Here is a 57,671-nt window from a genome sequence, read left to right on the forward strand (position 1 = left end):
CCCCGACAGCATTGATCCACAACCGAAACAGGCGGATAACTCGACAACCGAGCCGACCCCAACTTATCAAGAAGCGATTATTTACTACCTGCGTGATGACAATAATTATGACGGATGGGGACTACACCTTTGGAACAACGGTAGCTGTGATTCTGTTTCTGAATCTGCGCTTAATGGCGTGGATTGGGGAAATCCTTACTTAGCCTCAGAAATCGACCCGATTTATGGAGCGATATATCGCATTCCACTTAAAGCAGAACATGGCAACTGCATGAACTTTATTGTGCACAGTGGCAATGATAAAGCGCTGGGCGGCGATGATTTAGTGCTGGATTTTGTCAAAGGCAATACGCTTTATACGCGCCACGGTAGTGCGGTGTTGAACTATTCTCCGAATGAGCAAATTCAAGTTGCCATTGAGGGCGCAGCTGCACATTGGCTTGCGGTAAATCAACTGGCGTGGTTCGATCACAGCGAAGCGGCAAGCTATGAGCTTTGGAGCCGCGCACAAGGCAATGGTGATATCGCCCATCCTGAACAATTCATTCATTACCCATTAGCCTTGTCAGGCGTGACCAATAATGCGCATTTTCCACATTTAGCGGGTCGAACAGCCTTCACATTGGATGTGAGCAATGAACAAGCTAAAGCGCTGTTGAAAACTCAGCTACTCACAGTAGCGAGAGATGCTGAAGGCAAAGTACTGGTTGCAACAAAAGTACAGATCCCAGGAATAGTCGATAATCTTTACACGGCTGGCAGCGATGATGCCGATGAAGCGAAACTTGGCGCTTGGATAGAGGGTGATAGCGCGCATTTTGCGCTATGGGCTCCGACCGCGCAGCAAGTGGAGTTGTATCTGTATGATCAAGATAAAACCCTTCGCAGTACCTCCCCTCAGCCGATGGTTGAAGATCCAAACACCGGAGTTTGGCATTATCAAGGTGAGCGCTCGCTGAAAAACAGTTTCTATCGTTACCGCGTGCAGGCCTACCATCCTAAAACGGCGCAACTTGAATGGATGATGACGACCGACCCGTATTCGCAATCGCTCAGCACATCCAGCCTTTATTCTCAATTGGTGGACTTAACCGCAGCAGAGTCAAAACCGGACGATTGGGATACTCAAATTATTCCTGAACTGAGTCATCCTGAAGATAACATTCTTTATGAAGTACACATTCGTGACTTCAGCAACAGTGATAGCAAAGGAACAGCGGAATACAACGGTAAGTACCTTGCCTTCTTGGAAGAAGAACGTGACAGTGTTGCGCACCTGAAAAGTTTAAAACAAGCGGGTTTAACCACCATTCACTTACTGCCAAGCTATGATTTAGCGTCGATTCCGGAAGATGAGCAAAAGCGGGTCGATCTTAATGATACGGTCGCAAAACTGTGTGGTATTAACCCGCAAGCGTCGCTCTGTTCTGATGGCACGTCGATGAGCGCGACCATACTTTCTTTGTTGGAAAAAACCGACCCGAATACACCGCAAGCACAAGCATTACTTGCGGATGTGCGGCCGCTTGACAGCTTCAACTGGGGTTATGATCCATTCCATTACAGCGCGCCAGAGGGCAGTTATGCGGTGCAAAGTGATGGTGTGTCACGGGTGAAAGAGTACCGCCAGATGGTGCAAAAACTGCATCAGCTTGGTTTTCGAGTCGTGCAAGATGTGGTCTACAACCATACCTACTCGTCAGGTTTGTATGACAAATCAGTACTGGATAAAACCGTGCCCGGTTATTACCACCGCTTGAACCCCATCACAGGTGCGGTTGAAAATTCTAGCTGCTGTGACAATACCGCTTCAGAAAACCGTATGTTCGAGAAACTGGTGGCCGATAGCGTCACGATGTGGGCGCAAGATTACAAAATCGACGGTTTCCGCTTCGATCTGATGGGACACTTGATGAAATCAAGCATGCTCAAGATTTATGAGGCGGCGAAAACGGTTGATCCTGACACTTGGTTCTATGGTGAAGGCTGGAACTTTGGTGAAGTCGCCAACGGTGCCAGAGGCGAAAATGCTACGCAATGGCCAATGGCTGGAACGGGGATAGGGACTTATAACGACCGCTTACGTGACGGTGTGCGTGGCGGTGGTCCATTTGATAGCGGTGAGGCGTTATTAACCACTCCGGGTTTTGCTAATGCAGGTGATCGATTTAGTGATGAGCTGAAATCGAAAATGGACTTAATTCGCTATGGCATGGCTGGCAATTTACAAGCCTATCCATTGCAAACCGCCAGCGGCATGACAGTGCTTGGCCGTGATTTCCAATACGGTGGTCAAGGCGCGGCTTATACACTTGACCCACAAGAGTCGATTAACTACGTCTCTAAACACGACAATCAAACCCTGTGGGACTTCAACCAATATAAAGCAAAAGCAGAAACCAGCTCAGCGGATAGAGCGCGCATGCAGATCATTGGTCTTGCGCCAGTAATGCTTGGGCAAGGTGTTCCTTTCTTCCATATGGGGTCAGAACTACTTCGCTCAAAATCGATGGCGCGCGACAGTTACGACAGTGGTGATTGGTACAACCGTGTTGACTTTAGCAAGCAGACCAACAACTGGAATGTCGGCTTGCCAAGAGCAGATAAAGATCAGGCCAACTGGAGTGCGATTCAAAGTGTGATAGCCAACCCCAATACGGTGGCTTCCGCGCAAGATATCGCATGGACAGACAATGCCTTCAAAGCCTTGCTGGCGATTCGTGCGCAAACACCGTTGCTCAAGCTAATCTCTGAGCAAGAAGTGTTAAATCGTGTTCGTTTCCATAATACGGGGCCAAATGCGCAGCCTGGCATGATAGTGATGTCGGTGAATGATGGTATTTCAGCTGGTGCGGATCTCGACCCTAACGTTGAGGCCATTGTTGTCGCCATCAACGCCAATAGCGTTGAGCAAAGTGTGGTGATCCCGAATGCGCAGCGCTTTGAATTACATCCTGTTTTACGCACAGCACAAGATGTGCGCGTCAAAGAGAGCCAGTTTAACAATGGCCGCTTTACCGTTCCAGCCTTAACGGCGGCAGTGTTTGTGATGCCGCAGCAGGGCGAGCAGGGTGCTGGCTTAAGCATTGATGCGCCACCAATTGATGTTGCACCTTATGGTTCAACCACGGTGTACGTGCGTGGTTCGATGAACGGTTGGGGAGTTTCAAATCCATTATCCTATCAGCAAAATGGTCTCTACATGTTTGAAGGTTATCTGACTCCCGGAGTGTATGAATTCAAAATTGCTTCTGAAGATTGGAGCACACTAAACCTTGGTTTTGGTGGCTTTAGTATCGCTAGCGGTTCCGCGACATTGGAAAATGCAGGAAATGGCAATATCAAGCTTACCGTAAAAGAGCAAGGTGTTTGGAAGTTCACACTGGATGCATCCAACACATCGCAACTGGTGGTTGGCGTTGTGGATACGGGTGTTGACTACGCGTGTTATCAAGACAATAACCCCGCTTGTGATTTGCGAATTTATCAAGTGATGGTGGAATCCTTTGTTGATGGAGATTCAAACGCTGATTACGGCGTTGGTTACGGCAACTCGCACCACCGTGGTGATTTGCAAGGCATCATCAATAGCTTGGATTATATTGCTAGCTTGAACGTTAATACGTTGTGGTTAACGCCAGTATTTGATTCCTGTGCGGGTCAAAATGGTGATGATAAGCTTGACGCTACTGGCTATTTTGCGTGTGATTATTTCAACGTAGATCCTAACTTTGGCAGCAACGCTAAGCTAAAAGAGCTGATTGATCGTGCGCATGACAAAGGGCTGTACGTGTTATTGGATGGCGTATTTGGCCACACCAGCTCTGTTGGCGTGAAAGCGTCACCGAGCGGCAAGTTGCCTCAGCTTCATGACGGAGAAAGTGGTTATCCGGGCAAGTTGGTCACTTATCCTAGCCAAGCGAGTGAGGCATTTTTCACTGAAGTTGCCAGCTACTGGATCCGTGAGTTTGGCATTGATGGCTGGCGTTTAGACCAAGCGTATCAAGTCCCGCTTGAGAGTTGGCGTTCGATGCGCGCGGCGGTTGAACAAGCATCGCAAGATAACCTCAATGCAGGGAAATCATGGGGCACATTAGGCTATATGGTCGGTGAAGTATGGCAAGGGGCTGATGACATTACCCTAACTGCGTATGGCAGTGATGCAAACCCAGCGCTCTCCTCAGCCTTCAACTTTCCTTTACGCTATGGTGTAATGCAAGCACTAGCCGTGGAAGAATCTGGCGCAAGTGGTAGCGCTCTGAGTCTAGAAGCCAGTTGGAATAACCGAGCGAAATCGCCTTATCACGCCATGCCAAATCTAATGTTAGGTAATCATGATTTGGTTCGCTTTGGTGACCTGATCCAACGAGGTAATTTAGGCGATTATTATGTGCGACATCTTGCCGCGTTCAGTTTTCTTGCTGCTTATTCTGGGCCAATCACGCTTTACTATGGTGAAGAGATTGGGGATGAAGTCGAAAACTTTGCAGCGCAAGTGACACAAAATTGTGCCGCTGTTGGTTTGTGTGATGATCACGTTGCTCGTTCTAGTGGCAAAGTAGATGGTTCAAGCTTGTCACCACAACAGCAAGCGCTGAAAAACAGCGTCAGTCAACTAATGCTACTGCGCAGCCAATACCCGTCACTGGCTAAAGGGGAGCGGCGTAATGTGTGGATTGACGAGAGTTTGTACGCGGATCTTAAAGTGTACGGTGATGAGCAGATCCTCTATGTGCTTAACACCAGCACCGCGGAGCGGAGATTATCTCTTGATATGGGAAGCGTAAAAGCTGCGACTCAATTGAAGGATTTGATGACTGAAGAGACGATCGCCACGCAAATCGGTACAACGACAATCATCGTTCCGGCTTTAACTGGTCGCTTACTTCGACTGGATTAATCGTTAAAGCAATAAAAGCTCGCTACGGCGAGCTTTTTCCTTCTCTACTTTTTCCTACTAAGGCTCTCATTAATGAGCCTCTCGTTTGATCATTGTCCATTGACAGAAAACACAAGTTGCGACATTTCACTCATTGGCGTAGCTTATCAACCTGAATGACACTCTGGTACACATTCTAGATTCAGCTTACAAGAGAGCCTGCTGCCATGTGGATTAGGTCACCCTCTTCAACAAATCCATAGTAATAAACTGGCCTTTGGGCGGTACTTCGTTTATTAATTAGCGAGTTAGCTAATTACTTCAAAATGGTTTTTATCGTATGACCAACATTTTTATCATTGTTGCACTGCTGGTGCTGTTTTTTGTCTTTATCCAAAAGTACGTGATCAAACACGACGATACCAAAGATTACGCTTATAAGAAGAAAGGGGCGTTACTCAATATGTCGGAAGGCGCCTTTCATAACGCACTGAAATCTGCAGTAGGGGAACACGGTGTGGTGTTGGCTAAAGTTTCAATGGCCAACGTGGTTACCCCAGCGGCAAACTTGAATAAAAAGCAGTGGTTTATCGCCAATAACCGAATCGCCAAAAACTATTTTGATTTTGTGGTGTGTGATGCAAGAACCCTAGAGCCGCGAGTTATCATCGAGTTGGATAACGGAAAAGAACTGCATAAAGGCAAGGTAGAGCGTGAAAAATTGCTGATGCATGTGTGTAAGTCTGCCAATATTCCATTGATTGGTGCGAACATCAAACACAGCTATCAAGTGAGTAAACTAAGAAGGTTACTGGCCGCGCATATTGATTTGATCGAAACCGATAAAGAAGTGCGTTTTTGCAAAAAATGTGGCAGCCCAATGGTGATAAAAATTGCCAGCCAAGGCGAATTCAAAGGTCGACGATTCTTTACGTGTAGCCGTCAACCACAGTGTACCTATACTGAAAATTATAATGTGGTGTATGAAATAGGCGATGATCAAGAGCTCTGAGAAATCCAAAGTGTCGAATCATCCACTGTGTCATTGATTTGGCAAATACAAACTTGGTTACGTCCATTTTTCTTCGCTTTATAAAGCTCAACATCGGCTAATTTCAGTAGTACATCCAACTTGTCACCTTCACGGTATTCACAAATACCGACACTTAAGGTCAGTTGGATTCGCTTCGATCCATAAGCGTACAAATGTTGATTAATCGCCTCACGCAGTTTTTCTCCCACATGTTCGGCTTGCGCGATGCTGTTATTAAACAAAGTTACACAAAACTCCTCCCCGCCGATACGGTAGAGGTTATCGTCGCCCACAATTTGAGACATTACCTGCGTCGTATCGATCAGCACCTTGTCACCGGCATCATGCCCATGGGTGTCATTCACTTGCTTAAAATAATCAAGGTCAATCACTAAAAGGCACAACGTCGTATCCACCTTATTTTGCACGAAGTGAGCGAAGGCGTGAGTGAGTGCCAAACGATTGTGAGAGCCTGTCAACGCATCACGAGATGCGAGGTAGCGTAGCGAGTTTTCGGTTTTCTTACGGCTAGATTCAAAAAGATGAGCCACCGTCCAAATCCCGCAATAACAAAGAAGTAGGTTAATCATCAACGGGGTTGGGTCATAATCCACATTCCATGAGCCTTGAGAATGGATATTGAACAGTTGCGGAATGAGTGCGATGCCTGTAGCGAGACGGCCATGCTTAACCCCTAGCAATAGGTAAAAAAGTACTGGGAAAAACGTTGTCCATAAAAATAGGCCATTGCTTAAAGGCTGAATAAAAGTTCCTACACTGATGATAAAGATCAGAAAATAAACGTAGACACGAATGTGAGTGACTGAATGTGCTTGTTGTTTTGCAATCAAGTAAACGTAATAGGAGTAGCACATGAAGATAAATTCTAATGCTGCTAGCCCGTAGCTGTAAGTGTAAAAAACGTTAAATAGGACGAAGAAAAATGCAATAGCGGTTAGCAGTAAGCTTAACCCACAAAGTACAGAGGCTCTCAAATGATGAGAATGGTTGAATAATCGCGCATCCATGTTACGTCACCGTATTGCATATCGAAGATATTGATAAAGCTTATAGTACGAGATAATTGGTCCGAATCAATGGATAATCTCACATAACTTATACAATGAAATAAATTGGACAGCTTACACCTATTGTTGATCCGGTTATTGTGCTTAAACCCAGAGTTGTGAATAAAAAACAGACAAGCTGGTGATAGATAAGCCAACTGGCTCAAAAACAAAGAAAATAGACTTGCACACAGCAAAAACAGCCGTTAATATCCACTCCGTTCTGAAGATATGCGTCCGTAGCTCAGTTGGTTAGAGCACCACCTTGACATGGTGGGGGTCGGTGATTCGAGTTCACTCGGACGCACCATTTCAGTCGCATGTATCATGCTCAAGAACAAAAATTTGGGTCTTTAGCTCAGTTGGTTAGAGCGTCTGGTCGACATCCAGAAGGTCGTTGGTTCGAATCCAATAAGACCCACCAAATTCAAACAAAGCCCGCCACGTGCGGGCTTTGTTGTATCTATGACATACCAAATCAGTATTAGACGAAAAACCCACGCAACGTTATCGCGGAAAATTATTTAACAGCGAAGATGGATTTTATCCTCTAGGAAAAATAAACATTATTCCGAGCATGTTGTTCATTGATTATGTTCCGCAATCGCCCGATTGGATTTAAGTTTGGACTGTATGGCGGTTTTCATCACTGCCACACAGACAGCTTAATTAAATTATCCCAGATTAAGGTGAAATTTGGGTATAGTGTTTTATTTTTGATGATAGGTGGAAAATGAGCACACACACTGCCGCGCGTTTTTACATTGGTACTTATACGGATGCACCAAGCAATAGTAACGGCGTTGAGCTGATTGAGCTTAATACCATCACGGGTGAACTTAGTGTTTTGCAAGAAGTGATGGCGACGCGTAACCCTTCCTACCTTCTTGAAACCACCAAGGGCTTTTACACTTTTAACGAGGTAGAAGCGAGCGACAACCCACAATTGATACACATTAATAAGGGTTTGGTTTCTCAAGTGCCACTGTCGGGTAGCTATGCATGTCATCTTGCTATTGATGCCAAGCAGCGCTATTGCGCCGTGGCGCATTATGGGTCGGGTAATGTGAACATTGTTCGTTTGGACGATACTGGCAAACCTGAGTCATGCATCGCTGATCTATGGATTGATGGTCAGGGGCCAAATGCAGAGCGCCAAACCTCACCTCACGCTCATCAGGTGGTTTTCCTTAAACAGTCGTCGCAACTGGTTGTGGTCGATTTAGGGAGTGATGCAATTCATTTTTTCGCCATCAACAGTGATAATCAGGCATTTTCATTGGCGCAAACTGTAGAGATGCCTACGGGGAGTGGGCCGCGCCATGTGGTGTTTAATCACGCAGAAACCCGAGCTTTTGTGGTCTGTGAATTGTCGGAGACTTTGGTCACCTTAGTATTTTCCGGGACACAATGGCAAATAGAGGCTGAGTGCGATCTCTTGCCGAATGAGGCGAAAAGTGGAGCGGCTGCGGCGATTAAGTTGTCGCCCGATGAACGTTTTCTCTATGCTTCCTGCCGAGAGCAAAATAAAATCGTTCTTTTTGAACTATGCCAGCCACAACCGCAATGGATTGCCGCATTTGACGTCGGTGGCCAATTCCCGCGTGACTTCACTTTGTCTGCGGATGGAGATTGGTTGTTGGTTGCTAGCCAACATTCACACACAATCGCCAGTTATCGCCGAGATGAAACCACAGGCAGGTTGGTTGCCAGCGGCTTTAGCTGCAAAGTCGGCGCGCCAGTCTGTGTGATCGAACAGCACTGTTGCGAGTTATCTTTACCATAAAGAGAGAAATTAATGACTATTCATCGTATTAATCCAAGTAAACGTTGGTCTGACATTACCGTATTCAACGGCATTGCCCACTTTGTGGAAGTGGCTGATAGCGATACAAAAGCCGATATGAAAGGGCAGGTTGAGCAGATCTTAGCCCAAGCTGAGCAGCAGTTGACGGCGATCGACAGCGACAGACGTCGCGTGTTATCGGTGACGATTTATGTCACGGATTTTGCTCATTTCGCCGCTTTGAATGAAGTGTGGGATAGCTGGTTTCCAGAAGGATGCGCACCAAGCCGAGCCTGCGTTCAAGCGCAATTGGCAAGCCCTGACTATCTGGTTGAAATGGCTTTTGTTGCCGCGGCTGGCCCAAAATTTCAGTAAATACGTTTGACGATGTGAAAAAAATGACGCTAAAAATAGCGCCATTTTTTTATCTCAAAGCCCGATGTTCTTAAACTTTATTAACCGGTTATCTGCTTGCATATGAGTGAGTTACGATTCATCGAAATGCTCAGCTTGCTCAAGCCACAATCCATTGATTATACCAAATGCGCAGGCGAGTAATACGCCAAGAACCCAACAGAAATACCACATCAGTTATCTCCTTTAGTACAGCGATGTGCTGTGGTTGCGAATGTAATCATCACTCAATCGACCGAACATTTTGTAGTAACCCCAAGTCGTGTAACTGAGGATGACTGGCACCACTAAGATGGCGACAATCGTGATGATATTGAGTGTTTTCTGGCTGGATGTGGCATCCCAAATCGTCAAACTGTGTGATGGCATTAAGCTTGATGGCATGATCATCGGAAATAGCGCCACGCCTGCCGTAAAAATAATGCATGCAATAGCAAGGCTAGAGAATAAGAATGCCCCGCCAGATGCTCGTTTCAGGCTTGCCCATATGCACGCCAATAAGCTCGCGATGCCCACGCAAGGGATCAACCACAGCATGGCGTGTGCTTGATAGTTATGCAGTAAATGACGAGCGATGCTAACCACCTCTTTATGCAAGGGGTTTGAAGCGGCATCCGTGACAATTGGGCTCACGATAATATAACCCGCCATGTTGGCTGCAAAGAATCCGCCGATGAGAAATAAAGCCACCGCAATGCTGGCACTGACGACCGACGCGCTATGGGTTCGCTCGCATAACACATCACAAGTTTTGAGCTGTAAAAACGTTGCGCCTTGAGTGACGACGATGGCAAGGCTGAGCAGGCCACACAGTAGTGGAAATGGTGTGAATAGATCCCAAAAATGGCCTTGGTAATCGAGCATCAATAAGTTATTGAGCTGAAAAGGGACTCCTACCAATAAATTACCAAAACCAATGCCAAAGATGAGGGGCGGCACAACGCCACTGATGAACAGTGCGTTATCGCACGCCTTGCGCCATGAGGGGTTATCGATTTTTGAGCGATAATCCATACCAATTGGGCGCAGCCATAACGCAGCAAGTAGCAACATCATCGCTAAATAGAAACTAGAAAATGCGGTGGCGTAAACCAGTGGCCAGATAGCGAAAATCGCACCGCCAGCAGTAATCAACCACACTTGGTTGCCATCCCAATGAGGCGCGATACTGTTGATCATCACTCTTCGTTCAACATCACTGCGTCCCAAAATGGGCAGTAGCGCTGCAACGCCCATATCAAAGCCATCGGTGATGATAAAACCAATCAATAGCATACCGACAATCGCCCAAGTCAGCAGACGTAAGGTTTCGTAATCAAACATTGTGTTCTCCCTTAATGGTGTACGTGAGATAGAGATCCGTGCCCATCTTGCGTTTCAAAATGGTAACGTCCGGTATGTAGGGCACTTGGGCCGCGCCGAGCAAACTTCACCATCAGGTACATTTCCACCACCAAAAATGCGCTATAGAGTAAGTAAACTAGGCCCAGTGAAATCCATAAATCGCTGGGTGATAGGTTAGATACAGCCATATTAACCGGAAGTACTTCACCGATAGCCCAAGGTTGGCGGCCAAACTCAGCGACAAACCAACCCGCTTCGCTGGCAATCCAGGGAAGTGGAATAGCGAATAATGCCGCCTTAAGTAACCAAGGCTGAGTGCCGATTTTTCGCCGACAAATTTGGATGAAACAGAGCCCAATCACAGCGAACATCGCCATACCGCAGGCCACCATGATGCGGAAGCTCCAAAACAGAGGTGCAACTTGCGGAATGGTATCTTGCGCGGCTTGTTTGATTTGGCTTTCAGTCGCATCAGTTACTTTGTCGGTGTATTTTTTGAGTAATAAACCGTACCCCAAATCCTCTTTTAGCGTTTCAAATTGAGCGATGTTTTGCAGTGAATCGTCACCATTGCGTAAGGCTTCTAATAGCCCGTAAGCGAGCATGCCATTGCGAATGCGCTCTTCACTGCGCGCCATCAAATCTTTTAAGCCGATGACGGGCTCATCCAATGAACGCGTGGCGATAATACCCATCAAATAAGGGACTTTAATCGCCGCGTCTGTGTGCATGGTTTCTTGGTTAGGCAGCCCAAACAGAGTAAAAGAGGCCGGGGCTTGTTCGGTATCCCACTCGGCTTCAATGGCGGCCAGTTTCACCTGTTGCACTTCACCTAAGGTGTAACCTGACTCATCACCTAGCAATAAAGTGGCGGTAATGGATGCCATGCCAAAAGCGCAAGCCACAGCAAATGAGCGACGCGCAAAGGGAAGGTCGCGCTTTTTTAATAGGTAGTAAGCGCTGATACCCATGATAAACAGTGCGCCTGTGGTGTAACCCGCCGCAACGGTATGCACAAACTTCACTTGGGTTACTGGGTTAAAAATGACCTCAGCAAAGTTGATCATTTCCATACGCATGGTTTGATAGTTAAACTCCGCACCGACGGGGTTTTGCATCCAGCCGTTGGCCATCAAAATCCACAATCCAGAAAAGTTAGAGCCTAAAGCGGTTAACCAAGTCACGCTTAAATGCTGACGCTTAGAAAGGCGATCCCAGCCGAAGAAAAATAGCCCAACTAAGGTAGATTCAAGGAAAAAGGCAATCAAAGCTTCAATCGCCAGTGGGGCACCAAAAATGTCACCCACATAATGAGAGTAGTACGCCCAGTTGGTGCCAAATTGAAACTCCATAGTGAGGCCGGTGGCAACGCCAACGGCGAAGTTGATGCCAAACAGCTTGCCCCAAAAGCGAGTCATGTCTTTGTAGACGGTTTTTCCGGTCATCACATACAGCGATTCCATGATCGCCAGTAAAAACGATAAGCCAATGGTCAGCGGAACAAAAATAAAATGGTAAAGCGCCGTACTGGCGAACTGGAACCGTGACAGTTCCACCACATCTGTAAGCATAAAGTCTCCCTCCCGCCAGCAAAATGGCAGGTAAGATAGTCAGAGATGAATGTGTGATTGATAACGCCTGCCACTTGAAGCTGCGGGCGGCAACTTCAAGTTAGTAGGCATCATTAGGTGTTAAGCAGTTTGAGGCGTGCGAGTGAATGGTTTTTTTAGCCAGTAGTCGAGGCTGACGTAGCGGCCACCACCATAAATGAAAAGAACCATCAGCATCACAAAGTAAGTAGCCGCAAATTCCATCCCGTTATTGAGCATCACAGGGTCGCCAAGTTCTGTGATGTAGTTGTAGCGGCCCGGAAAATTGACCGCCAACCATTCAATAAAACCGTTTAAGCGCACCGTCGCTTCCATACTGCTGGTGGCAATCGCGTCCCAGCCATGTTTCCAGTGCACCATTGCGCTCGCCACACTCATCATGAGAATCATAGGGATAGCCATAATGCGAGTAAAAAGACCAAGTGCGATGCATATACAGCCGAGAACTTCTGTCGCGGCAGCTAAAAATGCCAGCAGTTCTGGAAAAGGTAGATTTAAACCACCATCGGCGGTTGAGGCGCCAAACCAAGCAACGGTTCCAGCGAAACCAACCACTTTGGAATGAGCACCGACAAAAATCACCGGCACGAGAAAAAGTCGAATCGCAAGTAGTACTATAAAATCGAATTTTTTAAATTTTTCGATCACGCCATCGTACCAATTGAGGGCTGAGTGAATCATAGAGTTTCTCCTAATAAATACAGGCTGATGAGTCCTTGTTGCTGAAACGTTTGAACCCACGCCAAAAAATGGAAGTTGGATAGGTGTTGAGCTATCTGTTGTTCTAGTTGCGTTAGTGACTGCGCTGGGGCGTTTTGAATCATCTGAATTAGGGCGATATCCACTTCTCTGAGTTTTTGTGATACCACCTGATGCGATGCATGACGAAATACCCCATAACAGACCGTTTTCTGTTCTTGAATCAAAAAAGTGACCGATTCTGGATGGACAAGAAAAGGCACTTCGACCAGTTTTAACGTTGGGTTAAGCTGTATGCAGAACGCCTCCGGTTGAGCTTCAACATCATCCCACCATACTTTGAGATTCGGCACATGAGCGCTATCCATTTCAGCGTTGAAAACGATCCATTCATATTCAAGCAGTGCGATTTGCTCAGCACTGAGGTTAACACTGGCGTTATGGTTATTTTGCTGTTGGATAAACTGAACAAATTCAGTCGCAATCTGATGGAACTCAGGCTCCATAGCGCCATGTATTACCAGCCATTCGTCCGTCAAAATGTAGAGTGTTTCCTCGTTAAGTTGAGCGTAAAACAGAGGAAAAGTGTGCTTAATGACAGAGTAGATATTCGCTCGAATGAACTCTCGATAACGGCAGGGCGGTTCGCCTTGCGCGACAGGAGAGCGGATCACACAGGTCAGTGCGTGCATTGACATACTCATGTTCATTGGTGGTTTAAGCATGGCTACGCTCCACATCGATAACTAATGATGGCGCTGGTTGCATAATATCGTGATGGATAGTGCGCAACTCTTCAGTCAAAACCACCAGAGGAGGCACATGATGATCACGTTCAAGCAGCAAAGGACGGCTACCTTGTTGAGCGTAAGCATAACGAGCCAAGTCAATCACCTCTTGTTGTACTGGTTTGCCATGGGTATCGAGCAAGAAATCTTCGCGCTCTTTTAAGTGACCTGCGATGTGGTAATAGCAGATCGCTTCGCTCGGTAAAGTGGCCAGCATGTCAAACGGGCAGTAATTGTGGTTACGGCTATTCACATACACATTATTGATATCAATCAGCAGCTGGCAGCCGCTGCGCTCAACTATCTCAGTAATAAATTCGCCTTCGGGGATCTCCTTGCCGTAACTGTGGTAGTAGGAGATGTTTTCCAGCACCAAAGGACGTTGCACAATATCTTGAACGCAGTGAATGCGATCGACCAAGTAAGCAATGCTCTCTTTATAGCGCGGGATAGGCAGCAGTTCATACAAGTACCCTTGGGCATCACGCGAAAAGCTCAAATGCTCACTGTAAATGTCGATGTTAAATTCATCTAAAAATGCCGCTACCTTTTTCACAAACGCTTTGTTCAGTGGCTGACAATCGCCAATCGACAAACTCAGCCCATGTGCAACCAGAGGATAGTGCTTTGCTATCTGCTGTAACTGCTCGCGTTTAAGTCCGCCCATGTTCATCCAGTTCTCCGGAGCAAGCTCAAGGAAATCGATGTCGGGATGGTCAGGCAACTGGCATAGCAAATCGATGTGTTCGCTACGCAAGCCGATGCCTTTTGAAGTGCGATCTATTGCCCGCATACACCACCAGTGATTTTGCTGTTGGTTAGAGTAATGGTTTCAGCGGAAGGTGCGATTCCCTCTGCGGTTAAGCCACATTTACCATCTCTGGCGCGTACTAAACGTCCTTGCGGATCGCTTTTTAGATCCTGTTTCTCAAAGCGTTTTTCAGTACCACATTTGCCAGCCGCGCATTTGCCACCATTTTGAGAGGTGGGTTGCGCACTCACTGGTGCTTCCGTTGACGTTTCTGCAACGCTCATTGCAGGATGAAGAGCAATGGCCGAAGTCATCGCAATAGACAAAACAATTTTACAATTCATGGGTTATCTCCTTCACGGAACTCATTGGGTAGCTTGAGAGATCACGGGCGGCAATAACTTCGCCGTGATAAAACTGTTTGATGATCTTGGTGGACTCTGATTTATGTTTAAGGCCGACTCCCATCCAGTGGTTGAGCACGAGCAGTTTAGGATTGATTTTGGCTGCAATTTCGCCAATCACTGAAGGTTTAGCGTGCATAAATGCGGAAACTTCATCGGCTGACTCATGAACAGCCATCGGCATGACTAAAATGTCAGCGCCTTGAGCAAAATCGAGAAATGCTGGGTTACTGCCGTTTTGATCGGCAGAAATGACAATAACGCCCTGATCACTTTCAATACGATAAGCCAAACATGGCACGTCCCCATGAGGAATACCGAGTGCGTAAATGGTTAAACCGTCTTGTTGATACACTTTAGTTGGTGTCGTGGTTTTGTAAGAAACATCAGTGATGGTGACTGGGAACAAACCATCGCTGCCATCATACAAACCGTTCAAATAAGCATAAGCGCCATCTTTGCTATTAAAGAGTGCGTCCATATAGCCTGATAGGCTAGGGAAGGCTGATCCCGCTTGCGGGCCTGCAATATCTAGTGGGTCTTCTCGCTTAAAGAAGTAGCCGCCTTTGAGCAGCGCGGGCAAGTCTGCAACGTGGTCGGTGTGAAAATGGGTAATGCCTAGAAAATCCAAATCTTCCAGTTTAGAGCCGGATTGGCCAAAGCGCAGATACGCACCGCCGCCAGCATCAATCATGATTTTAGATTTGCCTTTCCACCAAATCACTTCCGCTGAAGAAGAGCGCAGATCATCTGAAATTGGCCCTCCCGATCCTAAAACTTGTAAAGTGAATTCTTTGTCGAGCGGTTCTAACGAGTTTGCGTAAGCACCGATGGCACCGCACGACAAACTGATTGCGAGCACCAGCGCCTTGAGTGGTTGTTTCATGCTGACTACCTTTTGATTGTCTTTTTTATGATATGTGGATACCTAGGGCGAAAAGAGACTTGCGATAAAAGTGCAAGCTTTTTGATTCTCGTCAAGGTGTAGGTGAAAGATATGATTTACGAGGATGTTTGGTCAATCTTGATTTTCTTACCTATTGGTTAAGGTAAATTGAACAATGTGGTGTGATGCAATGATAAGCCTGTTAGATTCTAGGTTTGCACCGCATAGCCAGAACCAATTAATACACATAAAAAAATAACAAATGTTCTATTTAGAACGGCATCACTCCAGTGTTCAGTGATATTTAACCCACGTTTACTTTTAAGTGATGTTATTTTTGGGTGGTTTTGAATAGGGTAAAGCTATTGTTTTTTACAAATACTTATGATGTCAGTAATGTTTATGATGAAGATGAAGCCAAGCTATTACGTGATTCCTATGCTTATTGCATTTAATGTCCATGCGGCTGACAGTCAGTGTGATGTGATTTCCAGCCAGTTACACGATGTGAGCAATGGCTCTGAAGCGGTTGAACATTCTGGCGGGTACAGCGTTCGTGACAATCCGCCTATTCGCTGCGCCGAGGTCGTGTTTAAGACCAAACAGAGTTACGACAAAGTGGTTGCTTGGATGAATGATGATTTCACGGCGATTTATGTCGATGGTTCAGAAGCAACGTCCAATATGGTTCGATTTCGAGAGGATGATGTAAAAGCTGGCTACGTGAAAATGAAGGTAAATCAACCAATTACCGCTTATGTCTGTTTTGGTCAATCGAGCGTTCCGATCAGTCAAATAGAGTGCGATATAAAATAGATTGCTTAACAATGTCAAGTGCCATCTCCCTGAATGGGAGAGCAAATGATAGTCAGGCCTTATCCTGACAAAGCCATACATTTCGATACCCAATCCTTTTCTCATTCAACGTACAATCGCCGCACTTAATTATTGAAAAGGGTTGTTGTAACGATGTCAGCAAAATTTGTACTCTCACCCATTATGGGTTTGATGGTTTGTTTGGGTATGCATACACCAACAGTATTGGCTGAGTCAGTCGCTTGGGATCAAGCTGGTCAGCAATGGCAGACTCAACAATCGCAACATTTTATCGTGCACTTTCGCAGTGAATTGGCCCAGTACGCGGCGCGTTCGTTAGATATTGCCGAGAAAGTGCATCAAGATCTTGCCAGTCAATTCTCAAAGATGCCAGCTGAAAAAACGCACCTAACGCTGGTGGATGACTACGACTATTCCAACGGTTGGGCAACGCCGCTGCCTTATGCTCAAATTCGCTTGATCTTAAATCCTCCCAGCGATGTTAATGGATTGGAAGGCAATGATGAATGGTTGCACATGCTCATCCGCCATGAGTACACTCACATTGTTCATATGGAATTAAATGAGCGTGCGGTCACTGGAGCTCGACGTATTTTTGGCCGTCACACACTGCTTTTCCCGCATGCAATGACACCCTCGATGCTGTTAGAGGGGTTAGCGGTTTACATGGAAAGCCAAAATGAACAAGGTTATGGACGTTTGCACAATAGCCATTTTGCGATGCAAATGCGCATGGAAGTGGCGAGCGGGCAACTAGCTGATCTCAACCAAATCGTGGTAGCGAACAAACGTTTGCCGCTTGGCAGTAATTACCTCTACGGCGCGTATTTTATTGATTATTTAGCCAAAACGTATGGCGAAGACGCACTCCAACATTTTTTAAGCGATTACAGTGGCTACCTAATTCCGGGCGTTTTCTTAAACCGAAGCGCTCAACGTGCTTTTGGTAAAGACTTCTTTGCGCTTTGGCAAGAGTTTCGTGCCGATCTAATCACGCAGTTTTCAGATCAAATTGTGCAAAGTAAGGAACAGCCTTCGGAGGCTCAATCTCTCGATAGCCAGCCGTTTGAATATCTATTAGCCAATGGTGGATCAGAGCAATTACTGGCTTGGCGTCGTGATGGGGTTGATCGAGCAAATTTAGCGATGTGGGATAGTAAGCAAAATCAATGGCAGCGTTTATTGACTACAAAAAGCTTAACTAGCCTCGATGTTCATCCCCAGCAAGGTATCGTCGCGTCACAAGTGAATAGTTATCTTGATGGACGAGTGTTGAATGATCTTTATCGCTACGTTGATGGGCAGTGGCAGCGTTTAACCGAGCAACAGCGCTTTACCCAAGTACGTTGGAGCCGAGATGGGCAAAGTGTTTTCGCTACCCGTCATGAACAAGGGTTGCCTGAATTATGGCAGGTGACGCTGGATGGACAGCAAACTCGCTTATGGCAAGGCACATATGGTTGGGTCATTGGTGATATGGCGCTGTCTCCGACTGGCGACATTTATGCTTCCGTGAAGCAGCCGTCTAGCGCTTGGAATATCATGCGTTTTGTCGCCAAAGAGCAGCGCTGGTTGGCTGTCACTGAAACATCAGCAACCGAGCATCAATTGAGTTTTACCCAAGAGGGTGAGTTGCTGTTCAGCGCCGATTACACGGGGCGTTATCAGATCTACCGAATGGACTTGGCCAGTTTGCAGTTGGAGCAGTTAACCAATGAAATTGGAGGTGCTTTTTCTCCGCAATGGAATCAATCGCAAGGGCTTATCTACCAAGCTTATGAGCATGATGGTTACCATTTGCGCCACATTCCGACGGTGACGGCTTTCAATGAGGCTCCGCTGTCTTCCTTTGCCAAGGTGACGGCCGTTACTTCGACGCCGATATCTCAGGCCGAAAAAAGTGACACTACCGACTACTCACCGTTGTCGACCTTAACGCCACGTTATTGGGTTCCCGTTTGGCAAGGGGATGATAACCAATCGTTATTTGGTTTCTCGACCAGTGGTTCAGATGTGTTAGGGCGACATCAATATGAGATCCAAGCGGCTTGGGATACAAAAAATGCGTTGGCGACGTACCAATTGGGGTATCAATATGACAACCGTTGGCAAGCGACGCTCAGCCGAGAGCATGAGTTTAAGTTAAACCCATTGACCAATAAAGACGATCGCATTGTCCGTCAAGATGACTTAACGTTACAACGTAATTATTTATGGCATGGCCTCGATGATAACTTAATGTTTGGTATCGGAACTTATTGGCAGAAAGAGTCATTGATCAAAGCGCCTCAAGGTACGCGCTATACACAAGCCAGTGATGAGTGGCTAGCAGGGGCTGCGCTACAATGGGATAACCGTGAAGGCTTATTGAATGTTCCCGGTTACGCGTGGGGTCATTACGCTGATTTGGTATGGGAGTCCAATGTTGGCGGTGATTACTCTGGACAAAAATGGCAGGCGCAGTGGCAAGCACATTGGGACCTCCCGGGGAGCTTCAACCTTACCACTCATCTTGCGGCAGGTTATGCGGACTCAAAAGCCAAACGGTTTGAGCTGGGCAGTTACGAAGGTGACAGCGCGCAGCTCTATGGCCGCCAACAGATAGCGTTGCGTGGCTACAGCTCTGCGGCTCAAGTAGGGCAAGCTTACGCGACACAAAGTGTTGAACTAAGCCGCTTATTGTATCGCGCTGAACGAAACTGGAATTTGTGGCCAATTGGCTTGGGGGATATTTCAGGTTCTGTATTTGTCGACTCAGGATCAAGCTGGAACGATAACCAAAACTACCAAGCCCTGACGGGGATTGGTGCTGAAGTGCAGATCGATACCATCGTACTTTATGGCGGCACGTTACCAGTACGGATTGGTTACGCTCATGGATTAGACAGTAAATTAGGCAAAGATGAAGTGTATGTCAAGCTAACGGCTCAGTTTTAACCGTTTGTTAAGGAGGAAAGGGTCGCATCAAATGCGACCCTTTTTGCGTTGTAAGCTGAAGCAAGGCTTACTGACCACTCAAACATGAGAGCATGGTTATTTTTAACTAACAATGCGAGGGTTATACCTGAAAACGACTCACGGTATTTTGCAACATCGCCGCTAACTGGCTAAGTTCGACGCACGCTTGAGCGGCGCTGGAAGAACCTTGTGCAACTTGCTTGGCTGATTCACTAATGCGTTCGATATTGCGGCTGAGCTCTTCGCTAACCGAATCTTGCTCTCCGCACGCACTGGCGATTTGAATGGTCATATCAGCAATATGCGCGCTTTGATTACTAATGTGGTCAATCGCGATTTGAGTTTGGCCACTTTGCTCCACACATTGTCCCATAAGTACACTGCTTTGTGACGTCGCCTCACGAGCACGCAGTGCGCATGTTTGTAGGCTTTGGATAATATTGACGATGTCGCCCGTCGATTGCTGAGTTTTGCCAGCTAAAGCACGGACTTCATCAGCCACAACCGCAAAACCACGCCCTTGTTCACCAGCACGCGCCGCTTCAATTGCTGCGTTAAGTGCAAGCAAATTGGTTTGGTCGGCGATGTTGCTTATCACGTCAACGACAACGTTAATTTGCTGTGCTTGCTGCTCAAGTTCTAATACGCGTTGTTCTGCTTGATCAATTTCTTGAGTCACAAGAGAGATAGCATTAGCGACGGAATCCATCTGTTTTGATCCAAGGATGGATTGTTGGTTACTTTCACGAGCGGCGTCAGAAGCGACTTCTGTGCTTCGTGCCACTTCTGCAACCGTTGATTTCATTTGCGTCATGGCCGTAGCAATGTGCATGACCTCGACCTGTTGCTCTTGCATGCCCTGTGATGTCTGTTCAGAGACGGCGCTAACTTCATCGACAGCATGAGATAGTTGAGTCGCTCCGGCGATGATCTCTTCCACCATTGAGCGTAAATTCTCTTGCATACTTGAACACGCATCGGCCAATTCACCTAGCTCATCTTGCCCAATATGCTGACGTGCTAATCGATGGCTTAAATTACCTCCAGCAATGGCGTTCGCTTGCTGTACAACCAACTGTAGTGGCTGGCAGATTAAGCGAGAAAGTAATAGTGTAATGAACACCATAAACGCTATCAGCGCAACGATGCTGCCTGTGGAAAATGAGGTGATAGCTTGAATAAGCGTCATCAGTTCAGAGCGATTTTTGGCAACAAAGGTTTGGTTTAAATTGAGAAGATCGTCAATCGCACTCTCTAGGCGTTCAAATGTAACCAAAGAGGCTGAGATATCCCCTTGAGCTTTTACGATATTTTGATTGAGGATATCGTCATTAAAAGAGCCAAGCGCAGTCAAGTAGTCACGCCAGAGGTTTTTAACTGGCATAAAAATCGAACGCTCGTGATCGGTCCAAACCGCACGCTCATAGGTGGCTAGTGCACTATCAATTGCTTGATAGTGTTCCTGCATCCAACGAATATCCTCCGTAATTTCGGCTTGATCGGTTGCGGAAAGCAAACTGATTTGAGCACGTCGCACAGAAGCCATATTGTATTTGACGTTATTGACCATCATCATTGATGGGAGTGTGTCATCCGTTAGATTGAGTAGGTCATCTTGTATTTCGTTCAATGAACGATATAGGTAATAACCGAAGGCGATGTTGACTAACGCGATAATAGTAAAGGCAAGCGCAATTTTTTTGCGAATGGCTAAATCTTTTAAAAAAGACATGGTAATAAGTGACCTCGGAGTAAAACAACGGAGTTATACCTGTCCCACTTGCAGCATTGCTGTATTGATCACGTTCATTGACGCCAATTCCACCATTTTATTGATGTTTTTTCGGCCTCACTTACTGGTCATCGACAGCATCCTAAGTGGCTTGGGTATCGGGTCACGTCCATATGAAAATAGAGAGATATCCATAAAGTTGTGCATCGTATCACAATTGAAACTTGACTCCTATGGTGTTTTTGAGATTTTTGTGAGTGAGATATTGGGTGTGAAGAGCTTAGAATAACGCTCAAGACGGTTATTTTAAGCTCTGTTAAGGTCACAATTCTTTACATCTCAACCACCTAGTTTATAGTGATTTCCATTTTGAATTGGGTGCTAATTGGGTAACGAAAGGGATGGTTGTACTGTTCACTTGGTACTTTTGGCGTTAAGGTAAACGGAAAAAGGTATTTGAATCATGAAATTAAAAACACGTTTACAACTACTGTCTGCGATCGAACATAAAACTGAAATTCCGATGCTGCTATTATCGGTAGTGTATGTGATCGTCGCTTTACTACCAGATATTGCACCTTTACAACCCGAAGAGCTTGATTTTCTGGAGCATCTGCTTTGGATTATTTGGGCATTGTTTGCAACAGAATTACTTATTAAAGTGTTGCTGAGCCCCAATCCTATCCGTTATATGATTAAGAATTGGCCTGACGTGTTGATTGTGGCCATGCCATTCCTACGTCCGCTCCGTTTTTTACGCATTTTACTGATCTTGCCAAGAGCATGGCGTCAAACAAAGGCGGTACTGAGACAAAAAACGCTCAGCTTTATTGGGCTAACCAGCTTATCGACAGTGCTTCTTTCTGCGGCTTTTGTCTATTTGGTCGAAAAGGGCACGGATAGCCCAATCAATGATTTTTCTGATGCGATTTGGTGGGCAATGACCACGATTACTACTGTTGGTTACGGCGATATGTATCCAATCACTCCATTTGGGCGTGGTGTTGCCGTGTTTCTGATGTTGACGGGTATTACACTTTTCGGTTTATTGACCGCGAGTGTCGCCTCATTTTTCATTGAAGAAGATGGGCAATCAGCAGAGCATAATAGTGCACATCACACGAAACAGCTTAATAAAGTGTTAAAACAACTTTCTGTTCAACAACCTGTTCGCAAGCGTTTTCATTTAGCTCGCTACCGTGCTCAGTTGGCCTCTCGTCATAAGAAATAACCACTGAGGTTCTAGTTATCATCGTATTGGAATGCCAGAGATTGATCTAGGTGGTTTTAAGCAGAGTGATAAACTCACTGAGCGGCATAGGTTTATAAAAGAAATAGCCTTGTAAATAGTCAATTTCTCTTTCGTTCAAAAAATCAATTTGATCTTGGGTTTCCACACCTTCGGCGATGGTTTTTAACCCAAGTCGCTTAGCCAAATCGACTAAGTTTTCAACAATATGGCTAGAGATCGCATCACTACCGATCATGGTAATAAAGCTTCTGTCGATTTTTAAAATGTCAAATTTGAACTCTTGCAAATAGTTCAAACTAGAGTGACCTGTACCAAAATCATCAATTGCTAGCAACACACCTATTTTATCCAGTGATTGGAAGAGCTTTTTCGCTTCATCACTATCAGTAACCAGCTCTCTCTCAGTGAGCTCTAACGTTAAAATATGCTTACGATTGTCGAAGGTTTCAATAAAGTGTTTGCAATCATCAAACAAATTGGAAGCTACGCAGTGCTTGGCTGAAATATTAAATCCAATACTGAAATGCTCTGGAAATTGTGACTGATGTAATGAAAGTTCACGCTCTACTTGTGACATTAACTGAGTCGTAATAGGAATGATTAGCCCAGATTCCTCCGCTAAGGGAATAAAAAGATCGGGCCTCACTAATCCATGAACAGGATGTTGCCAGCGGGCAAGCACTTCGATATGGCAGAGCTGGCCACTACCATCAACGATCGGTTGTACATACGGAATGAACTCGTTGGATTGAATAGCGCGTTTTACTTCTCCTTGCATTGACGAAGCTTGGCCGAGTTTCCAATAAGCAAAGCCGCCTAAACCAATACTCATAAGAAGAACTAACATCGTGCTGGTTTGTTTGGTGTTTTTAAAATAAAGCCAATAGTCGTCCAATGTCAGCTTAGCTGAAAAGGTATAAGGGTATTGAGAGGATATGAGGCTCAGTGTTGTTTGAACCTGCTGATTCGATACCCTCCCTTCACTATTTAATTTATGTTCACCAACTCCAAAATAGAGAATTCCATAATCTTTTAACAGAGTAATAGTGTTGGTTAGATAGTAGCCATTGACCCCCGTTATTACCGAACCTTTGGGGTATTGCCGATGAAAAGTGAGCACGGGCATTAATGGGGTTAGCCGATTACCATCGGATAAATAGAGTTCATGTGCCGTATAATGCTGAGTGCGGTAAAAAGTTTCGCCGTGTAATGAATTACAATAAACGTTTGAATCTTTTGCCAAGTTTAATGTGCGTATATCGGGTGTGGTGGCAACAAGCTCTCGTAAATATGGAAATACCTCTTTGCATTCCATCTGTAGGTAATATGACGCACGTTCGTTAGCGACTTCAGCATTTCGAATGACCCGATTAAACTGAATTTCACCTACTTTGAGTTTATCTTTAATATAATTGTTCAAATCAGTTTGTGTTTGCCAAGCGATAATTGGACTAGCAATAATAATAGGCAGCAAGCAATATAAAAAGCTAACTACCCATCGTTTAGATCGTTGATGTTTTACTAATCTTTGCATTAAGTCTGGTGGTTGTTTGCGTGTTGATGCCATAAGTGTAGCAAATAGATTTAGAAAACCATTAGTTTATATTGATTTCCATCCCAAAATTGTATCTAGTTATTTTGTTTTTCTATCTATTGTGTCTTACGGCAGCATTATCATTTTAGCCAATCCATCGATCAAGCATGTGTTTATCTGGTAGCGCTGTCATTGCCCCTTTTTGGGTGGTGGCTAATGCTCCGCAGCCATTAGCCCATTGCACTGCGTTTATGATAGTACCCTTAGTAAACCACTCTTTATGTAATGACAACTGGCAAAGTAATCCACCGACAAAAGCATCTCCGGCACCTGTTGTATCGATAGGTTTTACGGCTTTTCCCGTAATCATTGTTTGCATCTCTGCTGTGATCACCAGCGCTCCTTTTGCACCTTGAGTAATGACAATCAGCGGAATGTTCAATTCTTTCACTGAGATTAATCCCTGCTCAAGGCTAGGGCGCTGCGTGAGCAAGAGCAGTTCGTCATCGGAAAACTTAACCACATCTGCCATTGCCACTACGCTCATCACCACTGGGATCATCTCTTCGGGGTTAGGCCAGACCTCTTCTCGTAGATTGGGATCAAAACTGACAAATCCCTCGTTGGCTTTGATGCGTTTAATCGCTTCAATGGTAGTGCTGCGACTCGGTTCATTGGCTAGTGCAATGGAGCAACAATGCAGCCATTCACCCGCTAAAAAGGTGGGAATGTCTGAACATTGGATGAATTGATCCGCGCTCGGTTTCACCATAAAGGTAAAACTGCGTTCGCCGTGCGAGTCTAAATCGACCACGACGGTTGATGTTCTTTGCTGTTCATCCAACTGCAAATATCGGGTGTCTACTTTCTCTTCGGTGAATGTGGATTGCATAAAGCGCCCCATAGGGTCATTACCCACACGGCCAAAAAAGGCGCTATTACCCCCCAATCTGGCGATGGCAACAGCCACATTCGCCGGAGCACCGCCCGGACATTTGAGATAGTGTGTTTCACCATCAGGAATTAAGTCGACGACCGCGTCGCCTGTCACCCAAACTCGATTCATTTTTTCTTCCAATATCCGTGTTATTCGCTGAAGAAATAAGCCCACTCACATCGAGCGGGCTTAGGAGCATAACAGCCTTGGGGGTTACGCTGTTGCTTGTTTATCAAGCTTTGCGCGCTCTTTGGCACCCAAAACAAGTGTTAAGGTAAAGGCAATGACAAAAGAAATAAGCATGCCAATGATGTAGTAGCTGATTTTCTCTGGGTTAATAGAAATCACTCCTGGAAGCCCAGCCGCGCCTAACGCTTGTGCTTTGACATTAAACAAGGTAATGAATGCACTGGCACAAGCTGAACCGATGATCGCAGCAATAAATGGGTAGCGAAGTTTCAGGTTTACACCGAACATAGCGGGTTCGGTAATGCCCAGAAGGGCGGTCACACCTGATGGAATCGCAATGCCTTTTAATTTGATATCTTTGGTGTTCATACCAACCGCTAAAGCTGCTGCACCTTGTGCGACGTTTGACATGGCCGCAATAGGAAAAATAAACGTACCGCCAGTAATGGCGATGTCAGCCAATAGTTGTGTTTCGATAGCAATAAAGCTGTGGTGCATGCCAGTAATCACAAACGGTGCGTAGATAAAGCCAAACAGTGCACCACCAATGAAGCCAGCAGAATCGTATAGCCAGTTCAGCCCATCACCCAATAGAAAGCCGATATCGCGAGTAATCGGACCTACCAGAGTGAAGGTTAAAAAGCCTGCAATGAAAATCGAGAGCATAGGCGTCAGTAAATTATCCAGTACAGAAGGGATAATTTTGCGCAGGCCATTTTCGATTTTTGCAAGAATAAAGGCGGAGACTAAAACGGGTAAGACAGAGCCCTGATAGCCGACTTTCTGGATCTCAAAGCCAAAAATATTCCAAGTAGGGATGGTGCCTGCGACAGACGCGCCGCCAAATCCCCAACCATTAAGCAGGTCTGGGTGAACCATCAACATACCTAATGCAGCGCCAAGAAATGGGTTGCCGCCGAATTTTTTTGAAGCAGAAAATGCCAACAAAACAGGAAGATAAACAAAAGGGGCGTTAGCGAAGGTGTTGATCATGCTGGCAAGATCAGCCAAGCCCGGGTTGGCATCAATCAATGACTGCCCTTCGATAAAAAGCCCTGTGGCTGTCAGTACATTGAACAACCCCATCAATAAACCGCCAGCAACGATGGCCGGGATAATAGGGACAAAAATGTCAGACAACCCTTTAACGGCGCGCTGCACTAGGTTCTGCTTTTGTGCACCCGCGCTTGCAACATCATTGGTTGACATTTCAGCAAGGCCGGTCAACTTGGCCATTTCCGCATAAACTTGGTTAACGATACCGGAGCCAAAAATAATTTGATATTGGCCAGCGACTTTGAATTGTCCTTTGACACCTTCAAGTGAATCAATGGCTTGTTCATCAACCAATGCGTCATCTTTTAGCGCTAATCTTAAACGTGTTGCACAGTGAGCAAGGGCTTGGATATTTTCTCTGCCACCTAATTGCTCTAATAATTGTTTTGCTATGACTGGATAGTTCATAACCCACCCCGGTTGTTGTTTGGTATCCAGATGACTTGATCTCTTTAAGATAAGCATGGTGGATAAAATTAAAATAAGTATTTTTGGGAACGTTTGCAGAATGGATTTTTGATGAATAATTCAAAGTAGTCAAAAGCCAACCATTGATTCTGTGAATTAGATCAGTAAAAGAGAGATCGATAATTCTACAAACAGCGTTAGAATCACACTATTCGAGCGTTTGCAGCGCTGAGTTTTGCAAACAATCCCAAAACAGAATGAGTAAGGTTATGTATGTCGAGTTTGCACGATGTCGCTAAGCTGGCCGGAGTTTCTAAATCGACGGTTTCACGCGTTGTAAATGATGAGTATGGTGTTAAAGAGTCTACAAAAATCAAAGTGTTAAAAGCTATTTCCGAATGCGGCTATATGGTCAACCAAGTCGCTAAAGATCTCAAATCACAAAAAACCAATTTAATTGGAGTCATCGTTCCGCGAGTCTCTTCGCATGCGACAGCACAAGGCGTTGATGGTTTAAGTGCCATATTTGAACAAGCGGGCAAACACGTGTTGCTTGCCAATACTCATCAAGATCACGCTAAAGAATTGGAATATATTCAAATATTTAATCAAAAGAGGGTCGAAGGCATTGTACTTTACGCCACACACCTTGATATGCCATTAGTGAAAGCAATCCAACAATCTAATGTCCCGGTGGTATTGGTTGGGCAAGATGGCTCACTGCACGATATCCCAAGTATTGTTCATGATGATCTTCGCGTTGGATTCGAAGCGGGTAAACGGTTGATAGCAAAAGGTTGTCAACACATTGGTTTTATTGGTGTTCAGAGCGATGACATAGCGGTGGATTGCTTGCGTTCTCAAGGGTTAGAGCAAGCACTGGGTATCAACAATTTAACCCTGTTGTTTCATGTGCGTGGTGATTTTTCGATTGAATCTGGTTACTTACAAGCTAAAACATTAATCACGCAATACCCACAATTAGATGGTCTTTTTTGCGCAACCGATAGAATTGCGGTTGGAGCGGTGAAAGCACTACAAGAGTCTGGAGTTCAGGTTGGATCGCAAATAAAAGTATTAGGAGTTGGCAATGATGAGCTCGCATTTGTCAGTAACCCAAGCTTATCAACATTCAACTATGCCTTTGATAAAGCAGGTGAAAATGCAGCCAAGATGTTGCTTGAACGTATTGCTGGTCGTGGGCAGGAGATGAGTAAAGTCGTGTTAACATTCCAAAATATCGAACGTGAAACCGGCTAAGTCTGAAGGTACTTGCTGAGGGGAAGCCCGCATAATTGAGGGCAATATTTCACCAATGCTTGCAAGCAGGCTTATTTTTTTATATTTTGCAATCGTTCCCAAAAATTGAGTGTAAGTCATGTCATTAGAAACAGTGCCAGTGGAAAAAATGTCATTTGAAGAGATGGTGAGATTAGTTGGCGGCCCGGCCAATATTCAGCGAGTACTCGCACCAAGAGGCGAAATCGTTATTGCGCTGCGAGATCCAGCTTTAGTCAATGTTTTGCCGAGCCATATGCGATTGCGAGAAGTGCTTGGTGAGTGGCAGCTTTCATTTTTGATTCAACAAGATAGCATCAATGAATATGCCGATGAACTGATCAACAGTTTAGGTCGAATGATTGACTCTCAGCTGCGGCTTAATGCGTACGCCTATTCCTCGCCAAACGATTGTCCCTTTCGTCCAACGTGGCATATTTCTCCGCCGCAAGGGCTGCTCAATGATCCAAACGGTTTCATTTATCACCAAGGAAAATATCATCTTTTTTATCAGTGGTATCCTTATGGGTGTGAGCACAAGGATAAATATTGGGTACAACTGACGAGTACTGATCTTATTCACTGGCAATGGCAAGGTATTGCACTGACTCCATCAGATTGGTATGACAGTCACGGAGTTTTTTCTGGTCATGCTTTAAGTCACAACGATGAGTTGATGCTTTTCTATACTGGCAATGTTCGGTTAGGTGAACAGCGATTGCGTCAAACAACGCAGTGTTTAGCCGTGTCGCAAGATGGTCTCCGTTTTGAAAAACGTGGCCCAGTGATCCGTAATTTGCCAACGGGTGTCACGGAACACATTCGCGACCCTAAAATAGTGCGCCACCGAGGCAAATGGCTCATGTTGCTTGGCGCGCAAACAACGCAGTTGCAAGGTCGGCTGGCGATTTACCATTCACATAATCTTAAAGAGTGGCATTTCGATGGTCTATTTGGTGAAGAAATCGCACCGCTCGGTTACATGTGGGAATGTCCCGATCTGTTTGAAATTGCGGGCCAAAGTTATTTTGTTTTTGGCCCTCAAGGGATTATTTCAGATAACGTGAACCACACAGTTGTCCATCAAAATCGTATTGCAAAAGTCTTATGGGATGAAAATGATCATCCTCACTTTTGTCATCTGCAACCACTGGATCACGGCTTTGATTTTTATGCCCCTCAAACAATGCAAACGGCAGACGGGCGGCGCATCTTGTGTGCATGGATGGGGCTGCCTGACGAAATTAATCATCCTAGTTGTGACAACGGCTGGCTGCATCAACTTACGGCACTGCGTGAGTTGAGTGTTGAGAATAGTCAACTTATTCAAAGGCCTATAAAGGAGCTAGAGCAGTTATGCAACCAGCCGGTAAGTTTGGAGTTAAGCGATAAATGCACCATTCTCAACACCAAAAGTTTTGAAATGTGTATCACTTTGCCGTGGGGGGCAAGCTTACGTTTGTTTGAAAAAGATGAGCAATACATTGAACTGAGTTTGGATGCCCAGCAAAAAGTATTACGCTTTGATCGTTCCCATACTTTGATACGCCAAGGTGATGTGATTCGTGAATTGGCCTTAGAATGTGAACAGGTTGAGCTGCAGATTCTCGCGGATAATTCTTCATTAGAAGTGTTCATCAACGGCGGAAAAGCAGTGATGAGTGCAAGAGTGTTTACCGAACAAGAGGCGACAGGAGTATCACTATTAAATGCGTTGACCACGGCCAAATACTCTTCTATCCAGCCCGTTAGTGCTTCTTCATTCGCTACTCAATTCTAAATTAAGCCGAAAGTAAACTTTCGGCTTAAAAAATAATAGCCTTTTTCTTTCTTGGTCTATCCTTAAGTAAAAGATAAGTGAGATCAACATGATCGGTATGAGTTCAGACAATAGCAGAGATGATATTGACCTCTCTTCTGGTCTGCATTGTCCTATTCATTAAACACAAGAGTCAGATGGTTATCATGCGGTGCGATGAAGCCAACGCACAGTGTTTAACTCATACCATTGATTAAGGCGAAATGAAGTATGTGGAAAAGTGTCAAAGTGATCTTTGTTACCCAAGTTGTTCTGGCAGTGTCCATTGTGTTGGGCATTTCTAGTTACATTGATTACCAGTCAAAGAAAGCGGAGCTACAGCATAGCCTAGATACATCAATCTTGAATGCAAAAGAGCGTTTGAGCTACAGCCTACCTAAAGCAATTTGGGATTTTGATTTACATGCCGCCAAACTCACTATTTCAGCAGAGTTAAATAACCCAGACATACAAGCGGTTAGAGTGAAAGATGCGGGTGGTACACCGCTTCTTTTCCTGAGTACATCACCCGACTCTCAAGATGTGAAAGAGATGGAACCCAATGAGGGGAAACAATACGAATCCATGCTCTCTTCGGTGCAAAAGCTCACCTTTGTTGAGTATGAAAAGGAAAATGAAGTTGGTCAGGTAGAGCTTTTCTATAACACAGATAGGCTAGAAAAAACCTTGTTACAAAGTCTGCAATATAGCCTGATTGAGTTGCTGATTTTAGATAGCGTAATGATTGTATTCCTAATTTTGGCGTTAACGAAAACCGTCCTTCGCCCGCTCAACGATTTGACAGAGCGAGTGGCCGACCTTGCAACCGGTGAAGGGGATTTAAGTCGCATCATTCCAGAACCCAAATATAGAGAGTTTTCGCAGATCATCCGCAGTATTAATCATTTTACGGAGTCGCTAAGGGAGATAGTTGTACAAGTAACGAATGCTTCTGTGCAGTTAAAAGATACCGCAGAGATGAGTGGTCAGGTTGCCATGAGAAATGCGCAGCAAATTGATCAACAAAAGCACAGTTTATCGACCGTCGCTGCCGCTTCCACACAGATGAGTCAGTCGGTGGCAACAGTGGCTGAAACCGCTAATGACGCCGCAAGGCAAGCAAGTGAGGCTTCTCAACTGGTCGATAATGTTTACCACTCAATAGAACGCTCTGCCGCCGAGATTGTAAACATGCGTTCCGAAATGGGTTCGGTAAACGCGGAAATGCATAAGCTGCTTGATGAAGGGCGAAAAATATCAACGGTAGTCGGGGTGATTAATGACATTTCCGAGCAAACCAACTTGCTGGCACTGAACGCTGCTATTGAAGCGGCACGCGCAGGTGAGCATGGTCGTGGTTTTGCAGTAGTGGCTGACGAAGTGCGCAACCTTTCGACCAAAACCAGCCAATCCACCGAACAGATCCAAACCAATATTCGCTCACTTAGCAGTGCAACAGAATCGGTTGAGCAAGAAATTATTCGCATCTCTAATTTGTTAGAAAGCACCGCTAAGCGAGTATCAGAGTCACAACATTCTGTGGAGCAGGTGAAAAATACTATCTCTGAAATTTCTGAAAGAAATGGCGAGATTTCGCATGCCACAGAAGAGCAGAAACAAGCCATTGATGAAGTCAGTCAGGCGATTGTTGAAGCATCAGAGGCCACTAATGAGCTGTCGAGTAGTGGTCAAGATAATGCTCAGAGAACGAAAGAAGTTCTTCAACTGAGCTCAAATATTAAAACTCATATGCGTAAGTTCAAAACATAAGTTCCACCTTCAAGGAGAAGAAAGTATGAAGCGTCTGTTGATCTTTATTTTCAGTATGATGATGGCCTTACCGAGTAGCTTTGCTGCTACTATTACGGCTGCGCAAGATCCATGGCCACCGTTTATTTCACCGGATAAAAGCATGCCGGGGCTATCGGTAGAAATCGCTGTTGCGGCTATGAAAACACAGGGCTATGACGTCAATTTTCAAATCATGCCTTGGTCACGAGCATTAGATGAGGTGAGTAAAGGCAGAATTGATCTGTTGCCTGCAACTTGGTATACGCAGGAGAGAACGGCTTATTTACTTTACAGTGATTCATATTTAGAGAATGAACTGAGCTTTATTAAAAGAGCAGGCGATGCTTTCGAATTTTCAGGTTTAAATAGTTTGAGTGGCAAACAAGTTGGCATCGTTAGGGGCTATGGTTATGGGGATGACTTTTTATCCGCCACTAATTTCAACAAACCAGACGCTAATGATCTCACGACTAACTTGAAGAAACTGCAAGCCAAACGAATTGATCTTACCCTTGAAGATAAGTTGGTTGCGTTATCGACCATGAAAGAGGCGGGCTTAAATAGCAGTGATTTTCAGTTTACCACGGCATCTTTGTCTAAAAATCCTTTACATGTTACCTCAGGCAAAGCGAACCCTAATGCGCAGAAATATATTGATGCGTATAACAAAGGGTTAGCTACGATTAAAGCTGACGGAACATTTGATGCCATTTTAGCGAAATACGGTATTCAGTGATTTTTTTTAAAAAAAGGCCGCAGTTTTAACGCTGCGGCCTTTTTCTATTCCAATAGGATTTGAATCCTTTGAAGTAAGCATTGGGGTAAATATTAGCGCTTTGAGCCGCGCTGCTCAGCTTTACGTGCTAATTTTTGCGCACGCTTTTGCTCGATCAGTGATGCGGTATCGCCGCCAATGTGTGCTTCGCCACGCTGTTTTGCGAGCTGAACTTGTTTTTCTCGCTCACGGAAACGGGCCAGTTGTTCCGCAGAGTGAGTACCGAAGCAGGATGGGCAACTGACGCCTTGCTCGTAGACTTCGCTCTGTTTGTCTTCATCGGTAATCGGCAAACGGCAAGCGTTACATACATCGTAGTGACTCTCTTTTAACGCGTGCCCTACAGCCACTCTGCCATCAAACACATAGCAGTTACCTTGCCATAAGCTCTCTTCTTGCGGCACTTCTTCTAAGTATTTCAAAATACCACCCTCGAGATGGTACACCTCATCGAACCCTTGCTCTTTTAAATAAGCCGTGGATTTTTCACAGCGAATCCCACCAGTACAAAACATCGCGACTTTTTTGTGTTTCTCTGGTGCGAGGTTCTTCTTCACATAATCAGGAAACTCACGAAAGGTTTCAGTGTGTGGGTTAAGCGCATTTTTGAAGGTGCCGATTTGGATTTCATAATCATTACGGGTATCGACAACCAGCACATCAGGGTCTGAAATTAGCGCATTCCAGTTTTCTGGTTTCACGTAAGTGCCCACAACGTGACGAGGGTCAATACCTTCAACGCCCATAGTGACAATCTCTTTTTTTAGCTTCACTTTGGTACGGTTAAATGGCTGCTCTGAGGCTTGTGATTCTTTGTAAACCGTGCCTTTCAAGTTCGGTTCAGCATCAAGCCAAGACAGTAGCACATCTATCCCTTTGCGTGTTGATGCCACAGTGCCGTTAATTCCTTCACTGGCTAATAATAGCGTGCCACGAATTTGGTTTTCCTCCATTAGTTCAAGAAGCGGTGCTTGCAGCTCTTGGTAGTGATTGAGTTCAACAAACTTATAGAGTGCACAGACGACGTACTGACTCATGGGGTACCTTTTAAAAAACGATATAAAGAATTGGGGCGCATTATAGCGAAGGGACGCGCCCACAAATACGGACAATTATTAAGGACAATATTAGATGGGGTAGACCATTGGGAAATCCATGGTTGGATGTGCGGCGACAAGCGACGAGTAGCCATACACCTGCTCAATTCTTTCTGCATTGAGCGCTTCCCAAGGTGGCGCATCACAAACCAGTTTGCCATTGTGCAGCATCACCATGCGATCTGCATATTGAGCCGCAAGGTTGAGATCGTGCAGCACGACTACAACAGCGCACTGCTCTTGGCGTGCTAATGAACGTGCAATGCGCAGTGTATTGTGCTGGTGAGCCAGATCTAACGCTGACGTTGGTTCATCCAGCATCAGGATTTTTTTGTCACCGGAGTGGTGAAGTTGAGTTAATACCCGCGCCAGATGTAAACGTTGTTTTTCACCACCCGATAAAGCCGGGTAGAGATTGTTCGCTCTATCGCTGATATCGGTTTGTTGCATGTAGTGTAGCGCCACTTCACTGACTTGTTGGTGGCTTAAATTTAATGGCAGTGCGCCTAATTCCACCACTTCTTGAGCGATAAAAGGAAAGCTCAACGTACTTTGCTGCGGAAGAATAGCCAAGTGCTTTGCTAACTCATTCGGTTGCCACAGTGCTTGCGGAACACCGAAGTAAGCCATTTTGCCTGTTGATGAGATTTCACCGCTGAGTATTTTCAGCAAGGTACTTTTTCCAGCACCATTGGGGCCAAGTAACGCTGTGACTTGACCTGAAAAAATCTCAATATCAATCTTATCCAAAATGGTTCGATGGCCAAATTTAACCGATATATTACTGGCTTGGATCGCTGCCGTTGTACTCAAAATACTTTGCCTTTTTGTTGAAACAGAAGATAAAGGAAGAAAGGTGCACCCACCAGCGCAGTCACAATCCCGACAGGCAGCTCCGCAGGTGCCACTGCTATACGGGCAAACATATCGGCGACAGTGAGTAAGAGTGCACCAAGTAAAGCCGAAATGGGGATCAAACTACGGTGATCGGGGCCAACCAGCATCCGGCCTAGATGAGGGATGACCAAACCGATAAAACCAATCATACCCACCGCGCTGACGGTCACTCCAACGCCGAGTGCGCTGAGTAAAATCATTGAACGTTTAAGCCGTTGCACAGAAATGCCTAGATGACGCGCTTCAGACTCGCCAAGTAATAATGCGTTGAGCGCCATCGCTTGACGAGAGAAACAGACGAGCAGCAGCAGTAAGGTCAGAGCGCACAAGAGAATATTTTGCCAGTTTGCACCCGCCAGTGATCCCATTGACCACAATGAGAGATCGCGCAGCATTTGATCGTCTGCAACATAATTCAAATAGCCAATACCCGCCCCCGATAGCGCGCTGATGGCGACGCCTGCGAGTAGCATGATGGTGACGGAAGTACCAAATTTACTGGTGCCTAATTGGTAAACCAACAAGGTAGTCAATGCACCGCCTAAAAAGGCAAAAATAGGTACCACCGCAGCGCTCATCCACGGGTTGGAAAACAGCGCTAAATTGGCGAATAGCACAATCGCAAGTGCGGCTCCGAGGGCTGAACCTGCCGAAACACCGATAATGCCAGGCTCAGCTAATGGATTACGAAACAAGCCTTGCATCACCGTTCCGCACAGTGCCAAAATTGCTCCAACCAACAAGCAGAGCAGGGTCCGCGGAAAGCGTATCTCGTGGATGACTAAATTGATGTGCGCGGCAATGTCATTGGAGTGCAGCACGAGACTTTTTATGCTGTCACTGAAGCTGATATTCATTGGACCAACGGTGACAGAATAAAGGCTCACTAAGATTACCAAAACTAACAGCGTTGCATTCACCACATTTTTTGAGAGATGACGTAACAAAATAAGTTCCTTAAGGATAGAGCAATGCGTTTAGACGTTGCGCTTCAGCCAAGCTTTTAAGGCCTAACCCACCGACGAGAGCGTGGCCATCGATGGTGATGATCTGCTTATTTATCCCAGCCGGAGTTGCTACTAACGTCGGTATGGATTGCAAAATGGCGTCTGCTCCTCCGAGTTTTTCATAACTGCGGCCACTGACTAAAATCACGTCCGGTTGCATCTCAATTATCGCTTCCATCGACAGTGGTTTATAAGACGTCACTTGTTCAGCGGCTGGATTAACCGCGCCAGCCAACTCAATAATGCTGTTTGGCGTGGTGTCACTGCCCGCTACGTTGGCTGCTCTTCCTTCGTGGATAAGAAGAAATAGCACTTTTTTCGGAGTCTTGTGGGTAGATTGATGGTGGGTTAACGCCGCTATTGTGCTTTGAACTTGCTGTTTGAGCGCTTTAGCTTGAGGCTTTGCATCAGCGAGCGTCGCGATTTGGTCAATGCGTGCCAACAACCCCTGTGGTGTGGATTCATCATTCACCACCTCGACGTTAACGCCAGCGCCTTTAAGCTGTTGCAATGTGCTTTCTGGCCCCATTTCACTAGAACCAATCAATTGTGTTGGTGCTAAGGCTAATAATCCTTCTGCGGATAATTGGCGATGATAACCGATTTTTGGGAGAGCAAGATCGTTTGGAATTTCACTGGTGACATCGACCGCAACAAGTTTATTTTGTGCGCCTAACGCAACGAGGATTTCGGTCACCGCGCTGCCCGCACTGATAATCCGTTCTTGCGCGCAGAGCCAAGGTGATAAGATGAAGAGCGTTATGGCAACAAGCCAATGAGAAAGAGATTTGTGTGTCATCGTGTTGTACTCATGAAAATCATACGGTTTTTAAAAGCGTGTATGAATAGGCTATTGGGGATGGTCGGTTAATAACTGAGTGGCAGCGATGCCATTGTCTTGCAAGAACGCCAGCAATTTAACCAACTGCTGCACTTCGGCGGTTTTGTCTGCGCCAATCACGATGGGGCGATCACTCGCTTTGCTTTGTTCTAACAACGCCAATGTGAAGTTATTCCAATCGATATACTGCTTGCCATCGATAGCCCAGTAAGGTTCGTGCGCCAGAAGATTCACTGTGATTGACTGCTTGTTCACTTCACTCACGGTGGGTGAGTCGGTTGTTGGCAGTGAAACGTCTAATGACTCAAATTTAACTGCGGCTGTAAGCAGTAAAAACACCATGACAATAAAAATGATATCCAACAATGGCGTTAAATCTGGCATTAATGAGGATGAGTGAGAGTGCGGTGTCTTAATCATGATGCATTAACCACATCATTGTCAGAGACGTCTTCATACTTAGCTACACGCTCTTGTTTGGTGGTGCAATCATGCTGTAAAGAAACACCTTCGAGCCATAAGTTGACATAATTTAGTGTGTGCTCAAGTTTTGCCATCACTCTGTCAGCCCATACGCCAAGCAGCTGAGCGCCGGTAATTGCGGGAAGTGCGATCAGCAAACCTGCAGCCGTGGTTCGCATCGCAATGCCTAGGCCATCCGCAAGGTCGTTTGGCGTAATATTGCCAGAAGAGAGCGCCACCCCTTTGAACATTTCAATCAAACCTAACACAGTGCCAAGTAAGCCTAGCAGCGGGCTGATCACACCAATCAAAGATAAAATACGCAGTCCAGAATGCAGTTGATGACGTTTTTCTTGCAACCAAATGCCCGCCGCATCTTCACGTAATCCTTTAGAGAAATCGTGATGAGCAAGTAGCATGGCAACCCCTTTATAAAGCAATGGGCGCTTGCTGGAAAATTCACTGGCTAACGCCTCAATTTGCGCTGTATTGGTCGGTGATATTTGGTTGAGCGCACTACCGATCGCACCTTTTCCAACACCAAGGCTAAGCAGTACTTGGAAAAGCCGTTCAGTAATGATCATGGTCGCAAGTGCTGAGCAGACAAAAAGAGGCCAGGCCATCAGGCCAAGTTGTTGTTCTAGTTGAGTAAGTAGTTCCATTATCCTTCCAATTTAAAACGTACTGGGATTTGCACTCGGTGGGCTATTTTTTCACCGTTCACCACTTGAGGAGAGAATTTCCATTGTTTGATGGCATTAAGAGCCGATTCATCTAGCAGCGCCGCGCCCGACGAAGAGAGTAGAACCTGTTTGATTTGGCGGCCGTTTTCGTCTAACCACACCTCATACATAGCGACCCCTTCAATTCCTCGTTTTTGTGCAAGCCTTGGATAAACAGGAGGGGCTGGGCGAGTAACAAAAGACGGCGCATCGACTAATTTCGGTTGATTAGTTGCGCCGCTGCTGCTTGGGGCGGCGGCGGTTTTCGGTGTCGATTCAGCGCTATTTTCATTCTCTACAGAGGATGTCACAGCTTCCTTTACAGGAGTTTGCACTTGTGCTGATTTTGTCGGTATTTTAGGAGCCGGTTTGTCTTTTACCGGTTTTGACAGGCTCTTTTTCTGCACCACTTTTTGCGGCTCTTTTTTTGCTGGTTTGGGCTTGTTGGCTCTCTTTTCTGGAGGTGGGGTTTTTGTTGCTCGCTCTTGTACTACCTGAGCTTGAGGTTGAGCCACAAAGTTAATCGACACTGAGATGGATTGATTTCCCGCAGGCATGGCAAACACTTTTGATTCGTCATCAACAAACAAAATCGCCGCGTGAATTGCGAGAGATAGGCTGCCAGCGACAAGATATCTAGTGAAATTCACGTTGTACTCCATATAAAAACAAAGCGTTCAGAGAGAGGATTATCACCCATCAATTAAATAAGATCAATTATCAATTGCATTATCATTTGCATCAAATTATGATTTTATGAATTTGAAAAGATTGGTTAGAAACGCCTTGTTAGCACAGGGTTTTCGATCAACCACAATTAATCATAAACAATCTGAATTAATTCACCTTTGCCATAACTTTACTTACTGGATCGGGTTTTTAGTGGCGATTAATGTGATGTACTGAGCCAGCGTAAGGCGATTTAAAGCGAAGAACGAACTGGAAATGAATATGGATTTACTTGAACAGAAAGTGGCCTCTTTATTAGAGCAACAACCGACCTTATTGCCGGCAGCGATGGCGCAAGAGTTGAATGTGACTGAATTTGAAGTGGTGCAGGCATTGCCTAAAGAGATGGTTGCGATTGTTGATGGAGCTCAAGCTCAATCGCTGTTGGAATCATTAGCGGATTGGGGAATGGTCACAACGATTGTCCACTCTTTTGGCTCTATATTTGAAGTGAAAGCGCCTTTTCCAAAAGGGAAGTTGGCTCGTGGCTATTATAACTTGATGGGTAAAGAGGGTGAGTTACACGGCCACTTAAAGTTGGAATCCATCCAACACGTTGCTTTAGTCAGCAAGCCTTTTATGGGACGTGAAAGTCATTACTTTGGTTTCTTTAGTGAGCAAGGCGATAACATTTTTAAAATTTATCTAGGCCGAGATGAAAAGCGCGAACTGATTGCAGAGCAAGTCGCACGTTTTAAAGCATTACAACAAGACGTTCATTCCAACCAATAATATTGATATAACGATAAGCCCTGAACGCAATGCGAAAGGGCCGAGGAGAAAGTCATGGATCAGCAGATCAAACAAGAGCGATTACAAGGACGATTGGAACCTGAAATCCAAGAGTTTCGTCAAGAACGTCGTACATTGCAATTGGCTACAGTGGACGCGGAAGGCCGTCCGAATGTGAGTTACGCGCCATTTGTACAAAACCAAGAAGGTTACTTTGTGCTGATTTCGCACATCGCTCGTCACGCGCGTAACTTGGAGGTGAACCCGCACGTCTCCTTGATGATGATTGCAGATGAAGGCTCATCAAAACAGATTTTTGCGCGTCAACGGCTGACGTTTGACGCCGTTGCGAGTGTCGTACCACGTGAAACGGCATTATGGCAGCAAGTCATTGGTCAAATGCAAGCTCGTTTTGGCGAGATCATTGACGGCTTAAGCCAGCTGCAAGACTTTGCTTTATTCCAATTGAAAGTAGAAAAAGGTCTTTATGTGAAAGGCTTTGGCCAGGCGTATCAAGTGTCTGGTGATGATATGGTTGATTTTGTGCACCTTGATGAAGGGCATAAGAAAATTTCCAACGCATAATCTTAATCGCTCAAGATACATTGGATATTGGAAGAAAAGGCTAGTTATCTAGCCTTTTTTGATCGTGATTTACCGTTGTTACGAGTTAATGATTTATCTGTGACTTCGTGGGATCGTTAATCGAGTATGAGAAATGTAGATAAAACAAAGCCAAGCGTAGAGCTTGGCTTTGTTGCTTGGATGAGAGAACGTTAGAATTGATAATCTACATTTAAACCCCAGTTACGCCCAGGCTGTGATTTGCTATCGATGTTAAAGGTTTCGCCAGTAGCATCTCGGCCCGTGAGATCGCTATACAGCCAATATTTTTTATCGAGTGCATTGAATAGACCAGCGCGGATGGTTAGGTCTTGCATTGGTTTATAGTAGGCCGTTAAATCGATAAGTGTATAACCAGCGGTATCTGCATTTGTATTTGATTGCCAGTCCGTCTTACTTGCAACCATCTTAACATTAAGCAGTGCTCCGTATTGGTCGCGATCCAGCCCTAAGCCTACATTACTGGTTAGAGGCGCGACTGAATCTAAAGCATCACCTGTTTTCTTATCTTCTCCCTCTGCATAAGCAATGGCTAGACGGGTGTAAGTCCCTTGTGGGGCATTAAACGCTTTATCTAAGTCAATTCGAGAGCTAAATTCCGCACCATAAATCGTGACTTCATCCAAGTTCTCTTTGGTAAAGATATCCTTGCCACCTTGTTTGCCTGTCTTTGACTGAGTAATAAAATCGGTGTACTCGTTATAGAAGGTGGTGATTTCAAAATTAGTTGAGTCATTTTGACCACGTAGCCCAAGTTCATAGGACAAACTTTTCTCTGCTTTAAGATCTGGGTTCGCATCAATGATTGCCCCCTGATTATAGAAGTAGTAAAGGTCGTAAACAGTTGGTGCCTTGAATCCTTGGCTAATTTGACCAAATACCGCTAGGTTAGGATTGACGTGGTAAACAGAACCCAATCGAGCAGTGAATGCGCTGTCTTTATTGGCTTCATAAGACTGAGTGTAGCCAGCATCAACGCTGGGTGTCGCTTCAAAAGAATCGTATCGAAGACCAGCGGTTAATATTAAACGGTCTTGGATGAAGTAGGCTTGGTCTTGTAGGAATAGCCCCCATTGCACGATAGTCGCATCAGGAATGCCAGAGCTACCCGGAGTCGATGTACCTGCATCTAATTTATAGTCAGTATTATCGAGGTCGAAGTCGTTGTTGATGTAGCTGGCACCATAGGTAAATTCATGAAGGTTGCCATTGAGATCTACGGCTTTGGAGAGCTGTCCATCAAATTGAATCGATTGATCTGATGATTCCCGTTCACGTAACCGGCGGCCATTAGATGGCGTTGTGTCGTAGTTCTTAGCGAGAGCGCTAGAATCTTGGAAATTCAATGACCAATCTAAAGAGTCAGCAAGCAGGGTATTCATCAACCATTGATGCTCTATACCGACACGAAGACGCTCATTGGTATCTTGGTTGTAGTTATCGGTATAGGTAAAGCCGGGCATAATGGAATAACCGTTATAGTTTAGCTCGTCTTCATCATACCGTTTGTTGTAATACTCGGCGGTTAGCCCAAGTCGATGGTTATCATTGGCTTGATAAAATGCTTTTGCCAACAGGTTGCCAAGTTTGGAGTCAGCCGGGTTTTGAGCGCCGCGATCAGGGCCTTCGATTTCTGAACCTGAGCCATGAGTTTGGGTCTCACTGCCATTGGCATAAGTTGCCATCAGTAAGGTTTCCAGTTTATCTTGACGCATTGCCCACGTTAATGTCGTTTTAAATTGCTCGTTAGCGGACGTATAACCAGACTTGATACCGAAGCGTTGCTCATTTCCTTCTGTGACGAGAACGTCTTCTGGATTTTTAGTGCGTAGCAATACCACACCACCTAAAGCGTCAGAGCCATACAGTGTAGATGACGCACCTTTGTTCACTTCAATAGCTTGTAGAGTGTCAATCTCTATTGCGTTTGGATATTTTCGTTGCTCAGTTGCGCCAGGGTTATAAGGTACAGGTTGCTGTACACCATCAACCATCATTTTTACACGGCTTCCATCCATGCCGCGAATATTAAATCCTGCTATTCCAAAGCGGCCATTACCTTCCGCTTCAACACCTGGGGTGGAATTTAGAGCTTGCTGAATATTATCAGCCATTACTTCTGCAATCTCAGAAGAGGAGATACTTTCAATGGATGACGATACATCTTTTTTACTCTGCTCGGTTCGCGTTGCCGAAACAACAACCTCATCGAATCGAGAAACTTCTTCTGCGAGAGCGGCAGGGGAAAGCGCTAGCAATATGGAGGCTGATAGTAGTGTTTTAGTGTACATCTGAGTTATTACCTTATTTATCAATAACAGATTCAAGCTGTGCGCAATGATATTGGATCTAAATGGTAATTACTATCATTTGTATTTGCGTGTTAATGTGAAATATAAACAGAATTAGGAGTGTATGTTTTAAATATCAGTCATTTAATATGTAAAACACTTGCTTTACTTAATTTTTCGATGACTAAAGTTGTGACTTTAATCACTTTCTGCTAGTTCAAACCTAGCCAAGCTGCACCACGGATGCCGCTGCTGTCACCATATTTCGCTTGGGTAAACACAATCTGTGCACTATCAGAAAAAACATAGTTCGCTGTTGCCCGAGGCAGATCAACATACAGCGATGCTACGTTTGATAATCCTCCACCAAGCACTATCACATCAGGATCCAACACATTGACGATGCAAGCAAAGCTGCGCGCCATTTGATCAATCAATTGTTGATAAAGCTTTGTTGCTTGTGGGTCTTGCTGCTGGTAGCGAGTGATAATTTCGGCTGCATTCCACTCTTGTTGACCAATCAACTGAGCACTCTTTGTTAAGCCAGAACCGGAGATAAAGAGTTCAATGCAGTTATCGCGTCCGCAATAACAGTGGCGATTAGGCCCATCACGTTCATTGGTAAAACTTGGCAGCGGATTGTGCCCCCACTCACCGCATACGGCGTTCGCACCGACCAATACCTGCTTGTTGATTACAATACCGCCGCCGCAACCTGTGCCCAAAATCGCGCCAAAGACTACGTTACCATCTTTGGCGGCACCATCGACCGCTTCAGACAGCGCAAAGCAATTGGCATCATTGGCAATAACAACATTGCGTTGCAGACGAGCGCACAGATCGGCTTTTAAATCTCGACCATTTAAAAAAGTGCAATTGGCATTTTTGATAAGCCCTGTCGCTGGGCTGATGGCTCCGGGAAGTCCAATCCCGATTTGGCAGTGAGTTTGAGTTTCGCTTTCGGCCATTGCAACCAGTTGGCATAAGGTACTTAGAAAAAGCTCGTACTCATGTGGGGTAGGGGTTCGGTGTTTAAAGAGGGTGTTTCCTGATTTATCCAGTACGCAAATTTCAATTTTGGTGCCACCAATGTCGAAACCTATCAGCATGATTTTTCCTTATTTTGGATGTTGAGTGTGAGTCCTGACTATGGAATATAGTCTAATAATCAACGTGTTTTGTCTTTGAACTGAACAAGATAACGTGAAGTGGTGAGATTTTTTCTTTTGATTGCTGAAAATTGTTATATTATAACATTTCTCAGCAAGTGATCTTTTTATTGAAAAGGGGAGTATCTATCCCCATAGTTAGGTCATCAATGGGTCAATTCGAATGCAAATCAATTCAGCATTGCAACAAGCAATTATTCAAGTGAGTGTAGATATGGCGGAAGTACGAGCCAGAGTGGATTTCAAAGTCGGTCTAAAAAGCAATATTGACGCCGAAATACTCTCTTTTAGAGGACTGAAAACAGACAAAGAACATGTTGCGGTCATTTTTAAATCCGCTGATGTTACTCAGGAAACTCCTTTAGTCCGTATGCATTCAGAGTGTTTAACGGGCGATGTTTTTCACTCATCACGCTGTGATTGTGGTGAACAATTAGAAGAAACCATTAATAAAATGGGCGAAGTTGGCGGCATTATCCTCTATTTGCGTCAAGAAGGTCGAGGCATTGGTCTGTACAACAAAATTGATGCCTATCGCTTACAAAGTGCGGGGATGAATACCTATGAAGCCAACAATCATCTTGGCTTTGGTGACGACCTGCGTGATTTCACTGAAGCGGCGCAGATGTTGAAAGCGTTAAATGTGACCAAGATTCGCTTAGTCACTAATAACCCTAAAAAAAGTCGTGAGCTGAAGGAGCATGGTATTGAAATTGTAGAGGTCGTGAATACCGCGGCACATATTAAGTCGGGTAATGAAAATTACCTCAAGGCCAAAGTTTCCCATGGCAAACACAACTTAAAACTATAATTCAGACTTATAGATGACAGCCAAAAACCTCATTTCGGTGAGGTTTTTGGCGTTTTTACCTTGCAAAAAAATGGATAATTTGTATTATCGGCGACTAAAAGTGCAAATGATAATAATTAGCACTACCATAAGATAACGCTCAAATCGCCTCAACAAGGATGCTCCCATGAAAGTTAACACGCTTCTTATTCAGTCAATTGCGGCCTCACTTGCCATCGCAAGTAGTGCGTCATTTGCGGCTACCGTCACTAAGGAGCAGGTGGTCGAACATTATGCCAATATTGCCCATGCCGTGTTTGCTGATTCGCTGACGACCGCTCAATCATTAGAAAAATCAATCGATCAGTTCTTGATGACTCCCTCGGCGGCTAAATTGGAAGAGGTGAAACAAGCGTGGTTAGCATCGCGAGTGCCTTACCAGCAGTCCGAAGTCTTCCGTTTTGGCAATGCCGTTGTTGACGATTGGGAAGGACAACTCAATGCTTGGCCTCTTGATGAAGGGCTGATTGACTACGTCGCTACCGATTACCAATATGAACTGGGCAATGAAGGCGCCAGCGCCAACATCATTGCCAACCAAACGTTGAAAATTGGTGCGACAACGATTGATGTCTCCACTATCACACCAGAGCTGATTGCCAGCTTAAACGAAATCGGTGGCTCTGAAGCTAACGTCGCTTCAGGTTATCATGCCATTGAGTTTCTACTGTGGGGCCAAGATTTAAATGGCACCAATGCGGGAGCCGGTGCTCGTGCTTACACGGATTTTGTCGTGGGTAGCGAATGCACCAATAACCATTGTGATCGCCGTGCTCAATACTTAAAAGCGGCAGCTCAGCTGCTCGTGCAAGATTTGGCATGGATGGAAAAACAGTGGTCTGCGGATGAAAAAGCCAATTACCGTCACGAATTACTTGCGGAATCAGCAGACAATGGTTTGCGTAAGATGCTATTTGGTATGGGGTCTTTATCACTGGGCGAATTAGCGGGCGAGCGTATGAAAGTGGCGCTAGAAGCAAACTCGACTGAAGATGAGCACGATTGTTTCTCGGATAATACTCATAACTCTCATTACTACAATGAACAAGGTATTTACAACCTTTATACGGGTTCTTACCAGCGTCAAGACGGAAAGGTACTAACAGGCCCAAGCCTGAATGATTTAGTGGCACAAAAGGATGCACAAGCAGCCAAAGAGATTCAAAAGCAGTTTGACAGTGCGCGCGCTGAAGTCGGCAAATTAGTCACGTCGGCTGAAAAAGATAATCAGCATTTCGATCAATTGATCGCGGCTAACAATCCTCAAGGCAACGCGATAGTCAATGGAGCCATTATGGCTTTAGTGGCTCAAACCGCTTCGATAGAACGTACCGCTTCAGTGATTGGAATTGATAACCTTAATCCAGATACTGCAGACCACGAATTCTAATAATAAGATGAAAAATCCAAGGGCTCAGATGAGCCCTTTTCCACGTTTACACTGAATAAAGATGTTGAGAAAAGCCCAATGAGATCGTTTTTTACCGCCGCGCTCCTAGCCTTGCTTGCCAACTCCGTTTATGCCGATGAGGTGAAATCGGGTGGCAAAACCAGTACAACCAAAGCTGGGCCGAATGCTTACTCGCTTCCAGCGGCCAATTTGCCCATGAGCAAACGGCTCGATTTTAGCGTGGGAAACAGTTTCTTTCGTAACCCTTGGGTGCCAGCGCCATCATCTACCGATGCAAGAGATGGTTTAGGGCCGCTTTTTAACACCAATGGTTGCCAAAATTGTCACATCAAAGATGGTCGCGGCCATCCGCCAGAAAAAAATGACACACATGCCGTTTCGATGTTGGTTCGCCTGAGTATTCCAGCGGTGACGGATGAACAAAAAGCGATCTACGCCAAAGAAGGGGGGATCCCCGAACCCGTCTATGGTGGACAGTTACAAGATTTCGCTTTGCCCGATCAAAAAGCAGAAGGACAAATCCACATCACTTATCAAGAGATTGCGGTTGCTTTTACGGATGGCCACCAAGTGATGTTACGTAAACCCAATTTAAAAATTGCTGAACTTGGTTATGGCGATATGCATCCTGATACCCAGTTTTCGGCGCGTGTCGCTCCGCCAATGATTGGCCTTGGCCTACTTGAAAGCATTGCTGATGCCAGCTTATTAGCAATGGCAGACCCTGAAGATAGTGATGGCGATGGTATCTCTGGCAAAGTGAACCGTGTTTGGGATGTAGAAAAAAAAGATTTTGCCATCGGGCGTTTTGGTTGGAAAGCCGGGCAGCCTAGTTTAATGCAACAGAATGCCGCGGCGTTTAACGGCGATTTAGGATTGACCAGCCGTTTATTCCCAAAAGAAAACTGCACCGAGAAGCAAACACTCTGTCAAACCTTACCTAACGGCGGCGACCCTGAGGTCAGTGACAACATTCTTGATTTTGTCGAATTCTATTCTCAGCATTTAGCCGTTCCAGTGCGTCGTAATGTCGACGATCCACAAGTGAAGCTGGGTCAATCATTGTTCAAACAAGTTGGCTGTGAGAGTTGCCACCGCACTGACCTTAAAACGGTAAAAAGAATGGATCGCCCAGCCTTGTCAGAGCAAGAAATCCATCCTTACAGTGATTTACTACTGCATGATATGGGCGAAGGGTTAGCCGATAATCGTCCTGAAGCCTTAGCTAATGGACAAGAGTGGCGTACCCCGCCTTTGTGGGGGATCGGCTATACGCAAGAGGTCAGCGGCCATACTTATTTTTTACATGATGGCCGAGCGCGTAATCTCATGGAAGCGGTACTTTGGCATGGTGGTGAGGCGCAAAGTGCCAAAGAGAAAGTACGTCAATTCAATGCCAGCGAACGCAACGCGTTGATCGCTTTTCTTAATTCTTTATAGGGTGCGAGCATGAAATTTCCTCTGTTATTTTCGATAGCGGTTACCAGCGTACTTTCGGCTTGCCAACCCACGCCGAAATCAGCGCTTGAGCCGCAAAAAAACAATCATGTTAGCCAAGGTGTTTATGAGGTTGAATTTGCTGCGGTGCAGCGTTTTGCTCAACAATCGCACCAGCTTGCTCAATTATTTGATCAGCAATGTCAGCTGGGCGATATCGCATTGCCCTTGCTGAAAGAACAGTGGCAGCAAACTATTGGGGCGTGGATGTTTTTACAAGGGCAAGAGAGAGGGCCAGCTAAAGCACTCGAGCAAAGTTGGAACGTACAATTTTGGCCAGATAAAAAAGACACTACCGGGCGAAAAATGAGCCTGTTAACGAGCAGTGGCAAGCACTGGAGTGAGGAGCAGATTGCAAACCAGAGTGTCACAGTGCAGGGGATTGGCGCATTGGAATGGTTACTCTATGACCCTCAATCGCCGCTTATGAAAAACCAGCAATTAGAAACTGGCTGTATGATTGGACAAGCGATCAGCGCGAATTTGGCGACGAAATCTCATTTGATTGCTGAGCAATGGCAACAGAATCCATGGTTGATGCTGGATCTGAGCGCTTGGCAAGCCGAATACATTGCGTTGCTCTCCAATCAGCTTGATTACAGCATGAAAAAACTGAGTCGCCCCTTAGCCAATATCGGCCAGCCACGCCCTTATTTTTCAGAATCGTGGCGCGCCAAAGTCTCTTTGAATAACCTGCAAAAGAATGTTCAAGCGATGCAAGCACTCTATTTAGCAAAAGACGGTTTAGATCAGATGTTGCGGGAAAGAGATCAAGTCGTCATGGCCGAACGCGTAAAAGCACATTTATCCTTGATGTTGGAAACGTGGCCGCAAACGGCCAGCTTATTTGATTTATTGCAAACGAAAACAGGCTACCGTGAGGTGCTTGCGCTCTATAACAAGTTCGAGCAACTTAATTATTTACTGCATGATGAAGTCGCGGTAGAGCTAGGTGTAGTGATAGGATTTAATGCAACCGATGGTGACTGATCTAACAAGGCGTACGCTACTGAAAGCGGCGTTATTGAGCGCATCAGCGCCCCTGCTGCCACTGGGGTGTGCCACTACGCGCCGTGGCCCACAACCCGCTTTGATTGGTTGCGCTATTCATAAAGGCTCGCAGTTTCGCGCCGTTGTAGCCGACGCCCAAGGCCAAGCGATTAACCAATTACCTTTGCCTGCAAGGGGACACGGTGTTGCTATCCATCCTACCTTGACGCATGCAGTCGCTTTTGCCCGTCGTCCCGGCGAGTTTTTGATGGTGTTTAACTATCAAAATGGAGAACTCATCAAATTGCAACTGGCGCAACCCACGCGACATTTTTATGGGCACGGCGTTTACTCAAATGATGGTGCGTGGCTTTATGCAACCGAAGGCGAGAAAGCGACAAGTCGCGGCATTATTGGTGTGTATGATGTGCAGCACAGTTACCAAAAAGTGGCTGAGTTCAGTGGTTTTGGTATTGGCCCTCACGAAGTCATTGTGATGCCAGATGGCCGACTCGCGATTGGGGTGGGTGGGGTGCATACCTTCGGCCGAGAGCCACTCAACGTAGAGAGCATGATGCCGAGCTTGATCTACCTTTCTCATCAAGGAGAAGTTCTTGAGCAACGGATATTGAACGACCACCATTTGAGCATCCGCCATCTTGCTCATGATGGTGCAGATACTGTGCTGTGCGGCCAACAATACCGAGGTCAGCCGGAAGAGTATCCACCTTTGGTAGCGCTACATCACCAAGGTGGCGAACTCATTCCGCTCTTGGCAGAGCCTGAACAATGGGCAAGATTCAACCATTACATTGCCAGTATTGCGGCGACCGACCAATGGATTTTAGCGACTTCTCCACGAGGTAACTGTTACGGTATTTGGTCAAAAGAGACACTGCAACTGGTTGAGTTGGCCTCTTTGCCGGATGCTTCTGGCGTGGTAGTGCAAGATCAGCAGTTCCAAGTCAGTTCAGGAGCTGGCTTGGTCGTTAATTCACCCTATCCTCAACCTGAAATACGCACGCGTAGTAATGTCCAATGGGACAATCACTGGTCTGCCATTGATTACTCTCGCCAAAAAAGCTGAGTAAGCGAACTAAATTTGTTTAATGATAATTCTCATTGCATGAGAGTTTATGAATATATTGTTGATATCGACAACAACGTTTAGCAGATAGCCGTTTCTTTTGCCATACTGAAACGTGAATCAGCGTTGTTGGATAGATCGGAATGAGTAAAAGCATCCTATTTGCTTTATTATTGATTTTTAGTAGCTTTTCTCTTTACTCTGCCGAGAAGGTACAGCCTTTTGCTGTCTCGCAAGAGAATGCCTCGTTGCAATCTTTTATCCAATATCCGCATTTAGTCGAACGAATTTACCAAGAGAATGAGAATCGGCGCATTTGGCAAGATGAGCAGATTGTTCGTCAATTTGAACATCAATTGGAAGTGATTCGCCGAGCGGGGTTTAGCCCTTTATTTTCACGCCAGTTAGCGCAAATGAAAGCATACCGGAATCAGCAAGCGTTCACCGAATACGATCTGCTGGCGACCGATACTTTACTTTTGTATTTGAGTTATGCCGAGCAAGCTCCCAAAGTCGGTATGGCTTGGTTCTTTGAACGTAAGCTCAACTCTGCCATTGCTCCACCAAGCCAAGAAGCCTTGTTCGCCCTTCATGTTGCGGTGGAAGTTAACAGTATCGGAGATCTGCTCAATGGTTATGCGCCGAGCAACGCGGCTTATGATCAACTGCTACACGCCTATGATTTTCTGCTCAGTACTGAAAATGCAGCGCTCTCGTTGTACAGCCAAAAAGGGTTAAAAAAACCTGGCGATAAGCTCTCACAACGTAGTGTGCTTATTGCCCGCTTATCATTAGTTAATATCGATGTTAGCACAGTGCGTGACGACGTAACTTGGTATGACAACAGCTTGGTCAAACCTGTGAAAGAGTTTCAAGCGATGCACGGTTTAAAAGCTGATGGCATGATTGGCCCCGAGACCTTAAAGTGGTTAAATTTGTCTTTGCAGGCACGCCTGTCTATGTTGGCATTAAATGCAGAGCGAACTCGTTTGTGGCCAGAATCAAAAGAGACACAGATCGTAGTCAACGTTCCCAGTTTTGATATGCGCTACTGGTATTTAGGTAAAGAAGTCTTTCAGTCTAAAGTGGTGGTGGGCCGAGTTTCACGCAAAACGCCACTCATGAGCACCAAATTAGATTCTTTGATCCTAAACCCGACGTGGAATGTGCCACACAAAATCATGGTTGAAGATATTCTGCCGATGGTAAAAAAAGATCAAAACTATTTGCGTCAACACAATATTGATATTGTTTCGAGCTGGCGTTCGAATGATCAAATTGACCCAAGCAACATCAACTGGTCTGCGGTGAATCCGGCCTCTTTTCCCTACCGAATGCGTCAGCAAGCCGGGCAAGATAATGCATTAGGTCTGTATAAATTTAATACGCCCAATCGCAGAGCGATTTACCTACATGATACGCCGAGTAAATACCTATTCAATAATACGTCGCGAGCCTTTAGTTCGGGTTGCATTCGAGTACAAAATGCCGATAAGTTTGCTTCGATGATATTAGAAACCCAAGGTATTAATGGTGATAAATTAACGGGTAAAGAAGGGCCAGCGAATGGCACGATCCCATTAAAGCAGCGCATCCCCGTACACATCATCTATCAAACCGTTTGGTATGAAGGTGGGGAACTGCACTACCGAGATGATATCTATCGTTATGATGCATTCAGTACCAGTAATGGGTGAATGGATACTGCTAAAACAGTGGTCACCTAAGTAAGCAGGGATGCGTCTCTCAATTTACCAAAAAATGACTTAATAAAGATCTCTTTTATGTTCAAAGAGTAACGATGCTGTAGCTCTCTCTTGAGCATTTCGAGCACAATTTATGCATTTGATCTTCACAATGGAGTCCGGTAGTGTCCGGGCTTGTTGAAAATAAATTCAGTTGTGAAGGTATCCAACCTTGTTAGTTTCTCGTCGTCATTTTATAAAATTGGCTGGTAGTGGTGTAGTTGTAGCGGCGTGTGCCCCCCAAATAGTATTGGCATCGTACCCTGAAACCTCTCGCATACTCGCGATGAATAATTTACATACCGGTGAAACACTTGAAACCTGTTATTTCAACGGTGTTCGCTATGTTCGATCTGAGCTTGATCGGCTCAACCATATTTGCCGTGATTTCCGCCGCAACGAAGTCCATCCAATGGACAAAAATCTATTTGACCAAATATCGAAAATTCAATCTCTACTTGGCACTCAAGCGGAAGTACAAATCATCTCTGGTTATCGATCTCCTGCCACCAATGAAAGGTTGCGCACTCACTCCTCTGGGGTTGCTAAGAAAAGTTTCCATATGCTAGGCCAAGCAATTGATTTTCGGTTAGATGGTATTCAGTTGAGTCAAGTACGCGAAGCGGCGATCGAATTGGGCGCTGGCGGTGTTGGTTATTATCCTAGCAGTGATTTTGTGCACATTGATACTGGGCCTATACGTCATTGGTCATAAGGCTGTTCGTGACTTGTCAAATGAAAGTGTCAATGTCATAGTTCGGCCAACTGCGAATTCGAACAAGGTTTTAGTATGTCGTTAAAGTATCAAGTGGTGCCCGTCACTTCCTTCTCTCAAAACTGCTCTATCGTTTGGTGTGATGACACCATGGAAGGGATCGTGGTTGACCCTGGCGGTGATGTGAAACAGCTCGTGATGTTGATCAATGAACTCGGGGTAAAAGTGGTCAGTTTGGTTCTTACTCATGGTCATTTAGATCATGTCGGTGGAACCGAACCGCTGGCGCAGCAGTTGGGCGGCGTCGATATTATTGGACCACATAAAGCGGACAACTTCTGGCTACAAGGCCTCGAAGGTCAAAGCAAAATGTTTGGTTTTCCACTGACGGAAGCCTTTGAACCTACCCAATGGCTTAATGACGGTGATGAAGTGAAGTTTGGCCTTCAAACTCTACAAGTATTGCACACGCCCGGCCACACGCCCGGTCACGTGGTGCTGTTTAGCCAGCAAGCGAAATTGGCGTTTGTTGGTGATGTATTGTTTAACGGTAGTATCGGCCGTACGGATTTCCCGCAAGGTGATTTCAATACCCTGATTCACTCGATCAAAACTAAGCTATGGCCACTTGGCAACGATGTGACGTTTGTGCCCGGCCATGGTCCGCAATCGACTTTTGGCCGTGAACGTGCCAATAACCCTTATGTCGCAGATGAAATGCCCCTGTATTGATCTTGATTAGGCTCAGAGTGTTCCTTCTGCGCCCATTAAACCATGTCTTAGTCTGGTTCGGCCGCCGCGAGGTAGCGCCGAATCAGCCCCACAAACGCCTCGGCGTCACGATCCAGATCGTGCGCTGAGATAAAAATATCATAATCAAAAAATTGCCGTTGATAGCGCATCCGATTGGCTAACATTGCCATAAGACCATGATAGTAATTACCGTTTGGCGCAGTGTAAGGTGCGTTGTCGAGTACCAAGTCTTCAAATTGAGTCTCTTTGCGCTGTTGTTTTGCTCCTAAGTAGAGCAGCGCGCGCTGGCTGAGCAAGATCTCACTAGCGATTCTAGGACACACACTCTCAAGGTAAAGTGAATAATCCTTCAGTTTGATCCCAATCCAAGGCAAAGGTTGGTGCCAACCATGATATTCATAACTGCATACCCCAATGCGGCTAATATTGTTCCATTTTACGACCCAACCTCCTTTAAAGAGATGCTGCTGAAAATGGGTAGCGGTTAGGGTGTAGCTAACTTTTCCTTTCAAAATCAAAAAATAGAAGGTGATTAGAGTCACTGCCAGTGCACTTACTAACAGCAGCGCATGAATAATGTTGGATGAGAATATGACAATGCAAATTGAAGCGATGATACAAGTCGTATTTATCCATTTCACCATAGGTGATTGCAAAGAAAAGCGCGTATTAGACAAATGTTGGGTGTGCATAAAACAGTGAAACTCCTTCGAGCTACAGCATCGTTGTTGGCTGTTGCGACCTGTATAAATTGTAGTCAGTTACCGCATCAAAATGCGTTTTTGCCCCTCAATCTGTGCTATGCCCTACAAATCGAGGACGATTTTTGATATAAAACGCGCTTCAAATTTTCACCACTGCTTGAAACGCAGTGAAATGGAGAAATATTCGATGAGACTTGCTCATAAGCGTAAGGTGCAGGCAAAATTGCAAAAGCGTATTAAAGCGACTGTTGCAAACTTGATCGCCTCTCAATCAGCAAAGCCTGTAACAGCGCAATCGACCGTAGCAAAAACCGCTGCAACAAAAGTAGTTGTGGAGAAAGCTGCGGCGAACTCTAAAAAAGTGGATGTTGCGTTAACGCCAAAACAGCAACAGGTTTTAGATATCGTCGCTAACCACGCAGAAGGTATGAATCCTAAATCGATCGGCTTAAGTGCTGGTCAAGAAGATGCGAAAGCTGCCGCTTGGGCCACTGGCGCACTCAAGAAACTAGTAGAAGAAAATCTGGTAGTGAAAGAGCAGTTAGCAGGCAACAAAGTTATCTATAAAGCCATTTAATCTGCTGTTCGTTGTGAATGAATTAGCCTCGGTAGCCCCGAGGCTTTTTTACGATCAAATTTTAAAATGCAATCAAAGCTACTCTTCTTTGGTAATAGAGCCAATTTCGAGCATCGGTGCGACATCGATGTTTTCGGCATTCATCATAGAAGATAAACGTTGTACTGATGAGAGCAACAAGCTTTGCTCCCACTCTTGAAGCTGCCTAAATTGTTCGACAAAGCTTTCTTGCAATGGTTGCGGTGCCTTTTCTAGCAGCTTCTTACCTTCGTCCGTTAAATGGGCGTGCACTTTTCGTTTATCGGTATTGCTGCGAATTCGCTGTACGTATCCGTTGCGCTCTAATCTATCCAAAATGGTGGTGGCAGTGGCCTGGCTCATGTTCGTATGATCCGACAATGTGCGGATAGTCACCTCACCAAGGGTTTGAATTGAACGCATTAAAATAAGCTGGGGACCAGTAAGTCCAGCATCTCTATTCAGTTTTTTAGAGTGCAGATCAATTGCGCGAATAATTTGTCGAATTGAGATCAAAACTTCTTCATGTTTTTCCAAACTCATTGTCCCAAAAAGAAAGTTATTAATAAGCGGGGACCATAGCGCAGTTCTTTTCACTTGAAAAGTAGCATTCGACCTCTTTTGTTTTGGTCTAAGATGATGAGTGTATAAGTTGAGATGTAAAATGATTAGTGCTCGAATGTTTTTGTTTTCGATTTTTACCCTAAATTGGTTTAAGTTTAACCATTAAGCCTTGTTTTTTGCCTTATATGGCATTTTATGTTGCTTTTTAGTGGATTTTTTCTGTGATTTTGGTAGGGTATTCAGCATATTGAAAAAATAAATTGCTATGAGTACGAAGTTATTTTTGGTTTTTGTCTTAAAATTGTTTCGTTCTCATGGTTATTAATCTCAACTGAAAAATCATGTCTAGATTTCTAGAGAGGTAAAATGACAAAAGGTATTGATAAGTACAGTATCGACAGTACTGACTACACCGTCGGGCAAGATAACGTGCAAAAGTGGGGGTTTGATGTTCATAACCCAGTGTTTGGCTTTAGCGCCGGATTTATTGCGCTATTTTTAGTCGCCGCTTTAGTCGTTGATCCTGAGGTTGCGAAGAGCGTGCTTGATGGCGTTAAATGGAAAATTATTGGCACTTTTGACTGGCTGTTTATTTGGTCGGGTAATCTTTTTGTGCTGTTTTGCTTAGGCTTGATTGTTTCTCCCTTTGGTAAAATACGTTTAGGTGGCCAAGAGGCGACAGCAGACTACTCTTTTATTTCTTGGCTCTCTATGCTGTTTGCCGCAGGGATGGGTATTGGTCTCATGTTCTGGAGTGTCGCTGAACCTGTGGCGTATTTTACTGGTTGGTATGAGACACCCTTAGGTGTTGCAGCTAACACACCCGAAGCGGCTAAACTAGCATTAGGTGCAACCATGTACCATTGGGGTCTACACCCTTGGGCCATTTACGGTGTGGTAGCGCTTTCCCTGGCGTTCTTTACTTACAACAAAGGGCTTCCGCTTTCTATTCGCTCTATTTTTTACCCGTTGCTTGGCGATCGTGCTTGGGGCTGGGCAGGGCATATCATTGATATTCTGGCTGTATTAGCAACATTATTTGGCTTAGCAACGTCATTAGGGCTGGGTGCGCAACAAGCGGCTAGTGGTATCCATCATGTGTTTGGCATTGATGCCGGAATGGGCTTACAAATTGTCGTGATTACCGTCGTTACTTTATTAGCGGTGGTCTCCGTGGTGCGTGGTATTGATGGTGGTGTCAAAGTCATCAGTAACATCAATATGATCGTTGCGTTCTTGCTGCTGATTTTGGTTGCACTGATTGGCTATACCGTAACCTTTTCATCCATTCCAACCACATTAATGGCGTATATTGAAAATATCATCCCACTCAGTAACCCGCACGGTCGAACTGATGAGGCTTGGTTCCAAGGTTGGACAGTGTTCTATTGGGCTTGGTGGATTTCATGGTCACCATTTGTTGGAATGTTCATTGCGCGAGTATCAAAAGGCCGTACTATCCGCGAGTTCCTCACCGCCGTATTATTAGTACCTACTGCTGTTACCTTGATTTGGATGTCTGTATTTGGTGGTTTGGCGATTGATCAAGTCATCAACAATGTTGGCCAATTAGGCGCGAATGGTTTGACCGAAGTGCCACTGGCGATGTTCCAAATGTTTGATGCGCTGCCTTATGGCACCTTACTTTCAGTGATTGCGGTTGTGTTAGTGTTGGTATTTTTTATTACCTCATCAGATTCAGGGTCACTGGTTATTGATAGTATTACTGCTGGAGGCAAAGTGGATGCCCCTGTCCTACAGCGTATTTTCTGGGCGTTGATGGAAGGCGCTATCGCCGTAGCCTTGTTATGGATTGGTGGCACCAATGCTATTGAAGCGTTGCAGGCTGCGGCAATATCAACGGCGCTGCCATTTACCATCGTCTTACTATTGATGTGTGTGAGCCTACTGTTAGGTATGCGAACCGAATTATCTAAGCACTAATTCAGATATACCCAGGCTGCTTTAAGTGGGAAGGGTATGGACGTTCAATCATCAAGGCGACTTTTAGTCGCCTTTTTGCTGTTTTTTTGACAGTCGTCATGACAACATTAATTAATAACTTTAGTAAAAGCAAAAGGTTATATTGTGTCAAAAATAGATACATAATTAGTGCAACTTATGCGAAATCTGGTTAATATTCGCCACCTTTTCCGCTTCATACATTTTGTAACCCAATGAAATTGACCCTAAAGCAAAAGCTAATCGGTGCCAGTCTTTCTGCCGTCGTCGTTATGGCGAGCGCGTTGACTTGGCTAGCCGCTGATCAACTCTTTGAACAAACTCGAAATGGCGTATATTCGCGGGCAGAAAGCTTGTCAGCTGCCGCTGCGAAAGGCATTTCGGACTGGATTGTGGTCCGTAAAGAGATCTCAACCGCTTTTAATGACTACACCGCTCAAGATGATGTCGTCCCTTTCTTACAGCAAGCTCGCAAAGCGGGTGGCTTTGATGATATTTTCTTTGGTACACCGCAAGGTGAGATGTATCGTTCACACCCTGAGCGTAACCGTGCTGACTATGATCCTCGCCAACGCCCTTGGTATAAAGATGCCGTTTCAGCGAATAAACAAATTATCACCACCGCTTATAAAGACGCGATCACCAATGCACTGTTGGTGACAATTGCAGAGCCTGTGCGTCGCAATGGGCAATTTGTCGGCGTCGTTGGTGCCGATGTGTTAATCGATCAGCTCATCCAAGATGTCATCAGTTTAGATGCGGGCAAAAACGCCTACGCGATGTTAATTGATGCGCAAGATGGAACCTTTTTAGCGCATCCAGATAAAAATTTCTTATTAAAACCAGTGTCGTCATTGTCGAAGACGTTGACGATGAACATGATAGAGCAAGCAGTGGCTTCAGGTACCGTTGAAGACGCGTCATTACAAGGTGTTGATAAGCTATTTTACTTCGCCAAAGTGCCGCAAACCGATTGGATTTTCGCTATCCAAATGGATCGTGCAACGGAAGAAGCAGCGCATACATCTTTGCTTACCGGCCTGATTGTGACTGCGCTTGTGATTACTATTGCTGTGATTGTAATCGTCTCTTGGTTAGTGAGCTTTTTGTTTAGAGATCTTAGCCGAGTATCCAAAGCATTAGAGGAAATTGCTTCCGGAGACGGTGATTTAACTCAACGTCTTGAACCAAGAAGTGATGATGAAGTTGGGCAATTAGCACAAAACTTCAATATCTTTGTCGGTAACATGCACACTATGGTTTCTAAACTCAGCTTTGTTTCTGCTGCGTTGTCTGAACAGTCAAAACAGACGGCCGCTCAAGCCAAAGAGCGTAGTGCGCGTATCCGTTTACAACAAGATGAAATTAATATGGTGGCTACGGCCATCAATGAAATGGCCGCAGCTACACAAGAGATTGCCGGTAACGCAGATCATACCGCTCAAAACTCTGGTGAGGCGGTAACGGCTTGCGTACATGGCTCGAATCAAGTTTCACAAACACAAGGTTCGATTCAAAATCTGGCTCAAGAAGTTCAAGTGGCCACTGATGTTATCCTTGAGCTGGAAGCACACGGTAAACACATCAATACGATTCTGGCGACTATTCAAAACATAGCAGAGCAAACTAACCTGCTAGCATTGAATGCGGCGATTGAAGCGGCACGTGCTGGTGAGCAAGGTCGTGGCTTTGCGGTGGTTGCCGATGAAGTTCGTGTGCTTAGTCAACGTACACATGCTTCGACAAAAGAAATTCAGCAGATGATCGAAACGTTGCAATCAACGACGGGTAAAGCGGTTGGCATTATGGGTGATAGCCGTATGCTTGCTGGAACCAGCGTAGATGATGCGAACGCCGCTGCAGCAAGTTTGATGCAAATTCATAATTCAGTTGAGCGCATCAGTGACATGGCGACGCAAATTGCCTCGGCCGCTGAAGAGCAAGCTTCTGTGACGTCGGAAATTACTCGCAACACGGAAGGGATCCGCGATGTGTCTAACGATCTTGCACAAGAAGCGCAT

At 45.3% G+C, this 57,671-nt stretch carries 48 protein-coding genes and 2 tRNA genes (2 of these 50 only partly in view); 26 read left to right on the top strand and 24 right to left on the bottom strand.

Annotation, left to right across the window (positions count from 1 at the left end; all coding sequences use genetic code 11):
* Together pulA and DD616_RS10745 are read left to right on the top strand one after the other, a co-directional pair.
* Positions 1-4,900, top strand: the 3' portion of a protein-coding gene (pulA, locus tag DD616_RS10740) for a pullulanase-type alpha-1,6-glucosidase (protein WP_208872274.1). 1,142 nt of this gene lie to the left of the window's left edge; the window shows 4,900 of its 6,042 coding nt (coding positions 1,143-6,042); its start codon lies off the left edge, out of view; the stop codon is at positions 4,898-4,900.
* Positions 4,901-5,219: 319 nt separating this feature from the next.
* Positions 5,220-5,891, top strand: a complete 672-nt coding sequence (locus DD616_RS10745) for a DUF2726 domain-containing protein (protein WP_094123525.1) — start codon at positions 5,220-5,222, stop codon at positions 5,889-5,891.
* On the opposite strand, the gene DD616_RS10750 is transcribed toward DD616_RS10745, so the two are convergent.
* Positions 5,879-6,940 carry a GGDEF domain-containing protein gene (locus DD616_RS10750; protein ID WP_017048647.1) on the bottom strand — a complete coding sequence of 354 codons (1,062 nt, stop codon included), beginning with the start codon at positions 6,938-6,940 and terminating at the stop codon, positions 5,879-5,881. The two genes, DD616_RS10745 and DD616_RS10750, sit on opposite strands and share 13 nt — an antisense overlap.
* Before the next feature lie 272 nt (positions 6,941-7,212).
* Here DD616_RS10750 and DD616_RS10755 point away from each other — a divergent pair.
* The 4 genes from DD616_RS10755 (at position 7,213) to DD616_RS10770 (ending at position 9,140) form a co-directional block, all read left to right on the top strand.
* Positions 7,213-7,289 (top strand) — tRNA-Val (locus DD616_RS10755).
* Between the two features lie 37 nt (positions 7,290-7,326).
* A tRNA-Val gene (locus DD616_RS10760) sits at positions 7,327-7,403 on the top strand.
* A 309-nt stretch (positions 7,404-7,712) separates the two neighbouring features.
* On the top strand, positions 7,713-8,765 hold the full coding sequence (locus tag DD616_RS10765) for a lactonase family protein (protein ID WP_208872275.1): 1,053 nt from the start codon (positions 7,713-7,715) through the stop codon (positions 8,763-8,765).
* 12 nt (positions 8,766-8,777) lie between these two features.
* Positions 8,778-9,140, top strand: a complete 363-nt coding sequence (locus tag DD616_RS10770) for a RidA family protein (RefSeq protein WP_208872276.1) — start codon at positions 8,778-8,780, stop codon at positions 9,138-9,140.
* Between the two features lie 111 nt (positions 9,141-9,251).
* On the opposite strand, the gene cydX is transcribed toward DD616_RS10770, so the two are convergent.
* The 8 genes from cydX to DD616_RS10810 form a co-directional block, all read right to left on the bottom strand.
* On the bottom strand, positions 9,252-9,353 hold the full coding sequence (gene cydX / locus DD616_RS10775) for a cytochrome bd-I oxidase subunit CydX (RefSeq protein ID WP_013856710.1): 102 nt from the start codon (positions 9,351-9,353) through the stop codon (positions 9,252-9,254).
* A 12-nt stretch (positions 9,354-9,365) separates the two neighbouring features.
* Positions 9,366-10,502 (bottom strand): cytochrome d ubiquinol oxidase subunit II, encoded by a 1,137-nt coding sequence (gene cydB, locus DD616_RS10780; protein ID WP_208872277.1) that lies wholly within the window; start codon positions 10,500-10,502, stop codon positions 9,366-9,368.
* A gap of 11 nt (positions 10,503-10,513) precedes the next feature.
* Positions 10,514-12,094, bottom strand: coding sequence for a cytochrome ubiquinol oxidase subunit I (locus DD616_RS10785; RefSeq protein ID WP_208872278.1), 1,581 nt, complete (start codon positions 12,092-12,094; stop codon positions 10,514-10,516).
* A gap of 120 nt (positions 12,095-12,214) precedes the next feature.
* On the bottom strand, positions 12,215-12,814 hold the full coding sequence (locus tag DD616_RS10790) for an HvfX family Cu-binding RiPP maturation protein (RefSeq protein WP_017044810.1): 600 nt from the start codon (positions 12,812-12,814) through the stop codon (positions 12,215-12,217).
* Positions 12,811-13,557 (bottom strand): HvfC family peptide modification chaperone, encoded by a 747-nt coding sequence (locus DD616_RS10795; protein ID WP_013856714.1) that lies wholly within the window; start codon positions 13,555-13,557, stop codon positions 12,811-12,813. The genes DD616_RS10790 and DD616_RS10795 overlap by 4 nt, the downstream gene beginning before the upstream one ends.
* The gene (locus tag DD616_RS10800) at positions 13,550-14,413 is read right to left on the bottom strand and encodes an MbnB/TglH/ChrH family RiPP precursor modification enzyme (protein WP_208872279.1); all 864 of its coding nucleotides are present in this window, start codon (positions 14,411-14,413) and stop codon (positions 13,550-13,552) included. Before DD616_RS10800 ends, DD616_RS10795 begins: the two co-directional genes overlap by 8 nt.
* Entirely contained in the window at positions 14,401-14,715 is a 315-nt protein-coding gene (locus tag DD616_RS10805) for a hypothetical protein (RefSeq protein WP_013856716.1), read from the bottom strand. Before DD616_RS10805 ends, DD616_RS10800 begins: the two co-directional genes overlap by 13 nt.
* The gene (locus DD616_RS10810; RefSeq protein ID WP_094147388.1) at positions 14,705-15,661 is read right to left on the bottom strand and encodes an MBL fold metallo-hydrolase; all 957 of its coding nucleotides are present in this window, start codon (positions 15,659-15,661) and stop codon (positions 14,705-14,707) included. The genes DD616_RS10805 and DD616_RS10810 overlap by 11 nt, the downstream gene beginning before the upstream one ends.
* Positions 15,662-16,057: 396 nt before the next feature.
* Here DD616_RS10810 and DD616_RS10815 point away from each other — a divergent pair, with 396 nt between their 5' ends.
* Both DD616_RS10815 and DD616_RS10820 read left to right on the top strand, forming a co-directional pair.
* Positions 16,058-16,477, top strand: a complete 420-nt coding sequence (locus DD616_RS10815; RefSeq protein WP_017048641.1) for a hypothetical protein — start codon at positions 16,058-16,060, stop codon at positions 16,475-16,477.
* Positions 16,478-16,630: 153 nt separating this feature from the next.
* Positions 16,631-19,435 carry a TolB gene (locus DD616_RS10820; protein WP_208872280.1) on the top strand — a complete coding sequence of 935 codons (2,805 nt, stop codon included), beginning with the start codon at positions 16,631-16,633 and terminating at the stop codon, positions 19,433-19,435.
* A 121-nt stretch (positions 19,436-19,556) separates the two neighbouring features.
* On the opposite strand, the gene DD616_RS10825 is transcribed toward DD616_RS10820, so the two are convergent.
* Complete coding sequence (locus DD616_RS10825; protein ID WP_013856720.1) at positions 19,557-21,188, bottom strand: methyl-accepting chemotaxis protein; 1,632 nt, start codon at positions 21,186-21,188, stop codon at positions 19,557-19,559.
* Between the two features lie 463 nt (positions 21,189-21,651).
* Between DD616_RS10825 and DD616_RS10830 the strand changes: the two genes are divergently transcribed.
* Positions 21,652-22,419, top strand: a complete 768-nt coding sequence (locus DD616_RS10830; RefSeq protein WP_013856721.1) for a potassium channel family protein — start codon at positions 21,652-21,654, stop codon at positions 22,417-22,419.
* A 46-nt stretch (positions 22,420-22,465) separates the two neighbouring features.
* On the opposite strand, the gene DD616_RS10835 is transcribed toward DD616_RS10830, so the two are convergent.
* The 3 genes from DD616_RS10835 to DD616_RS10845 all read right to left on the bottom strand — a co-directional run bounded on the left by DD616_RS10835 (position 22,466) and on the right by DD616_RS10845 (position 26,564).
* Entirely contained in the window at positions 22,466-23,860 is a 1,395-nt protein-coding gene (locus DD616_RS10835) for an EAL domain-containing protein (protein WP_231140420.1), read from the bottom strand.
* Positions 23,861-24,119: 259 nt separating this feature from the next.
* Positions 24,120-25,040, bottom strand: a complete 921-nt coding sequence (gene cscK / locus DD616_RS10840; protein ID WP_208872282.1) for a fructokinase — start codon at positions 25,038-25,040, stop codon at positions 24,120-24,122.
* A gap of 84 nt (positions 25,041-25,124) precedes the next feature.
* The gene (locus DD616_RS10845; protein WP_094164526.1) at positions 25,125-26,564 is read right to left on the bottom strand and encodes a sucrose-specific PTS transporter subunit IIBC; all 1,440 of its coding nucleotides are present in this window, start codon (positions 26,562-26,564) and stop codon (positions 25,125-25,127) included.
* Between the two features lie 273 nt (positions 26,565-26,837).
* On the opposite strand from DD616_RS10845, the gene DD616_RS10850 reads away from it, so the two are divergent.
* The 4 genes from DD616_RS10850 (at position 26,838) to DD616_RS10865 (ending at position 32,167) form a co-directional block, all read left to right on the top strand.
* Complete coding sequence (locus tag DD616_RS10850; RefSeq protein ID WP_208872283.1) at positions 26,838-27,824, top strand: LacI family DNA-binding transcriptional regulator; 987 nt, start codon at positions 26,838-26,840, stop codon at positions 27,822-27,824.
* A 118-nt stretch (positions 27,825-27,942) separates the two neighbouring features.
* Positions 27,943-29,622, top strand: a complete 1,680-nt coding sequence (locus tag DD616_RS10855; protein ID WP_208872284.1) for a glycoside hydrolase family 32 protein — start codon at positions 27,943-27,945, stop codon at positions 29,620-29,622.
* 249 nt (positions 29,623-29,871) lie between these two features.
* A complete protein-coding gene (locus DD616_RS10860) occupies positions 29,872-31,410 on the top strand; it encodes a methyl-accepting chemotaxis protein (RefSeq protein WP_013856727.1) in 1,539 nt (512 codons plus the stop codon).
* Between the two features lie 25 nt (positions 31,411-31,435).
* The gene (locus DD616_RS10865; protein WP_013856728.1) at positions 31,436-32,167 is read left to right on the top strand and encodes a transporter substrate-binding domain-containing protein; all 732 of its coding nucleotides are present in this window, start codon (positions 31,436-31,438) and stop codon (positions 32,165-32,167) included.
* A 92-nt stretch (positions 32,168-32,259) separates the two neighbouring features.
* Here the strand turns inward: DD616_RS10865 and trhO are convergent, their stop codons facing one another.
* The 7 genes from trhO to DD616_RS10900 form a co-directional block, all read right to left on the bottom strand.
* On the bottom strand, positions 32,260-33,243 hold the full coding sequence (gene trhO, locus DD616_RS10870) for an oxygen-dependent tRNA uridine(34) hydroxylase TrhO (RefSeq protein ID WP_208872285.1): 984 nt from the start codon (positions 33,241-33,243) through the stop codon (positions 32,260-32,262).
* A gap of 90 nt (positions 33,244-33,333) precedes the next feature.
* Positions 33,334-34,116 (bottom strand): heme ABC transporter ATP-binding protein, encoded by a 783-nt coding sequence (locus DD616_RS10875; RefSeq protein ID WP_010319753.1) that lies wholly within the window; start codon positions 34,114-34,116, stop codon positions 33,334-33,336.
* Positions 34,113-35,147, bottom strand: a complete 1,035-nt coding sequence (locus tag DD616_RS10880; RefSeq protein WP_094127090.1) for a FecCD family ABC transporter permease — start codon at positions 35,145-35,147, stop codon at positions 34,113-34,115. Before DD616_RS10880 ends, DD616_RS10875 begins: the two co-directional genes overlap by 4 nt.
* A gap of 10 nt (positions 35,148-35,157) precedes the next feature.
* Positions 35,158-36,006, bottom strand: coding sequence for a heme/hemin ABC transporter substrate-binding protein (locus tag DD616_RS10885; RefSeq protein WP_019280954.1), 849 nt, complete (start codon positions 36,004-36,006; stop codon positions 35,158-35,160).
* Between the two features lie 51 nt (positions 36,007-36,057).
* Complete coding sequence (locus tag DD616_RS10890; protein WP_094164117.1) at positions 36,058-36,468, bottom strand: ExbD/TolR family protein; 411 nt, start codon at positions 36,466-36,468, stop codon at positions 36,058-36,060.
* Positions 36,465-37,172, bottom strand: coding sequence for a MotA/TolQ/ExbB proton channel family protein (locus DD616_RS10895; RefSeq protein ID WP_013856734.1), 708 nt, complete (start codon positions 37,170-37,172; stop codon positions 36,465-36,467). The genes DD616_RS10890 and DD616_RS10895 overlap by 4 nt, the downstream gene beginning before the upstream one ends.
* The gene (locus tag DD616_RS10900) at positions 37,172-37,882 is read right to left on the bottom strand and encodes an energy transducer TonB (protein ID WP_172859008.1); all 711 of its coding nucleotides are present in this window, start codon (positions 37,880-37,882) and stop codon (positions 37,172-37,174) included. The genes DD616_RS10895 and DD616_RS10900 overlap by 1 nt, the downstream gene beginning before the upstream one ends.
* Before the next feature lie 301 nt (positions 37,883-38,183).
* Between DD616_RS10900 and hutX the strand changes: the two genes are divergently transcribed.
* Together hutX and hutZ are read left to right on the top strand one after the other, a co-directional pair.
* Positions 38,184-38,693 carry a heme utilization cystosolic carrier protein HutX gene (hutX, locus tag DD616_RS10905; RefSeq protein ID WP_088732522.1) on the top strand — a complete coding sequence of 170 codons (510 nt, stop codon included), beginning with the start codon at positions 38,184-38,186 and terminating at the stop codon, positions 38,691-38,693.
* A 54-nt stretch (positions 38,694-38,747) separates the two neighbouring features.
* Positions 38,748-39,278 (top strand): heme utilization protein HutZ, encoded by a 531-nt coding sequence (gene hutZ / locus DD616_RS10910; RefSeq protein ID WP_017044790.1) that lies wholly within the window; start codon positions 38,748-38,750, stop codon positions 39,276-39,278.
* Positions 39,279-39,469: 191 nt separating this feature from the next.
* Here hutZ and DD616_RS10915 read toward each other — a convergent pair whose 3' ends face one another.
* Positions 39,470-41,608: a TonB-dependent hemoglobin/transferrin/lactoferrin family receptor gene (locus DD616_RS10915; protein ID WP_115339841.1), complete on the bottom strand. Its 2,139-nt coding sequence runs from the start codon at positions 41,606-41,608 to the stop codon at positions 39,470-39,472.
* A gap of 212 nt (positions 41,609-41,820) precedes the next feature.
* Positions 41,821-42,717 (bottom strand): ROK family protein, encoded by an 897-nt coding sequence (locus tag DD616_RS10920; RefSeq protein WP_017050566.1) that lies wholly within the window; start codon positions 42,715-42,717, stop codon positions 41,821-41,823.
* A 223-nt stretch (positions 42,718-42,940) separates the two neighbouring features.
* Here DD616_RS10920 and DD616_RS10925 point away from each other — a divergent pair, with 223 nt between their 5' ends.
* The 8 genes from DD616_RS10925 to DD616_RS10960 all read left to right on the top strand — a co-directional run bounded on the left by DD616_RS10925 (position 42,941) and on the right by DD616_RS10960 (position 51,804).
* Positions 42,941-43,588: a GTP cyclohydrolase II gene (locus DD616_RS10925; RefSeq protein ID WP_013856740.1), complete on the top strand. Its 648-nt coding sequence runs from the start codon at positions 42,941-42,943 to the stop codon at positions 43,586-43,588.
* Between the two features lie 166 nt (positions 43,589-43,754).
* A complete protein-coding gene (locus tag DD616_RS10930) occupies positions 43,755-45,017 on the top strand; it encodes an imelysin family protein (RefSeq protein WP_047691824.1) in 1,263 nt (420 codons plus the stop codon).
* 78 nt (positions 45,018-45,095) lie between these two features.
* A complete protein-coding gene (locus tag DD616_RS10935; protein WP_208872286.1) occupies positions 45,096-46,478 on the top strand; it encodes a di-heme oxidoreductase family protein in 1,383 nt (460 codons plus the stop codon).
* A 9-nt stretch (positions 46,479-46,487) separates the two neighbouring features.
* The gene (locus DD616_RS10940) at positions 46,488-47,525 is read left to right on the top strand and encodes an imelysin family protein (protein ID WP_096036432.1); all 1,038 of its coding nucleotides are present in this window, start codon (positions 46,488-46,490) and stop codon (positions 47,523-47,525) included.
* Complete coding sequence (locus tag DD616_RS10945) at positions 47,515-48,612, top strand: DUF1513 domain-containing protein (RefSeq protein WP_208872287.1); 1,098 nt, start codon at positions 47,515-47,517, stop codon at positions 48,610-48,612. Before DD616_RS10940 ends, DD616_RS10945 begins: the two co-directional genes overlap by 11 nt.
* 143 nt (positions 48,613-48,755) lie before the next feature.
* Positions 48,756-50,309, top strand: a complete 1,554-nt coding sequence (locus DD616_RS10950) for a L,D-transpeptidase family protein (RefSeq protein ID WP_208872288.1) — start codon at positions 48,756-48,758, stop codon at positions 50,307-50,309.
* A gap of 220 nt (positions 50,310-50,529) precedes the next feature.
* Positions 50,530-51,072 carry a peptidoglycan L,D-endopeptidase MepK gene (gene mepK / locus DD616_RS10955; protein WP_208872289.1) on the top strand — a complete coding sequence of 181 codons (543 nt, stop codon included), beginning with the start codon at positions 50,530-50,532 and terminating at the stop codon, positions 51,070-51,072.
* A gap of 75 nt (positions 51,073-51,147) precedes the next feature.
* A complete protein-coding gene (locus DD616_RS10960; RefSeq protein ID WP_013856747.1) occupies positions 51,148-51,804 on the top strand; it encodes an MBL fold metallo-hydrolase in 657 nt (218 codons plus the stop codon).
* A 47-nt stretch (positions 51,805-51,851) separates the two neighbouring features.
* Here DD616_RS10960 and DD616_RS10965 read toward each other — a convergent pair whose 3' ends face one another.
* The gene (locus DD616_RS10965) at positions 51,852-52,517 is read right to left on the bottom strand and encodes a DUF2982 domain-containing protein (RefSeq protein ID WP_208872290.1); all 666 of its coding nucleotides are present in this window, start codon (positions 52,515-52,517) and stop codon (positions 51,852-51,854) included.
* Positions 52,518-52,716: 199 nt separating this feature from the next.
* Here DD616_RS10965 and DD616_RS10970 point away from each other — a divergent pair, with 199 nt between their 5' ends.
* Positions 52,717-53,106: a hypothetical protein gene (locus tag DD616_RS10970; protein ID WP_026027541.1), complete on the top strand. Its 390-nt coding sequence runs from the start codon at positions 52,717-52,719 to the stop codon at positions 53,104-53,106.
* A 78-nt stretch (positions 53,107-53,184) separates the two neighbouring features.
* Here the strand turns inward: DD616_RS10970 and DD616_RS10975 are convergent, their stop codons facing one another.
* Positions 53,185-53,661 carry a MarR family winged helix-turn-helix transcriptional regulator gene (locus DD616_RS10975; protein ID WP_010320725.1) on the bottom strand — a complete coding sequence of 159 codons (477 nt, stop codon included), beginning with the start codon at positions 53,659-53,661 and terminating at the stop codon, positions 53,185-53,187.
* Between the two features lie 393 nt (positions 53,662-54,054).
* Here DD616_RS10975 and DD616_RS10980 point away from each other — a divergent pair, with 393 nt between their 5' ends.
* Complete coding sequence (locus tag DD616_RS10980; protein ID WP_013856751.1) at positions 54,055-55,632, top strand: BCCT family transporter; 1,578 nt, start codon at positions 54,055-54,057, stop codon at positions 55,630-55,632.
* A 233-nt stretch (positions 55,633-55,865) separates the two neighbouring features.
* Positions 55,866-57,671: the 5' portion of a methyl-accepting chemotaxis protein gene (locus DD616_RS10985; RefSeq protein WP_208872291.1), read on the top strand. The gene runs 78 nt beyond the window's last position; only the first 1,806 of its 1,884 coding nucleotides appear in the window; the start codon lies at positions 55,866-55,868; its stop codon lies off the right edge, out of view.

This window comes from Vibrio anguillarum (assembly GCF_003390515.1).
In the GTDB taxonomy this organism is placed as follows: Bacteria; Pseudomonadota; Gammaproteobacteria; order Enterobacterales; family Vibrionaceae; genus Vibrio; species Vibrio anguillarum.

Excerpts from the sequence above, each read along its gene's own strand:
- DD616_RS10745 (WP_094123525.1), top strand. The coding sequence starts at position 5,220 with ATGACCAACATTTTTATCATTGTTGCACTGCTGGTGCTGTTTTTTGTC.
- DD616_RS10750 (WP_017048647.1), bottom strand. The coding sequence starts at position 6,940 with ATGGATGCGCGATTATTCAACCATTCTCATCATTTGAGAGCCTCTGTA.
- DD616_RS10765 (WP_208872275.1), top strand. The coding sequence starts at position 7,713 with ATGAGCACACACACTGCCGCGCGTTTTTACATTGGTACTTATACGGAT.
- DD616_RS10770 (WP_208872276.1), top strand. The coding sequence starts at position 8,778 with ATGACTATTCATCGTATTAATCCAAGTAAACGTTGGTCTGACATTACC.
- cydX (WP_013856710.1), bottom strand. The coding sequence starts at position 9,353 with ATGTGGTATTTCTGTTGGGTTCTTGGCGTATTACTCGCCTGCGCATTT.
- cydB (WP_208872277.1), bottom strand. The coding sequence starts at position 10,502 with ATGTTTGATTACGAAACCTTACGTCTGCTGACTTGGGCGATTGTCGGT.
- DD616_RS10785 (WP_208872278.1), bottom strand. The coding sequence starts at position 12,094 with ATGCTTACAGATGTGGTGGAACTGTCACGGTTCCAGTTCGCCAGTACG.
- DD616_RS10790 (WP_017044810.1), bottom strand. The coding sequence starts at position 12,814 with ATGATTCACTCAGCCCTCAATTGGTACGATGGCGTGATCGAAAAATTT.
- DD616_RS10795 (WP_013856714.1), bottom strand. The coding sequence starts at position 13,557 with ATGCTTAAACCACCAATGAACATGAGTATGTCAATGCACGCACTGACC.
- DD616_RS10800 (WP_208872279.1), bottom strand. The coding sequence starts at position 14,413 with ATGCGGGCAATAGATCGCACTTCAAAAGGCATCGGCTTGCGTAGCGAA.
- DD616_RS10805 (WP_013856716.1), bottom strand. The coding sequence starts at position 14,715 with ATGAATTGTAAAATTGTTTTGTCTATTGCGATGACTTCGGCCATTGCT.
- DD616_RS10810 (WP_094147388.1), bottom strand. The coding sequence starts at position 15,661 with ATGAAACAACCACTCAAGGCGCTGGTGCTCGCAATCAGTTTGTCGTGC.
- DD616_RS10815 (WP_017048641.1), top strand. The coding sequence starts at position 16,058 with ATGTTTATGATGAAGATGAAGCCAAGCTATTACGTGATTCCTATGCTT.
- DD616_RS10820 (WP_208872280.1), top strand. The coding sequence starts at position 16,631 with ATGTCAGCAAAATTTGTACTCTCACCCATTATGGGTTTGATGGTTTGT.
- DD616_RS10825 (WP_013856720.1), bottom strand. The coding sequence starts at position 21,188 with ATGTCTTTTTTAAAAGATTTAGCCATTCGCAAAAAAATTGCGCTTGCC.
- DD616_RS10830 (WP_013856721.1), top strand. The coding sequence starts at position 21,652 with ATGAAATTAAAAACACGTTTACAACTACTGTCTGCGATCGAACATAAA.
- cscK (WP_208872282.1), bottom strand. The coding sequence starts at position 25,040 with ATGAATCGAGTTTGGGTGACAGGCGACGCGGTCGTCGACTTAATTCCT.
- DD616_RS10845 (WP_094164526.1), bottom strand. The coding sequence starts at position 26,564 with ATGAACTATCCAGTCATAGCAAAACAATTATTAGAGCAATTAGGTGGC.
- DD616_RS10850 (WP_208872283.1), top strand. The coding sequence starts at position 26,838 with ATGTCGAGTTTGCACGATGTCGCTAAGCTGGCCGGAGTTTCTAAATCG.
- DD616_RS10855 (WP_208872284.1), top strand. The coding sequence starts at position 27,943 with ATGTCATTAGAAACAGTGCCAGTGGAAAAAATGTCATTTGAAGAGATG.
- DD616_RS10860 (WP_013856727.1), top strand. The coding sequence starts at position 29,872 with ATGTGGAAAAGTGTCAAAGTGATCTTTGTTACCCAAGTTGTTCTGGCA.
- DD616_RS10865 (WP_013856728.1), top strand. The coding sequence starts at position 31,436 with ATGAAGCGTCTGTTGATCTTTATTTTCAGTATGATGATGGCCTTACCG.
- trhO (WP_208872285.1), bottom strand. The coding sequence starts at position 33,243 with ATGAGTCAGTACGTCGTCTGTGCACTCTATAAGTTTGTTGAACTCAAT.
- DD616_RS10885 (WP_019280954.1), bottom strand. The coding sequence starts at position 36,006 with ATGACACACAAATCTCTTTCTCATTGGCTTGTTGCCATAACGCTCTTC.
- DD616_RS10890 (WP_094164117.1), bottom strand. The coding sequence starts at position 36,468 with ATGATTAAGACACCGCACTCTCACTCATCCTCATTAATGCCAGATTTA.
- DD616_RS10895 (WP_013856734.1), bottom strand. The coding sequence starts at position 37,172 with ATGGAACTACTTACTCAACTAGAACAACAACTTGGCCTGATGGCCTGG.
- hutX (WP_088732522.1), top strand. The coding sequence starts at position 38,184 with ATGGATTTACTTGAACAGAAAGTGGCCTCTTTATTAGAGCAACAACCG.
- hutZ (WP_017044790.1), top strand. The coding sequence starts at position 38,748 with ATGGATCAGCAGATCAAACAAGAGCGATTACAAGGACGATTGGAACCT.
- DD616_RS10915 (WP_115339841.1), bottom strand. The coding sequence starts at position 41,608 with ATGTACACTAAAACACTACTATCAGCCTCCATATTGCTAGCGCTTTCC.
- DD616_RS10920 (WP_017050566.1), bottom strand. The coding sequence starts at position 42,717 with ATGCTGATAGGTTTCGACATTGGTGGCACCAAAATTGAAATTTGCGTA.
- DD616_RS10925 (WP_013856740.1), top strand. The coding sequence starts at position 42,941 with ATGCAAATCAATTCAGCATTGCAACAAGCAATTATTCAAGTGAGTGTA.
- DD616_RS10930 (WP_047691824.1), top strand. The coding sequence starts at position 43,755 with ATGAAAGTTAACACGCTTCTTATTCAGTCAATTGCGGCCTCACTTGCC.
- DD616_RS10935 (WP_208872286.1), top strand. The coding sequence starts at position 45,096 with ATGAGATCGTTTTTTACCGCCGCGCTCCTAGCCTTGCTTGCCAACTCC.
- DD616_RS10940 (WP_096036432.1), top strand. The coding sequence starts at position 46,488 with ATGAAATTTCCTCTGTTATTTTCGATAGCGGTTACCAGCGTACTTTCG.
- DD616_RS10945 (WP_208872287.1), top strand. The coding sequence starts at position 47,515 with ATGGTGACTGATCTAACAAGGCGTACGCTACTGAAAGCGGCGTTATTG.
- DD616_RS10950 (WP_208872288.1), top strand. The coding sequence starts at position 48,756 with ATGAGTAAAAGCATCCTATTTGCTTTATTATTGATTTTTAGTAGCTTT.
- DD616_RS10960 (WP_013856747.1), top strand. The coding sequence starts at position 51,148 with ATGTCGTTAAAGTATCAAGTGGTGCCCGTCACTTCCTTCTCTCAAAAC.
- DD616_RS10965 (WP_208872290.1), bottom strand. The coding sequence starts at position 52,517 with ATGCACACCCAACATTTGTCTAATACGCGCTTTTCTTTGCAATCACCT.
- DD616_RS10970 (WP_026027541.1), top strand. The coding sequence starts at position 52,717 with ATGAGACTTGCTCATAAGCGTAAGGTGCAGGCAAAATTGCAAAAGCGT.
- DD616_RS10980 (WP_013856751.1), top strand. The coding sequence starts at position 54,055 with ATGACAAAAGGTATTGATAAGTACAGTATCGACAGTACTGACTACACC.